Annotated in this window: 51 protein-coding genes and 1 pseudogene (1 of these 52 running past the window's edge); 30 read left to right on the top strand and 22 right to left on the bottom strand. The window is 72.1% G+C overall.

Annotated elements, in window-relative coordinates:
• Window positions 1-843: the final stretch of an adenylate/guanylate cyclase domain-containing protein gene (locus tag VGW35_02340; protein HEV8306481.1), read on the top strand. It extends 1614 nt beyond the left edge of the window; only the last 843 of its 2457 coding nucleotides appear in the window; its start codon lies beyond the left edge, outside the window; it ends in the stop codon at window positions 841-843.
• Window positions 844-940: 97 nt separating this feature from the next.
• Here VGW35_02340 and VGW35_02335 read toward each other — a convergent pair whose 3' ends face one another.
• A complete protein-coding gene (locus VGW35_02335; protein ID HEV8306480.1) occupies window positions 941-1501 on the bottom strand; it encodes a dTDP-4-dehydrorhamnose 3,5-epimerase family protein in 561 nt (186 codons plus the stop codon).
• Window positions 1502-1547: 46 nt separating this feature from the next.
• Between VGW35_02335 and VGW35_02330 the strand changes: the two genes are divergently transcribed.
• The 3 genes from VGW35_02330 to VGW35_02320 all read left to right on the top strand — a co-directional run bounded on the left by VGW35_02330 (window position 1548) and on the right by VGW35_02320 (window position 3640).
• Window positions 1548-2321 carry a TerC family protein gene (locus tag VGW35_02330; protein HEV8306479.1) on the top strand — a complete coding sequence of 258 codons (774 nt, stop codon included), beginning with the start codon at window positions 1548-1550 and terminating at the stop codon, window positions 2319-2321.
• Window positions 2299-3147, top strand: coding sequence for a fumarylacetoacetate hydrolase family protein (locus VGW35_02325; protein HEV8306478.1), 849 nt, complete (start codon window positions 2299-2301; stop codon window positions 3145-3147). The genes VGW35_02330 and VGW35_02325 overlap by 23 nt, the downstream gene beginning before the upstream one ends.
• Window positions 3148-3226: 79 nt before the next feature.
• Entirely contained in the window at window positions 3227-3640 is a 414-nt protein-coding gene (locus VGW35_02320; protein HEV8306477.1) for a hotdog fold thioesterase, read from the top strand.
• A gap of 100 nt (window positions 3641-3740) precedes the next feature.
• Here VGW35_02320 and VGW35_02315 read toward each other — a convergent pair whose 3' ends face one another.
• Both VGW35_02315 and VGW35_02310 read right to left on the bottom strand, forming a co-directional pair.
• A complete protein-coding gene (locus VGW35_02315) occupies window positions 3741-4628 on the bottom strand; it encodes a DMT family transporter (GenBank protein ID HEV8306476.1) in 888 nt (295 codons plus the stop codon).
• Window positions 4629-4783: 155 nt separating this feature from the next.
• On the bottom strand, window positions 4784-5320 hold the full coding sequence (locus VGW35_02310; GenBank protein ID HEV8306475.1) for a YciI family protein: 537 nt from the start codon (window positions 5318-5320) through the stop codon (window positions 4784-4786).
• Window positions 5321-5426: 106 nt separating this feature from the next.
• Between VGW35_02310 and VGW35_02305 the strand changes: the two genes are divergently transcribed.
• Together VGW35_02305 and VGW35_02300 are read left to right on the top strand one after the other, a co-directional pair.
• Complete coding sequence (locus VGW35_02305; GenBank protein HEV8306474.1) at window positions 5427-6233, top strand: VTT domain-containing protein; 807 nt, start codon at window positions 5427-5429, stop codon at window positions 6231-6233.
• 24 nt (window positions 6234-6257) lie between these two features.
• Window positions 6258-6389 carry a hypothetical protein gene (locus VGW35_02300; protein HEV8306473.1) on the top strand — a complete coding sequence of 44 codons (132 nt, stop codon included), beginning with the start codon at window positions 6258-6260 and terminating at the stop codon, window positions 6387-6389.
• 16 nt (window positions 6390-6405) lie between these two features.
• On the opposite strand, the gene VGW35_02295 is transcribed toward VGW35_02300, so the two are convergent.
• From VGW35_02295 to VGW35_02285, 3 genes are all read right to left on the bottom strand, one after another.
• Complete coding sequence (locus VGW35_02295; protein ID HEV8306472.1) at window positions 6406-6774, bottom strand: phage holin family protein; 369 nt, start codon at window positions 6772-6774, stop codon at window positions 6406-6408.
• Between the two features lie 76 nt (window positions 6775-6850).
• Window positions 6851-9370: an FtsX-like permease family protein gene (locus tag VGW35_02290; protein ID HEV8306471.1), complete on the bottom strand. Its 2520-nt coding sequence runs from the start codon at window positions 9368-9370 to the stop codon at window positions 6851-6853.
• A complete protein-coding gene (locus tag VGW35_02285) occupies window positions 9367-10044 on the bottom strand; it encodes an ABC transporter ATP-binding protein (GenBank protein HEV8306470.1) in 678 nt (225 codons plus the stop codon). The genes VGW35_02290 and VGW35_02285 overlap by 4 nt, the downstream gene beginning before the upstream one ends.
• A gap of 22 nt (window positions 10045-10066) precedes the next feature.
• Between VGW35_02285 and VGW35_02280 the strand changes: the two genes are divergently transcribed.
• Both VGW35_02280 and VGW35_02275 read left to right on the top strand, forming a co-directional pair.
• The gene (locus tag VGW35_02280; protein ID HEV8306469.1) at window positions 10067-10702 is read left to right on the top strand and encodes an arylesterase; all 636 of its coding nucleotides are present in this window, start codon (window positions 10067-10069) and stop codon (window positions 10700-10702) included.
• Window positions 10699-11316, top strand: a complete 618-nt coding sequence (locus VGW35_02275) for a methyltransferase domain-containing protein (protein HEV8306468.1) — start codon at window positions 10699-10701, stop codon at window positions 11314-11316. Before VGW35_02280 ends, VGW35_02275 begins: the two co-directional genes overlap by 4 nt.
• Here VGW35_02275 and VGW35_02270 read toward each other — a convergent pair.
• On the bottom strand, window positions 11309-12568 hold the full coding sequence (locus tag VGW35_02270) for an RNA polymerase sigma factor (protein HEV8306467.1): 1260 nt from the start codon (window positions 12566-12568) through the stop codon (window positions 11309-11311). The genes VGW35_02275 and VGW35_02270 overlap by 8 nt on opposite strands.
• 89 nt (window positions 12569-12657) lie before the next feature.
• Window positions 12658-13005 carry a YciI family protein gene (locus VGW35_02265; GenBank protein ID HEV8306466.1) on the bottom strand — a complete coding sequence of 116 codons (348 nt, stop codon included), beginning with the start codon at window positions 13003-13005 and terminating at the stop codon, window positions 12658-12660.
• A gap of 108 nt (window positions 13006-13113) precedes the next feature.
• Here VGW35_02265 and VGW35_02260 point away from each other — a divergent pair, with 108 nt between their 5' ends.
• The 15 genes and pseudogenes from VGW35_02260 (at window position 13114) to VGW35_02190 (ending at window position 36160) form a co-directional block, all read left to right on the top strand.
• Window positions 13114-18855 (top strand): MG2 domain-containing protein, encoded by a 5742-nt coding sequence (locus tag VGW35_02260; GenBank protein ID HEV8306465.1) that lies wholly within the window; start codon window positions 13114-13116, stop codon window positions 18853-18855.
• A complete protein-coding gene (gene pbpC, locus VGW35_02255) occupies window positions 18852-21050 on the top strand; it encodes a penicillin-binding protein 1C (GenBank protein ID HEV8306464.1) in 2199 nt (732 codons plus the stop codon). The genes VGW35_02260 and pbpC overlap by 4 nt, the downstream gene beginning before the upstream one ends.
• A 289-nt stretch (window positions 21051-21339) precedes the next feature.
• The gene (locus VGW35_02250; GenBank protein HEV8306463.1) at window positions 21340-22056 is read left to right on the top strand and encodes a hypothetical protein; all 717 of its coding nucleotides are present in this window, start codon (window positions 21340-21342) and stop codon (window positions 22054-22056) included.
• Between the two features lie 107 nt (window positions 22057-22163).
• Window positions 22164-24401, top strand: coding sequence for a CHASE3 domain-containing protein (locus tag VGW35_02245; GenBank protein HEV8306462.1), 2238 nt, complete (start codon window positions 22164-22166; stop codon window positions 24399-24401).
• A gap of 47 nt (window positions 24402-24448) precedes the next feature.
• Window positions 24449-25627: a Gfo/Idh/MocA family oxidoreductase gene (locus tag VGW35_02240; protein HEV8306461.1), complete on the top strand. Its 1179-nt coding sequence runs from the start codon at window positions 24449-24451 to the stop codon at window positions 25625-25627.
• Window positions 25620-27812, top strand: coding sequence for an Ig-like domain-containing protein (locus VGW35_02235; GenBank protein ID HEV8306460.1), 2193 nt, complete (start codon window positions 25620-25622; stop codon window positions 27810-27812). Before VGW35_02240 ends, VGW35_02235 begins: the two co-directional genes overlap by 8 nt.
• A gap of 161 nt (window positions 27813-27973) precedes the next feature.
• On the top strand, window positions 27974-28468 hold the full coding sequence (locus tag VGW35_02230) for a 4Fe-4S dicluster domain-containing protein (protein ID HEV8306459.1): 495 nt from the start codon (window positions 27974-27976) through the stop codon (window positions 28466-28468).
• Complete coding sequence (locus tag VGW35_02225) at window positions 28468-29805, top strand: FAD-dependent oxidoreductase (protein HEV8306458.1); 1338 nt, start codon at window positions 28468-28470, stop codon at window positions 29803-29805. Before VGW35_02230 ends, VGW35_02225 begins: the two co-directional genes overlap by 1 nt.
• Before the next feature lie 25 nt (window positions 29806-29830).
• Window positions 29831-31747, top strand: a complete 1917-nt coding sequence (locus VGW35_02220; protein ID HEV8306457.1) for an aldehyde ferredoxin oxidoreductase C-terminal domain-containing protein — start codon at window positions 29831-29833, stop codon at window positions 31745-31747.
• Complete coding sequence (locus tag VGW35_02215; GenBank protein HEV8306456.1) at window positions 31732-32109, top strand: MoaD/ThiS family protein; 378 nt, start codon at window positions 31732-31734, stop codon at window positions 32107-32109. The genes VGW35_02220 and VGW35_02215 overlap by 16 nt, the downstream gene beginning before the upstream one ends.
• Window positions 32100-33020: a dihydrodipicolinate synthase family protein gene (locus VGW35_02210; protein HEV8306455.1), complete on the top strand. Its 921-nt coding sequence runs from the start codon at window positions 32100-32102 to the stop codon at window positions 33018-33020. The genes VGW35_02215 and VGW35_02210 overlap by 10 nt, the downstream gene beginning before the upstream one ends.
• Window positions 33021-33050: 30 nt before the next feature.
• Entirely contained in the window at window positions 33051-33854 is an 804-nt protein-coding gene (locus tag VGW35_02205; protein HEV8306454.1) for an ABC transporter permease, read from the top strand.
• 20 nt (window positions 33855-33874) lie between these two features.
• Window positions 33875-34867 carry an ABC transporter substrate-binding protein gene (locus tag VGW35_02200; protein HEV8306453.1) on the top strand — a complete coding sequence of 331 codons (993 nt, stop codon included), beginning with the start codon at window positions 33875-33877 and terminating at the stop codon, window positions 34865-34867.
• A gap of 143 nt (window positions 34868-35010) precedes the next feature.
• Window positions 35011-35787, top strand: coding sequence for an ABC transporter ATP-binding protein (locus VGW35_02195; GenBank protein ID HEV8306452.1), 777 nt, complete (start codon window positions 35011-35013; stop codon window positions 35785-35787).
• 76 nt (window positions 35788-35863) lie between these two features.
• A pseudogene (locus VGW35_02190) lies at window positions 35864-36160 on the top strand (DCC1-like thiol-disulfide oxidoreductase family protein).
• Here VGW35_02190 and VGW35_02185 read toward each other — a convergent pair.
• Window positions 36157-36987, bottom strand: coding sequence for an anti-sigma factor (locus tag VGW35_02185; protein ID HEV8306451.1), 831 nt, complete (start codon window positions 36985-36987; stop codon window positions 36157-36159). The pseudogene VGW35_02190 and the gene VGW35_02185 sit on opposite strands and share 4 nt — an antisense overlap.
• On the bottom strand, window positions 36984-37532 hold the full coding sequence (locus tag VGW35_02180; GenBank protein HEV8306450.1) for a sigma-70 family RNA polymerase sigma factor: 549 nt from the start codon (window positions 37530-37532) through the stop codon (window positions 36984-36986). Before VGW35_02180 ends, VGW35_02185 begins: the two co-directional genes overlap by 4 nt.
• Before the next feature lie 301 nt (window positions 37533-37833).
• Here VGW35_02180 and VGW35_02175 point away from each other — a divergent pair, with 301 nt between their 5' ends.
• The 4 genes from VGW35_02175 (at window position 37834) to VGW35_02160 (ending at window position 43058) form a co-directional block, all read left to right on the top strand.
• The gene (locus tag VGW35_02175; protein HEV8306449.1) at window positions 37834-39405 is read left to right on the top strand and encodes a DUF4331 domain-containing protein; all 1572 of its coding nucleotides are present in this window, start codon (window positions 37834-37836) and stop codon (window positions 39403-39405) included.
• A 69-nt stretch (window positions 39406-39474) separates the two neighbouring features.
• The gene (locus tag VGW35_02170; GenBank protein HEV8306448.1) at window positions 39475-40752 is read left to right on the top strand and encodes a tetratricopeptide repeat protein; all 1278 of its coding nucleotides are present in this window, start codon (window positions 39475-39477) and stop codon (window positions 40750-40752) included.
• The gene (locus VGW35_02165) at window positions 40749-42329 is read left to right on the top strand and encodes a hypothetical protein (GenBank protein HEV8306447.1); all 1581 of its coding nucleotides are present in this window, start codon (window positions 40749-40751) and stop codon (window positions 42327-42329) included. The genes VGW35_02170 and VGW35_02165 overlap by 4 nt, the downstream gene beginning before the upstream one ends.
• A 24-nt stretch (window positions 42330-42353) precedes the next feature.
• Window positions 42354-43058, top strand: coding sequence for an urease accessory protein UreH (locus tag VGW35_02160; GenBank protein HEV8306446.1), 705 nt, complete (start codon window positions 42354-42356; stop codon window positions 43056-43058).
• Window positions 43059-43067: 9 nt separating this feature from the next.
• Here the strand turns inward: VGW35_02160 and VGW35_02155 are convergent, their stop codons facing one another.
• The 8 genes from VGW35_02155 to VGW35_02120 all read right to left on the bottom strand — a co-directional run bounded on the left by VGW35_02155 (window position 43068) and on the right by VGW35_02120 (window position 51622).
• Window positions 43068-44198: an ATP-binding protein gene (locus VGW35_02155; GenBank protein ID HEV8306445.1), complete on the bottom strand. Its 1131-nt coding sequence runs from the start codon at window positions 44196-44198 to the stop codon at window positions 43068-43070.
• Window positions 44199-44260: 62 nt separating this feature from the next.
• A complete protein-coding gene (locus VGW35_02150; GenBank protein ID HEV8306444.1) occupies window positions 44261-44671 on the bottom strand; it encodes a DMT family transporter in 411 nt (136 codons plus the stop codon).
• 72 nt (window positions 44672-44743) lie between these two features.
• Window positions 44744-45505: an HAD family hydrolase gene (locus VGW35_02145; protein ID HEV8306443.1), complete on the bottom strand. Its 762-nt coding sequence runs from the start codon at window positions 45503-45505 to the stop codon at window positions 44744-44746.
• Window positions 45506-45744: 239 nt separating this feature from the next.
• Window positions 45745-46917, bottom strand: a complete 1173-nt coding sequence (locus VGW35_02140; protein ID HEV8306442.1) for an iron-containing alcohol dehydrogenase — start codon at window positions 46915-46917, stop codon at window positions 45745-45747.
• 53 nt (window positions 46918-46970) lie between these two features.
• Window positions 46971-47963, bottom strand: coding sequence for a homocysteine S-methyltransferase family protein (locus VGW35_02135; GenBank protein HEV8306441.1), 993 nt, complete (start codon window positions 47961-47963; stop codon window positions 46971-46973).
• A 30-nt stretch (window positions 47964-47993) separates the two neighbouring features.
• The gene (locus tag VGW35_02130; protein HEV8306440.1) at window positions 47994-48905 is read right to left on the bottom strand and encodes a Kdo hydroxylase family protein; all 912 of its coding nucleotides are present in this window, start codon (window positions 48903-48905) and stop codon (window positions 47994-47996) included.
• A complete protein-coding gene (locus VGW35_02125; GenBank protein ID HEV8306439.1) occupies window positions 48902-49609 on the bottom strand; it encodes a hypothetical protein in 708 nt (235 codons plus the stop codon). The genes VGW35_02130 and VGW35_02125 overlap by 4 nt, the downstream gene beginning before the upstream one ends.
• Before the next feature lie 114 nt (window positions 49610-49723).
• On the bottom strand, window positions 49724-51622 hold the full coding sequence (locus tag VGW35_02120) for a response regulator (protein ID HEV8306438.1): 1899 nt from the start codon (window positions 51620-51622) through the stop codon (window positions 49724-49726).
• Between the two features lie 383 nt (window positions 51623-52005).
• Between VGW35_02120 and VGW35_02115 the strand changes: the two genes are divergently transcribed.
• Window positions 52006-52902: a 2-hydroxy-3-oxopropionate reductase gene (locus VGW35_02115; GenBank protein HEV8306437.1), complete on the top strand. Its 897-nt coding sequence runs from the start codon at window positions 52006-52008 to the stop codon at window positions 52900-52902.
• A gap of 49 nt (window positions 52903-52951) precedes the next feature.
• Complete coding sequence (locus VGW35_02110; protein ID HEV8306436.1) at window positions 52952-53932, top strand: GNAT family N-acetyltransferase; 981 nt, start codon at window positions 52952-52954, stop codon at window positions 53930-53932.
• 112 nt (window positions 53933-54044) lie between these two features.
• Here the strand turns inward: VGW35_02110 and tatA are convergent, their stop codons facing one another.
• From tatA to VGW35_02090, 4 genes are all read right to left on the bottom strand, one after another.
• Complete coding sequence (gene tatA, locus VGW35_02105) at window positions 54045-54224, bottom strand: twin-arginine translocase TatA/TatE family subunit (GenBank protein HEV8306435.1); 180 nt, start codon at window positions 54222-54224, stop codon at window positions 54045-54047.
• 53 nt (window positions 54225-54277) lie between these two features.
• The gene (locus tag VGW35_02100; protein HEV8306434.1) at window positions 54278-54706 is read right to left on the bottom strand and encodes a secondary thiamine-phosphate synthase enzyme YjbQ; all 429 of its coding nucleotides are present in this window, start codon (window positions 54704-54706) and stop codon (window positions 54278-54280) included.
• A gap of 176 nt (window positions 54707-54882) precedes the next feature.
• Window positions 54883-55161 (bottom strand): hypothetical protein, encoded by a 279-nt coding sequence (locus tag VGW35_02095; protein ID HEV8306433.1) that lies wholly within the window; start codon window positions 55159-55161, stop codon window positions 54883-54885.
• Between the two features lie 67 nt (window positions 55162-55228).
• The gene (locus VGW35_02090) at window positions 55229-55636 is read right to left on the bottom strand and encodes a hypothetical protein (GenBank protein HEV8306432.1); all 408 of its coding nucleotides are present in this window, start codon (window positions 55634-55636) and stop codon (window positions 55229-55231) included.
• 380 nt (window positions 55637-56016) lie between these two features.
• Between VGW35_02090 and VGW35_02085 the strand changes: the two genes are divergently transcribed.
• Window positions 56017-57671 (top strand): cache domain-containing protein (locus VGW35_02085; protein ID HEV8306431.1); only part of this gene is annotated, 1655 nt, incomplete at its 3' end.

Genomic DNA, 57671 nt, shown 5'->3' with positions numbered 1-57671 from the left:
CTGGGCCGGAAGCGGTCGGGGGCGGCCTACACGACCGAGGACCTCCGCCTGCTTCGTCTCCTGATGAACCAGAGCGCGGTGGCGCTCGAGCACGCCAAGGCGTACAGCGCGCTCGAGCAGGCGAACGTCGACCTCAAGGCGGCCCTCCGGCGGGTGGAGATCCTGGAAAGCATCCGGTCGAGCCTCTCGAAGTTCGTCCCCCGGACGGTCCAGAACCTCATCGAGCAGGCGCCCGAGGCCCCGGAGCTCGCCAAGCGCGAGGCCGACGTCTCCGTCCTCTTCGTCGACATCGTCGGGTATACCCGCCTCACCGAGCGCCTGGATCCCGAGCGGGTGAACGACCTCATCGAGCGCTACTTCGGGGCGTTCCTGGACGAGATCCTCAAGCGCGGAGGCGACGTCAACGAGACCGCCGGCGACGGGCTCATGGTGATCTTCCAGGACCCGGACCCCCGGCAGCACGCCCGGGCCGCGGTGAAGACGGCCCTCGGCATCCTCCGCCGCACGCGCGAGATCAATGCCAGGCTGGCCGACCTCGACGAGCCGATCGCGCTCCACGTCGGGGTGAACTCGGGGACCGCGACCGTGGGCGCCACCAAGATCGAGGGACGGGCCGGGACCCGCTGGACCTACACCGCCTCGGGTCAGGTCACCAACGTCGCGGCGCGGCTGGCCGCCCTCGGCGAAGGGGACACGATCATGGTGGGGCCGGTGACCCGGAGCCGGCTGGACGGCGAGTTTCCCTTCGAGGATCTCGGGGAGCGGCCCCTCCGGAACGTGGAGCACCCCGTCCGGGTGTTCCGTTTGCCGGCCACGATCGAGTCGGCCGCGGTCGGGGCGTGAGGCGGGCGACATCCGCTCCGAGCGGTGGCTTTGCCGCCGCCACGATCCTCGGGGGAGGCTTCGGAGGGGGTGTTCCGACACCCCCTCCGACCTGAACTCAGCCCTTGCTCATCGCCCAGAAGCTCTCGCCGAAGCGGTCCCAGGGGAGCCGCCACTCGTCCGTGCCGTCGGGGTCGGCCGTGAAGAACTGGTTGACCGCGTACAGCATGGTCTGCCGGCGCGGCCCCAGGTTGGCGACGCCGTGCGCGACTCCGCGCGGGATCAGCAGGCGATGGCAGCGCCCGCTGCCGAGGGTGAGGCGCTGGGTGTGGCCGGCGGTCGACGAGGCCCGCCGCAGATCGACCAGGCCGACGAGCAACGCGGCGTCGGGCGGGATGATCCAGAGATCTTCCTGGTTGAGATGGAGATGCCAGGCCTTGACCGCCCCGGGCTCGAGCAGGCTCCAGTTCCACTGGACCGGGCAGAAGCCGGGGAAGCCGTCGGCCTGGCGCGCCTCGTCGAGCCGGGCGATCTCGGCGAAGAGTCCGTCCGGGCTCCGGAAGACGGGCACCTCGCCGAGGGCGACACCGGCGATCGGCGGCCGCGGCGCGTAGGACTGGCGGGTCAGATCGCGCGCGGTGTCGATGAGATCGTCGGGGCGCAGTCGCGTCGGGTCCATCCGGGCTCCGTAGCCGCGGCATTGTACCATACGCTATGCTGCTGGCATGGGCGACCTGCTGACCTCCAGCAACCTCATCGCCTTCGCGACGCTCGCCATCATGGAGATCGTGCTCGGCATCGACAACATCGTCTTCATCGCCATCCTCACCGACAGGCTGCCGCGGGCGAAGCGGCCGCTGGCCCGGCGCGTCGGGCTCGTCCTGGCGCTGGGCACGCGGGTGCTCCTCCTCTTCGGGATCACGTGGGTCATGAGCCTGACGGCCCCGCTCTTCGCGGTGCTGGGGCATCGCGTGTCCGGGCGCGACCTCATCCTCCTGGGCGGCGGGCTCTTCCTGATCGCCAAGGCGACCTGGGAGATCTACGACAAGCTGGAGGTGGAGCACGAGGAGGCGTCCGCGGGCGGAGGGGGCGGCGTGCTCACGTTGGTGCTCGTCCAGATCATGGTGCTGGACATCGTGTTCTCGCTCGACTCCGTCGTCACCGCGGTCGGCCTGGCCGACGAGATCGCGATCATGATCGCCGCCATGGTGGTCGCCATGCTCGTGATGCTGGTGTCGGTCGGGGCCGTCAGCGGCTTCGTCGAGCGTCACCCGAGCGTCAAGATCCTGGCGCTCTCCTTCCTGCTCCTGATCGGGGTGATGCTGGTGGCCGAGGGGACGGGCGCCCACATGGAGAAGGGGTACATCTACTCGGCCATGGCCTTCGCGCTCTTCGTCGAGCTCCTGAACATGCGCTACCGCAAGCGGAGTCGGCCGCTTGCGCTCCATCGCCGCTTCGAGCGCCAGGAGGTTCACCATGAAGCTCGTCAGCTACCGTGACCGAAGAACGGACAGCTTCGGCGTCGTCGCCGGCGGCGGCGTCATCGACGCCGGCCGGCGGCTCGGGGAGCGCTTCGGCAGCCTGCGCGCCGTGCTGGCCGCGGGCGCGCTCGGCGAGATCGGGACGGCCACCGCCGGGCGGGCGCCCGACGTCGGCCTCGACGAGGTCGAGCTCGTCCCGCCGATTCCCGACCCCGGCAAGATCCTGTGCGTCGGCCTCAACTACAAGACCCACATCCAGGAGACGGGACGAAGCGATTCGGAGCACCCCTCGATCTTCGTCCGCTTCCCCGAGAGCCTGGTCGGCCATGACCGGTCCCTGGTCAAGCCCCGGGTCTCCGAGCAGTTCGATTACGAGGGGGAGCTGGCCGTCGTCATCGGCCGGCCCGGGTGGCACATCCCACCCACCGAGGCGCTCGGTCACGTCGCGGGCTACGCCTGCTTCAACGACGGGAGCATCCGCGACTGGCAGCGCCACACCTCCCAATGGACCCCCGGCAAGAACTTCCGCGCGTCCGGCGCCTGCGGCCCCTGGCTCACGACCGCCGACGAGGTGCCGGATCCCACCCGGCTCACCCTGGTCACCCGCCTCAACGGCCAGGAGATGCAGCGGGCCACCACCGACCTCCTGATCTTCACGATCCCGGTGATCCTCGCCTACGTCTCGAGCTTCACGCCGCTCGCGCCGGGCGACGTGATCGCCACCGGGACGCCGGGCGGCGTCGGATCCCGGCGCACCCCGCCGGTGTTCATGCACAAGGGCGACACGATCGAGGTCGACATCTCGGGGATCGGGGTCCTCCGGAATCCGATCGAGGAGGAGTGACGATGCCCAGGCCGCCGGCGCCGGCCTTCAGCCACGCCGGCCTCTTTGGTGGCGCCCTGAGCGCCGGCGGCCTGTCGGCATGACCGGTCCGGCGACCCCGGGATCCGAGTCGGTGCGGGAGCAGGTCGGTCGGGATCCCTTCGCCGGGCGGCTCGGGATCGAGCTCCTCGACCTCACCCCCGGCTACTGCCGGGCCGCCTTGCGCCTCGGCCCGGACATGGTCAACTTCCAGGGCGATCCGCACGGGGGCGCGATCTTCTCGCTCGCGGACTACGCCTTCAGCGGCGCCTGCAATTCCCACGGCGAGCCGGCCGTGGCCCTGAGCGTGACCATCCAGTACCTGGCGGCGGCCCGCCCCGGTGCCCGGCTGGTGGCCGAGGCCCGGGAGCAGCGCCAGGGCCGGCGAGCCGGTTTCTACGTGATGACGGTGACGGACGACGCCGGCACGGTCGTCGCCGCCTGCCAGGCCGTCGCCTTCCGCCGCGCCGGCTGAATTATCGCAAAGCCGCTGCTCGGAGCGGACCGCCATACGCGTAGCGATTTCACGCTGCGCGCGGTGAATCCGATAGGCTCCTACCCCACGGCGAGCCTGCTCAGAGGCTCAGGAGGGCGATCCCCAGCAGGCAAAGGCTGGCGCCGACGACGGCCTGCCACGTCACCCTCTCCCCGAAGGCGAGGAGGCCGATGGGCAGCGCGAAGAGGGGTGAGGTCGCCGACAGGACGGCCGTCAGCGTGACGCCGGCGTACTTCAGGGCCGCCACGAAGGTGACCGCGCTCAGGGCCGTGAGGAAACCGAGCGCCAGGAGCAGCGCTCCGGCGGCCCGCAGATGGAGGCGGATCCGCTGGCCGGTCCCGCGCGCCCACGGGGTCGCCCATAGCACGAGCGCGGCGAGCGGCAGCCGCACCGCCTGGATGCTGACGGGATCCACGTCGCGGAGCGCGGGTTTCATCAAGACGGGGCTGACGCCCCAGGCGGCCGCGGCCACCAGGGCGAGGCCGACGCCTTCGACCCGGCTCGCCGTCGCCTCGGGCAGAACCGGCGCGCGCTCGCTCACGATCAGCACGAGGCCTCCGAGCGTGACGACGGCGCCGGCCGCCACGGCCGCCGTGACCTGCTCGCCGAGGAGGGCGACGCCGAGGGTGCCGGCGATCAGCGGGTGGATCATCGAGACGGTCATGGCCCGCCCGAGGCCGATCGCCCTCGCGCTCGCGAAGAAGGCCGTGTCCCCCAGGGCGAAGGCGGTGACGACGGAGAGCGCCAGGTAGAGCCAGTCCTCGGCCGACACTCTGGACAGCGGTGCCCAGCCGCCCCGGGCGACGAGGACCGGAGCCAGCATGGCGGCGCCCAGCGTGGAGCGGATCAGGTTGATGGCGAGCGCGCTGAAGTAGGGCGCCAGCGCACGGCCGACGAGGCCGATCAAGGTCCAGGTCAGCGCGGACGCCAGCGCGCACGCCACCCCGAAGTTGGGCCCGGCCACCATCTCAGCGTCCGGGAAAGAATGCGCGGGGCATCGCTCTCGCGCTCATACGTGACCACGCGCCACCGGATGTGCCGCTCCGAGCGGCGGCTTTGCCGCCGCAACGATTCTTGGGGGAGGTCTCGGAGGGGGTGTTCCGACACCCCCTCCGATCTAACTCAGAGGACGTGGAGCCACGCGCGGGCCGCGAGCCGATCGGGCGTCCAGAAGCCCGTCTCGGCGAGCCACCGGGCGGCCTCCGCTCCGTCCGCCGAGCGCATGACCGCCAGCGTCGCGCGCTCATCGAACAACCCGCCAAGGACGAGTCGCGCGGCGCCCCGGAGCTCCACCAGCGCAATCTGCGCCATGCTGGAATCCTCGGCCGGCCCCTCGACGATCGTCGCCTTCCGGGACCCGTCCAGCACGATGGACGGCGCCTCCCACGGCTCGACGAACTGGGAGAAGCTCCGCGAGGCGTAGGCCGTCCACGCGCCGCCGGTATAGTAGGGATCCTCTTCGATCAGGGGCGCCAGCTCGGTGGGACGCCGGAGCCGGTAGAAAAGCTCGGCCGTGCGCCCGTCCGGCGTGGGTCCTCCGGCGATGAGCACGCCGCGTCCGCGCAGCTCGGCCAGCCGTTCGATGTGGGCATGGCGGTGCGGCTCCCGGCGGATCAGGTAGTCGGCGGCCGTGGTGATGGCGACGTGGGCGACGAGCATCGCGGCCATCATACCTCCCGGGGGTCGACGGCCGCGAGACTCGTCGGATGGCGAGCATGCACCCCCCGGCGCGCCCGGCGCATCTATATGGCGCGGGGAGGTTCGAGTGGCCGGGTTGCTCGAGTTCCTGGTCCGGCACGGCTATGCGGTGGTGTTCGGCTGGGTACTGGCGGAGCAGATCGGGCTCCCGATCCCGGCCGTTCCCATTCTGCTGGCCGCCGGAGCGCTGGCGGGAGCCGGGAAGCTCAGTCTCGGCGCGACGCTGGGAGTCGCCGTTCTGGGGTCGCTCGTGAGCGACGCGGCCTGGTACCTGATGGGACGCCTTCGCGGAGGCGCGGTCCTGACGTTGCTGTGCCGGATCTCGCTCGAGCCCGACTCGTGCGTCCGCCGCACCCAGGAGACCTTCGCCCAGTATGGCGCGCCCTCGCTGCTGGTCGCCAAGTTCGTGCCGGGCCTGAGCACGGCGGCGCCGCCCCTGGCCGGGATCGTCGGGATGGGCCTCGCGAGCTTCCTCGCGTTCACCGGTCTGGGCGGTCTCCTGTGGGCCGGGGTCTTCGTCGGGCTCGGCTACGTCTTCGCGGACCAGCTCGAGCGGGTAGCGGGCTACGCCGCGGGCATGGGCACGGGCGTGGTGGCGCTCGTCGTCGTCGCCCTGGGTGTCTACGTGAGCTGGAAGTACGTCGCGCGCCAGCGCTTCCTGCGACGGCTGCGGATCGCCCGGATCACCCCGGATGAGCTCCGGGCTCGGCTCGAGGCCGGGGAGGGACTCCTCGTCGTCGACCTGCGCCACTCGCTCGACGTCGAGGCCGAGCCGGTGCGGATTCCCGGCGCTCTCAACATGACGACCGAGGAGCTCTCGGTGCGCCATCACGAGATCCCGCGCGATCGAGAGATCGTGCTCTACTGCACCTGACCCAACGAAGCCTCCAGCGCCAGGATGGCGCTGATTCTCCGGCGGCGCGGGATCGACCGGGTCCGGCCGCTGCTGGGAGGCTTCCACGCCTGGCGCGAGCGCGGCTACCCCCTCGAGCCGATTCCGGTGTCACCGGCCGCGGCCCGGGTCCCGTGACGGAGCCGGCGCCGGATCAGCTGCGCCGGATGACGACGATCTGGCCGCGGTCGCTCACGAAGGTGGTCAGGAGCCAGCTCACCACGCTCACCAGCAGGGCGCCGAAGAGCGCGGCCCAGAAGCCATGCACCTCGAAGCCTTTGACCAGCACCGAGGTGAGCCAAAGGCAGAAGGCATTCAGGACGAACAGGAAGAGGCCCAGCGTCACCAGCATGAACGGGAGGGTCAGGATCAGCAGGATGGGACGGATGACCGCGTTGACGAGGCCGAGCACGAGGCCCGCTCCGAGGGCGACCAGGGGGCTGCGGATCTCGATCCCGGGCACCACGGCGGCCGCGAGGTAGATGGCGAGCGCGTTGACGAGGACCCGCACCAGGAAGCCCATGCGGCCAGTGTATACCCGCCGGCCGCTCCAGGCCGCGGGCGAATCCCGGGGGGCCCGACGTCCCCGGCGGGCGGCGCTATTCCTGGCGGAGGACGGGGAGCGGCTTCTGGCCCAGGAGCCGGAACGTCCCCAGGAAGCCGACCGCCAGCGCGAGGGCGATCGGCAGCGTGAGGCCGAGGGCGAGGGCTCCGGGCTCGAACGTCCACGGCACGTCCAGGAGAAACCGGAGGACGATCCAGGCCAGCAGCGCCCCCAGCAGCGTGCCGCCGACGCCGGCGGCGGCGCCCAGACAGGCGTACTCCACGGCGAAGGCGCGCGCGACGACGGTCCGGGTGGCGCCCAGCGTACGGAGCAGGACGGACTCGCGCAGGCGCTGGTACCGACTGGCGGTCAGCGCGCTGGCCATGACGGTGAGCCCCGCCCCGATGACGAAGAGCGCGATGACGCGGATCGCCACCCCGATCTCGGCCATCACCCCGCCGACCCGCTCGAGGATGTCCCGGACCGGGACGGCCGTCACGTTGGGGAACGCGCGGACGACCGCGTCCTGCGTGGGCATCTCGGCCGCCGGGGGCACCCGGGCGGTGGCGATGTAGCTGAGCGGCGCCCCCTCCAGCGCGCCCGGCGAGAAGATCACGAAGAAGTTGGCCGACAGGCTCTGCCAGTCGACCTTCCGCAGGCTCATCACCTGAGCCTCGATCGGCACGCCCTGGATGTCGAAGGTCAGCGTCCCACCGACGTCCACACCGAAGGTCCCGGCCGCTTCCTCCTCGAGGGAGATGCGCGGCCGCTCGGCGGCTTCCGCCGCGGTCCACCAGCGCCCCCGGGTCAGGACGTTGGCCGGGGGCGGGGTGGCCGCGAACGTGAGCACGTACTCCCGGGTGAAGTACCAGGCGCGGTCACGTCCCTCGACCTGCTCGCGCACGATCGGCCGCCCGTCGATGGCGATCAGCCGCCCGCGGACCACCGGGGTCAGGGCCGGCCGCACGGCTCCCCCGCTGGCCGCCTGGACCGTCCGCACGAAGGCATTCGCCTGGTCCGGCTGGATGTCGACGAAGAAGAAGGACGGCGTCTCGCGGCGGCGCTCGTGGTCGATGTGGCGGCTCATGCTCCGCTCCAGGAGCGCAACCGTCGTGATGAGCATGACGCCGACGCCGAGGGAGACGATCACGCCGGCCGTCTGTCCTCCGGGCCGATGGAGGCTCGCCAGCCCGTGGCGCCAGGCGAGGTCCGGAAGCCGTGGCAGGCGCCGCGCCAGGGCTGTCAGCCCGCGGGCCGTTCCGGCCAGAGCCACCAGCGCGGCGGCGGTCGCGCCGACGAAGATGGCGCCGACCTTCGGCGACCCGGCCTGCCAGAGGGCGAGGGCGCCGAGGCCGCCGAGGACGACCAGCGCGGCCCCCCAGGGGCGCCTCCCCCGCGGTCCGCTCGGGTCGACCGGATAGCGGAGGATGAGCGCCGGGGGGATCGCGCGGATCTCGCCGAGCGGCCACAGCGCGGAAAGGAGCGTCACCGAGAGGCCCATCGCCAGCCCGCGGACGATCGCCCAGGGCTCGAGGCGCGCCTGGATCTCGAAGGGGACGAAGCCGGCCAGGAGCGGGACGAGGAGCGCCTGCACGCCGACCCCGAGCGCGGCGCCGGCCAGGCTCCCCAGGAGGCCCAGCGCCAGCGCCTGGCCGAGATACGCCGTGAGGAGCGTGCGCGAGCTGGCGCCCAGGCACTTGAGGACGGCGAGCGTGAAGCGCTTCTGCGCGATGAACGTCCGCACGCTGGCGGCGACGCCGATGCCGCCGACGAGGAGGCTCACGAGCCCGACCAGGCCCAGGTAGGTGGTGAGCTGGGAGAAGAATCGCCGGAGGCCGGGCTGGGCCTCGTCGAAGGTCGCGATGCGGACGGCGGGGTCGGGCACCTCGCGGGTGAGGGCCGCGCGGATCGCGGCCGGCTCGAGTCGGTCGGGCAACCGCAGGAGAGCCCGGTAGCGGATGCGGCTCCCGAACTGGACGAGGCCGGTTCGCGGGAGCGCGCGGGCGGCGATGAGGACTCGCGGGCCGAGGGTGAACAGGCCGGCCGCGCGGTCCGGCTCCTTCCGGAGAATGCCCGTGATCCGGAAGCGCCCCATGCCGATGACCATGGTGTCGCCGACGGCGCGACCGAGCCGCGTGAGCAGGGCTTCCTGGACGAGCGCGCCGTCGTCGCCGAGAAGCTCCGCCAGGGGCCGGGCGGGAACCGTCTCGAGCCGGCCGTAGAGGGGGTAGGCATCCTCCACCGACTTGAGCTCGACGAGCACGGTGCCGCCCCCGGCGGGATCGCGCGCCATCCCGACCAGCTCCCGGACGTGCGTCAGGGTGGCCCCCTGCGCGGCCAGCCGACCCAGGAGGGCTTCGGTGGGCGGATCGAGCGGCCGCGCTCCGCGCAGCTCGAGGTCGCCGCCCAGGAGCGCCTTGGCCTCGTGGGCGAGCGTCCGGTCGAGGCTCGCCGCGAAGCTCGCCACACCGACCAGCGCGCCGACGCCGAACGCGATGCAGGCGAAGAAGATCAGGACGTGGCGCGAGGCCGCCCGGGTCTCGCGCCAGGCCATGCGGAAGGCAAACGCCCTCACGGCGCCAGCGCGGTCTCGCCGACCACCCGCCCGTCGCGCAGCTCGATCACGCGGTCGGCGTTCCGGCTGAGGGCCGGGTCGTGGGTGACGAGCACGAGCGTGCTGCCGCGCTCCCGGTTCCAGGCCAGGAGGAGCTCGATGACCTGCGACCCGGTGGCCGAGTCGAGGTTGCCGGTCGGCTCGTCGGCCAGGAGGAGCGCGGGGCGATTGGCGAAGGCACGCGCGAGGGCCACCCGCTGTTGCTCGCCCCCCGAGAGCTGGGCGGGGTAGTGCGCCACGCGGTCGGCCAGGCCGACGTCGGCGAGCAGGGCGCGGGCCTGGCCGAGGGGATCCGGTGCCCCCGCGAGCTCGAGGGGCACGGCCACGTTCTCGAGCGCCGTCAGCGTCGGGATCAGGTGGAAGGCCTGGAAGAGATACCCGATCTTGTCCCGGCGCAGCCGGGCCAGCGCGTCCTCGTCGAGGCGTGCCAGCTCGAGCCCGTCCACGCGGATCGAGCCGGCGGTGGGCCGATCGAGCCCGGCGATGAGGCCGAGCAGCGTCGACTTCCCGCTGCCCGACGGCCCCGTCACCGCCAGGAACTCGCGCGACGCGACGTCGAGCGTGACGCCGTCGAGGATCGTCACGAGGCCGGCGCCGCTCGGCAGCCGCATCACCAGGTCGCGAATCGCGATCACGGCCTCATATTACACTTGACGCGTGCCACGGTTTCGCCGCGCCCTCCTCGTCCTCGCCGCGGCCGCCCTCGTGGCGGGGGGCTGGCCGGTGTCGCCGGCCGGAGCCGAGCCCCGCGTCATCGTCGTCCTGGGAGACAGCCTCACGGCGGGACTGGGCGTGGCGCAGGGGGAGGCCTGGCCGGCGCGCCTCCAGGCGCGCCTCGACCGGGACGGCTACCCCTACCGCGTGGTGAACGCGGGCGTGAGCGGCGATACGACGGCCGGGGGGCGGCGGCGGGTCGACTGGGTGTTGCGGAGCCGGCCGGAGATCGCGATCGTGGCGCTGGGCGCCAACGACGGCCTCCGGGGCCAGGACGTCGCGGCCATGCGTCAGAACCTCGCCGACATCGTCGCGCGGCTCGCGGCCGGCGGGGCGCGGGTCCTCCTCTGCGGGATGCGGCTCCCGCCGAACTATGGCGCCGACTATACCCAGGCCTTCACCCGGGCCTTCGGCGACGTGGCCCGGCAGGCCCAGGTGGCCTTCATGCCGTTCCTGCTGGACGGCGTCGCCGTCGACCCGCAGCTCAATCAGCCCGACGGCATCCACCCGAACGCCGCCGGGCATCGGGTCATCGCCGAGCGCGTGTGGCCGTTCCTGCTGCCTCTGCTCCGGAGATGAGCGAGGGGCCGAGCGTCAGCGAGCCCGCCTTCTGGAGGGGACTCTACGAGCGGGGCGGGGACCGGTGGGACCTCGGCCGGCCGACGCCGCCGCTGGTCGAGTATCTCGCCCGCCACCGGCTTCCCGGTGAGCGCGTCGCGGTTCCCGGCTGCGGGCGCGGCCACGACGCCCGGGCCTTCGCCCGGATCGGTTTTCACGTCTGGGGCTTCGACTTCGCGCCGCAGGCGATCGGGGAGGCGCGGACCCTCGCCGCGGCCGAGGGCCTGCCGATCGTCTTCGAGGAGCGCGACGTGTTCGGGCTGGCGGCGGACTACGCGGGGTTCTTCGACGGCGTGTGGGAGTACACGTCGTACTGCGCCATCGACCCGGCCCGCCGGCCGGAATACGTGCGGCTCGTCCGGACACTGCTCAAGCCGGACGGCTGGCTCCTCGCCTGCTTCTTCCCGGTCCGAGAGGGCGCCGGCGGCCCGCCGTTCCCGACGACCGAGGCCGAGGTGCGGCGCCTCTTCACCCCGGCCTTCACGCTCGAGGAGAGCCATGTGCCCCGGAGCTCGGCCGCCGGGCGTCAGGGGATCGAGTGGTTCGTCGTGGCGCGGGCCCGGCCGCTCACGTGACCGGCGCCGGGCCGCCGCGGGCCTTCGCCTCGACCTCGCCGAGCCGCCGCGCCAGGAAGCGGCGCTCCGGCGCGTTTCCGCCGAGGGCCAGGGCGCGGCGGTAGGCCAGGGCGGCCTCCGCGAAGCGCCCGAGGCGGCGGAGCAGATCGGCCCGGGCGGCCGGCAGGAGGTGGTACTCGCGGAGACTCCCCTCGGCCTCGAGCGCGTCGAGGAGACGCAGCCCTTCGGCGGGGCCGTCGGCCATGGCGATCGCCACGGCGCGGTTGAGCTCCACGACGGCCGAGGGGTGGATGCGCGAGAGCAACCCGTAGAGCTGGGCGATCTGGCGCCAGTCGGTCGCCTCGGCGCGCTCGGCCTGGGCGTGAAGGGCGACGATGGCGGCCTGGAGCGTGTAGAACCCCGGGGTGCCACGCCGGAGCGCTCCCTCGACGAGGGCCACCCCCTCCTCGATCTGGCCCCGATCCCAGAGGCGGCGGTCCTGCTCGTCCAGCAGGACGAGCTCGCCCTCCGGATCGGTCCGCGCGTCACGCCGGGAGTCGTGGAGCAGCATCAGGGCCAGTAGCCCGCACGCCTCGGCGCGGTCCGGCATCAGCGCGCAGAGGAGCCGGCCCAGCCGGATCGCCTCGCCGCAGAGCTCGCGGCGGATGAGGGCATCGCCCGAGGTCGCGGCGTAGCCCTCGTTGAAGATGAGGTAGACGGCGAGCATCACCGCGTCGAGGCGTTCCGGAAGCTCCTCGTCGGGCGGCACCCGATAGGGGATGCCGGCGTCGCGGATCTTCTGCTTGGCCCGGACCAGGCGCTGCGCCATCGTCGGCACCGGCACCAGAAAGGCGCGGGCGATCTCCTCGGTGCCGAGTCCGCCGAGGGTTCGGAGCGTGAGCGCGACCTGCGCCTCGCGGGCCAGCGCGGGATGGCAGCAGGTGAAGATCAGGCGGAGCCGGTCGTCGGCGACCATGCCGTCGGGCAGCTCGGGCGTCACCGATTCGGCCTCCAGGGTAGCGAGGCGCCGGAGCTCGTCCCGCTTCGCCGCGAAGCGGGTGCGCCGGCGGAGGAGGTCCACGGCCCGGTGCCGCGCGGTGGCGATGAGCCAGGCCCGCGGGTTAGCCGGCGCCCCTTCGGCCGGCCACTGGGCGAGCGCCGCGGCGAAGGCTTCCTGCATCGCCTCCTCGGCGAGGTCGAAGTCGCCGAGGAGGCGGATCAGCGTGGCCAGGATCCGCCCCGACTCCTCCCGGTAGAGCCGCTCGATGCTCATCAAGCCGCCCGGTGGAAGTGTATCCCACCGGGCGGCCTGATGGCGCGGCGCCCTCTTCGGAGGGGGCCGTCGAGGCCCCCTCCGACGCTCTACTCTTCCATGAGCGGCCTGACCTCGACCGAGCCCAGCTTGGCCGACGGGACGCGAGCCGCGATGGCCATCGCCTCGTCGAGGTCCTTGGCCTCGATCAGGTAGTAGCCGGCGAGCTGCTCCTTGGACTCCGCGAACGGTCCGTCGGTGACCAGCCGCTTGCCGTTCCGCACCCGGACCGTCGTCGCGGTCTGGGTGGGCTGGAGCCCGGCGCCCGCTCGGAAGTGCCCGCTCTTGTTGATGCTCTCGGTGAACGGGCTGTATTCCTGGTAGAGCGTCCCCTTCTCGGCGTCGCTGAGCTTCCCGAACTCCACCTCGTTCTGGTAGATCAGCAGCATGTACTGCATGGCGCCTCCTCTTGTGTGGGATTCACTCATTAGTCGAACGGGAGGGCGCCAGATCGACAGCGACCGGCCTCCTGAATTCCCCTCAGGGTATTCCGTCGAAGGCTGCTGATGCGACCGATGCGCGCCCTGATCACCGCCCTCCTCCTGCTCCCCCTCTCGGCGCCGGTCGGCGCGGTGGCCGCCGAGGTCACCGGCTTCACCCCCCAGGGCACCGTCAAGCGCGTCCGGCAGGTGACCGCCCGGTTCTCCGAGCCCATGGTGCCCCTCGGGGATCCGCGGGGGTCCGCGCCGCCGTTCGACGTCGCCTGTGCCGAGGCGGGCACGGGGCGCTGGGTCGACAGCCGGAGCTGGGTCTACGACTTCGGGCGCGACCTGCCGGCCGGCGTGCGCTGCGCCTTCCGCGTCCGGCCGGGCCTCCTGAGCCTGGCCGGCCACGCCGTCTCCGGCCGGCCGGACTTCGCCTTCTCGACGGGCGGGCCGGCCATCCTCGCCTCCACCCCTCCCGAGGGCAGCCTTCACATCGACGAGGAGCAAGCCTTCGTCCTCCTGCTGGACGCCGAGCCGACCGAGGCGTCCCTGCTGGCGCACGTGGCCTTCACGGTGGAGGGACTCCCGGAGCGCGTCGGCGTGCGCTTCCTCGGCGGGCCGGTCAAGGAAGGGCTCCTCCGGACGCGCTACCGGGGCGCCCCGCCGGGTCCCGTCGTCGTCCTGCAGGCCCGCCAGCGCTTCCCGAACGGCGCCAAGGTGAGCCTCGTCTGGGGCGCCGGCGTGGCGACCTCCAGCGGCGTCGCGTCCGAGCAGGACCAGGTGCTCCCCTTCGAGGTCCGCCTCCCGTTCACCGCGACCTTCCACTGCGAGCGCGAGAACCCGAAGGCCGGCTGCCTCCCGGTGACGCCGATGACCGTCCGGTTCTCGGCTCCGGTGGCGCGCGAGGCCGCCCGGCGGGTCACCCTCGTCGATCCGGCCGGCCGGACGTCGACTCCCGAGGCGGGCGACGAGACGGCGGGATTCGTACGGCGCGTCGTCTTCCCGGGGCCCTTCGCCGAGACGACCGCATTCCGGATCGAGGTCCCCCCGGGGCTTCGGGACGATGCCGGACGGCTCCTCGCGAACGCCGCCGCGTTCCCGCTCACCGTGCGGACCGAGCCGTTCCCGCCGCTCGCCAAGTTCGCGGCCCGCTTCGGGATCGTCGAGTCGAAGGGGGACCCGGCGGTGCCGGTCACGCTCCGCAACCTGGAGCCGGAGCTCCGGACGCGGCTCCTCCGCGTGGATCAGGCGCCGCGCGGGGGCGGCACCGGACTCTTCGACTGGGTGCGCGGCAAGATCTGGCGGATTCCGCCGGAGCTGAGCGACGAGATCCTGCCGTGGCTGCGGAAGGTGCGGCTGGCCGATCGAGAGGCCTCCGTCTTCGAAGGCGGCGAGCCCAGCCGGGCCGTCCAGCCCTTCGAGGTTCCCAAGCCCCAGGGGGCTCGCCCGTTCGAGGTGATCGGCATCCCGCTCGGCGCCCCGGGACTCTACATCGTGGAGCTCGAGAGCGCCCGGCTGGGCGCCTCACTCCTGGGGCGGCCGCGCCCCATGTACGTCCCGACGGCCGCCCTGGTCACGAACCTCTCGGTTCACCTGAAGTGGGGGCGCGAGAGCTCGCTCGTGTGGGTGACGACGCTGGATGCCGCCCGCCCCGTGACCGGAGCGCGGGTCACCGTCCAGGACTGCCGCGGCTGGACCCTCTGGCGAGGGACGACGGACGGGCAGGGCATCGCCCGGCCCGCGGGCCTCCCGGCGCGCCGTGACCTCCCGCGCTGTCCCTGGCCGCGCGCCCGGCGCCCCTTCTTCGACTGGTCACAGACGACGGCTCTCCTCGGCCTCGACGAGGGGCTGTTCGTCATCGCCCAGACCCACGAGGACCTGAGCTTCGCCCACTCGAGCTGGGAGCAGGGGATCGAGGCCTGGCGCTTCCAGCTTCCGGGCGAGCCCTACCAGGGGCCGGTCGCCGCCCACACGATCTTCGACCGCTCGCTCTTCCGCGCCGGTGACACGGTCCACATGAAGCATCTCATTCGGACCCAGACCCTCGGCGGGTTCGGCTCGGTGGCCGATGGGGATCGGCCGACCCGCGTCTCGATCCGTCATCTGGGGAGCGAGGAGCGCTACGATCTTCCCGTCGAGTGGGACCCGGCCGGCACCGCCCTCAGCACCTGGCCGATCCCGAAGGAGGCGAAGCTCGGCGTCTACCAGGTCGTGCTGGCGCCGCCGACGAAGAAGCGACCCGCCCGCTCGGTTCAGCCCGGCGTCGAGGAGGAGGCCGAGCCCGAGTTCGCACCCGAGTGGCACGCCGGTCAGTTCCGGGTCGAGGAGTTCCGGGTCCCGCTGATGCGCGGGACGATCCGGGCGCCATCGACGCCACTGGTCGCCGTCGCCGAGCTCCCGCTGGACGTCGGCGTCCAGTACCTGGCCGGCGGTCCGGCATCCGATCAGCCGGTGACGCTCCGCGCGCAGGTCCGGCCGCGCTGGGTCCCCGCCGGCGAAGACTTCGAGGGGTTCGCCTTCGCCAACGGCCCCGTCAAGGAAGGCATGGTGCGGCGCGGCGGCGACCCCGAGGAGGAGGAACCGGAGTCCGCCGACGCGCCGGCGGCCGGGCGTCCCGCGATCCACCAGCGCGAGGAGCTTCGGCTCGATCGAGGCGGCACCGCGCGGACCACCATCACGCGGCTCCCTCGCGCGACGACGCCGCTTGAAGTGCTGGCCGAGCTCGAGTTCCGCGACCCGAACGGCGAGATCCAGACGGTCGCCACCACGGTCCCGCTGTGGCCGGCGACCTGGCTGGTCGGGATCAAGCCGGACGGCTGGGTGTCCTCCCGCGATCGCCTCAAGGCGACCGTGGCGGTCACGGACGTGGCCGGCCGGCCGGTCGCGGGAGCGCCCGTCCGGGTGGACCTGATCGAGCAGAAGGCGTACTCGCATCGGAAGCGCCTCGTCGGCGGCTTCTACGCCTTCGAGCACGTCGAGGAGACCCGCCGGGTCGGGGAGCTGTGCCGGGGCGTGACGGACGCGAAGGGCCGGCTCGTGTGCGAGGGGAAGCCGCCGGTGAGCGGGAACCTCGTCCTCCAGGCGAGTGTCGCGGACGAGGCCGGCCGGCCGACCGCCGCCCATCAGTCGGTCTGGGTCGCCGGCTCCGAGGAGTGGTGGTTCCAGGTTCGGGATCACGACCGCATGGATCTCCTCCCGGAGCGCCGGCGGTACGAGCCGGGGGAGGTTGCCCGGTTCCAGGTTCGGATGCCGTTCCGCGAGGCGACGGCGCTGGTCGCCGTGGAGCGGGAAGGCATCCAGGAGGCGTGGGTCGTCCGCCTCTCGGGCAAGGAGCCGGTCGTCGAGGTGCCGGTGCGCCCGAGCTACGCGCCGAACATGTTCGTCTCGGTGCTGGCGGTGCGCGGCCGGGCCGGCGACGTCCAGCCCACGGCCCTCGTCGACCTCGGGCGGCCCGCGTTCAAGCTCGGCATCGCGGAGATCCGGGTGGGCTGGCGCGCGCACGAGCTTCGGGTCGGCGTCACGGCCGAGCGCCCGGCCTATCGCGTCCGCGAGACGGCCGTCGTGCGGATCGCCGTGAGGACGCCCGACGGCGCGGCGCCTCCGCCCGGCAGCGAGGTCGCGGTCGCCGTCGTGGACGAGGGGCTCCTCGAGCTCGCGCCGAATTCGAGCTGGCATCTCCTCGAGGCGATGCTGGGGCGGCGGGGGTATGCCGTGCGGACGGCCACGGCCCAGATGCAGGTGGTGGGCAAGCGGCACTTCGGGCTCAAGGCCGTGGCGCTCGGTGGTGGCGGCGGGCGGCAGACGACCCGGGAGCTGTTCGACACGCTGCTCTTGTGGAAGGCGCGGGTGCCCCTCGACGCTCGAGGCGAGGCCCGGCTCGAGGTCCCGATCAACGACTCGCTCACGAGCTTCCGGATCGTGGCCGTGGCCACCAGCGGGCTCGGCCGCTTCGGGACCGGGACCACCACCATCCGCTCGACCCAGGACCTCATGATCCTCCCGGGCATCGCGCCCCTCGTCCGGGAGGGAGACCGGTTCCGGTCGGAGGTGACGCTCCGGAACGCGACCGAGCGGGCGATGGCCGTGACGGTCCGCGGCTGGATCGAGGGAGCCGGTGACCCCCTCGGCGAGCAGGCCCTCGACCTGGCCCCGGGTGAGGCGCGGACGGTCGGCTGGGAGGTCACCGCGCCGGTCGGCGTCGAGCGGCTCACGTACGACATCGAGGCCGGTGAGCGCGGCGGCCCGGCGGATCGGGTCCGCGTGAGCCAGCGGGTCGTGCCGGCGGTCTTCGTCCGGACCTTCCAGGCGACGCTGAGCCAGTGGGTGGGCCCGCTCCGGCAGCCGGTCGAGCGGCCGTCCGACGCGGTGCCGGGACGCGGCGGCGTCGAGGTCGCGCTCCGCCGGACCCTCGTCGACGGCCTCGCCGGCGTGCGGGAGTGGATGAGCCGCTACCCCTACACGTGCCTCGAGCAGAAGGTCTCCCGCGCGGTGGCGCTCCGCAACGAGCGCCTCTGGCAGGAGATCGTGGCGAGCCTGCCCTTCTCGCTCGATGCCGACGGCCTCCTCAAGTACTTCCCCACCATGCTCTGGGGGAGCGAGGTCCTGACGTCCTACGTCCTGGCCATCAGCCACGAGGCGGGCTGGCCGATTCCGGACGACGTCCGGGGCCGGATGCAGGACGCGCTCCGGCGGTTCGTCGAGGGGAGCCTGCCCGGTCGGGCCGAGCTGCCGACGGCCGACCTGTCGATCCGCAAGCTCGCGGCCCTCGAGGCGCTCGCCCGGTACGGGAAAGCCGAGCCGCGGCTCCTGGGCAGCGTCACCATCGAGCCCAACCTCTGGCCGACCTCCGCGGTCCTCGACTGGTGGAGCCTCCTCCACCGCCTTCCCGGCATCGGGAACCGCGAGCGCCGTCTCGCCGAGGCCGAGCAGATCATCCGGGCGCGGCTCACCTTCTCGGGGACGACGATGGGATTCTCCACCGAGCGCGGCGACGCGCTCTGGTGGCTCATGCTCTCCGCGGACACGAACGCCGTCCGGCTGCTCCTCCACCTCCTCGAGACGGACCAGTGGCGGGATGACGTCCCCCGCATCCTTCGCGGGGCCCTGGCCCGCCAGCGACACGGGGCGTGGGACCTGACCGTCGCGAATGCGTGGGGCGTGCTGGCGGTCGAGCGCTTCTCGCGCGCCTTCGAGCGGACCCCGGTCAGCGGGACGACCACCGCCGCGCTCGCCGGCGGGACCCGGCGGCTTTCGTGGGCGGACGCGGCGAGCGGCGCGTCGCTCACGTTCCCGTGGCCCGCGACGGGGGCGGAGGTGACCGTGGACCACGCGGGGACGGGGCAGCCCTGGGTGACCATCCTGGCCCGGGCCGCCATCCCGCTCACGACGCCGCTCACCGCCGGCTATCGCATCATCAAGACCGTAACGCCGCTCGAGCCGCGGGAGGCGGGGCGGTGGAGCCGCGGCGACCTCGTCCGGGTGAGACTCGAGATCGAGGCCCAGACCGACATGACCTGGGTCGTCGTGAGCGATCCCATCCCCGCGGGGGCTTCGCACCTGGGGACCGGGCTGGGCCGCGACTCCCGGCTCGCGACGCAGGGCGAGGCGTGGCGGGGGCAGGCGTGGCCGGCCTTCGAGGAGCGCGGCTTCGAGGCCTTCCGGGCGTACTATGCGTGGGTCCCGAAGGGGAGCCTGGTCGTCGAGTACACGATCCGGCTGAACCAGAGCGGGCGCTTCGTGCTCCCCACGACGCGCGTCGAAGCCCTGTATGCGCCGGAGCTGTTCGGGGAGCTGCCGAATGCCGCCGTGGACGTCTCGCCGTGACACGCCCCACCGTGCTCCTCCTCGGCGGCGCCGGGATCGGCGCCGCCATCGCCGCCGCCGGCTGGGGACTCTTCGGCGGGCCGGCCCCCGGGATCCCGGCCTTCGCGGCCGTCCGCGCGGCCTATCGTCCCTCGGACCTCGCCCTGCTCGATCGTCACGGTGAGCTCCTGCACGAGCTGCGACTCGACTCGACGCGCCGGCGGCTCCAGTGGACGCCGCTCGCGGCCATCTCGCCGGCCCTGCCGGCCGCCGTCGTCGCGTCCGAGGACCGCCGCTTCTACCGCCACCGGGGGGTCGATGGCCGGGCGCTCCTGGCGGCGGCCGCCGGGAGGCTCCGAGGCGGCCCGCGCCGCGGAGGCAGCACGATCTCGATGCAGCTGGCCGCCGCGCTCGACCGCGATCTTCGGCGCCGCGACGGCCCGCGCACGCTCGCCCAGAAGTGGCGCCAGGTCCGGGTCGCCCGGGCCCTCGAGGCGCGCTGGTCGAAGGCCGAGATCCTCGAGGCCTACGCCAACCTGGTGACTTTTCGCGGCGAGCTCCAGGGCGTGGCGGCCGCGGCGTCCGTCCTTTTCGGCAAGGCGCCCCACGGCCTCACCGAGGCCGAGGCGGCCGTCCTGGCGGTCCTCCTGCGCGCCCCGAACGCCGAGCCCGACGCCGTGGCCCGGCGGGCGTGGGCGCTGCGCGAGGTCCAGGGAAGCGCCGCCACGCCTGATGCCATCCGCGCCGCGGTCACCCGGGCCCTGGCGGCACCCCGCGGGACGGGCCCGCGCGTGGCCCTCGCCCCGCATGCGGCGGCCCGACTCCTCCGCCGTCCCGGGCCGCCCGCTCCCGTCGCGCCGGTCCGCTCCACCCTGGATGCGCGGGTTCAGCGCGTGGCCATCGACACCCTCCGCCGCCACCTCCTCGGGGTCCGGGGCCAGAACGTCCAGGACGGGGCGGTCCTGGTGGTCGAGAACGCGACCGGCGCGGTCGTGGCCTACGTGGGGAGCAGCGGGGATCTGTCGAGCGCCCGCCATGTGGACGGCATCCGCGCGCGCCGGCAGGCCGGCTCCGCCCTCAAGCCGTTCCTCTATGCCCAGGCGCTCGACGCCGGGCTCCTGACGCCGGCGTCGCTCCTGGAGGACACGCCCCTCGAGGTGCCGGTCACGGGCGGTCTCTACCGCCCGCGCAACTACGACGAGCAGTTCCGGGGTCTCGTCACCGCCCGCGCCGCGCTCGCGTCGTCGCTCAACGTGCCCGCGGTGCGGACGCTCGGCCTGGTGGGGGCCGACGTCTTCGTCCACCAGCTCCGACGCCTCGGGTTCGCCGGGCTCACCGAAGCGGGTGACTATTACGGCCCGGCGCTGGCGCTCGGGTCCGCGGACGTGAGCCTGTGGGAGCTCGTGAACGCCTACCGCACCCTCGCCAACGGCGGCCTCCCGGGCTCCCTGGCCATGAGGGACGCTGACGTGACCCATCCCGCGAGCCGCGTGTACTCCGAGGCGGTGGCCTTCCTGGTATCGGACATCCTCGCCCAGCGCGAGAGCCGGGTCGCGACCTTCGGGCTCGAGAACCCGCTCGCCACCCGCTTCTGGACCGCCGTCAAGACCGGCACCAGCAAGGAGATGCGCGACAACTGGTGCGTCGGGTACTCGGAGCGCTACACGGTCGGGGTCTGGGTCGGGAATGCGTCCGGCGCGCCGATGCGAGACGTGAGCGGCGTGACCGGAGCCGCGCCCGTCTGGCGCGACGTCATGACCTGGCTCCACGAGGCCACGCCGAGCCGACCGCCCCGCCCGCCCTCCGGGATCGTGCGGCGTCGGGACGAGTGGTTCCTCGCCGGAACGGAGCCGGCCGGGGCGCCGGCGCTCACCGGCGGCCAGCCACGGATCCTCGCCCCCGTCAGCGGGACCATCGTGGCGCTCGACCCGGACATCCCACCGGCGCGGCAACGCATGGTCTTCGAGGCCCAGGCGCGCGCTGTGCCGCTTCGGTGGGTCCTCGACACCCGCGACATGGGGCCGGCCGCCGGCCCCGTCGCCTGGGAGCCCACTCCCGGCCGGCACACCCTCTCGCTCGTCGACGCGGCCGCGCGCCTCGTCGACGCGGTGGGCTTCGAGGTCCGCGGTCCGCGCAGCCTCGCCGCCTCACCTCAGATCATGGGTGCCTCGACGTCCGAGATTGGACAGGCTGTCCTCGGCTCGTTCGCCCCCTAGAGACGACCCCTTACAGATGACCCGCCGTTTTGGCGGAATTCCTTCCTCCCCGCTTCCGGTATGACCATTGCTATCCCAACGACGGCGCCTCGCCCCGAGACCCGGAAGGGATAGCGATCGCGTGAGATTCAGCCACCTCGTCAGGAGCTCGGCGCTCCCGGTCCCGCCCCCCTCGCGGGGACCCCTGGCCCCGGAGGCGGCGCCCGCGGCTCCGCGCCGCCCGGTCAGGCTGCTTCGGAGCGAATCCGCGGGTCCCGCTCGGGCGTGGGAGGCCGGCAGGGCGGACGTCATGTATCACGACGCCGTGGGCCGCGTCGGCGACATTCACCAGGCGGTTCGGGCCGGGGCGCCCATCTCCATGGCCGAGGCGGAGGGCACGGTGGACCTGCTCCTCCAGGCTCTCGCGACCGACGACGCGCCGGTGGAACTGCTCTTTCGCTCCAGAGGCCGCCCCTCCACGCCGGCCCGCACGGCGGTGAACCTCTGCATCCTGGCGGCGAAGATGGGCGAGGAGCTCGGGTACGGCCGTGCCCAGCTTCGGGAGCTCGGCCTGGCCGCCCTGCTCTGGAACATCGGGGTCGTCCGCGCGCCGGACGACATCGCCGGGCCGGCCGTCGTCGAGCGGTACCGGCGCGAGGGCGAGTACGCGGACGTCATCCGGCTGGCCGAGAGCTACGAGGAGCGCGTCAACGGCGCTCCGGGCGAGCGCCAGGCGCCCGCCGAGGCGCTCAAGGGCATCCTCCAGCGGGAGCGCTCGCGCTACCCGGACCGGATCCTGAAGGCCCTCGTCCGGGGGATCTCGATGTTCCCCGTCGGCGGCCTCGTGCGCCTGACCACCGGGGACATCGGACGCGTCGTCGCGCGTAACCGGGACTTCCCGCTGCGTCCTGTGGTGGAGGTGCTCGTCCGTCGCGGGAGTCCGCCCCCCACCCCCGTGGTGATCGACCTGATCCAGAATCCCCTGGTCCACGTCCGGGAGTCGCTGGTCGAAGAGGCACTGCCCTAGGACGGCTCACGTCCGCGCTCCTCGCCTGGAAATCGACCTTTCCAGTGCTCCGAGCCCGAGCTATGCTGTCGCTGTGACCGTCGCTCTGGGCCTCGACGTCCTCTGACATGCGCATCTTGACCGCGTCGCGACTGGCCGTCGGCGGATTCGCGCTCGCCGCGGCCGTGCTCACCCTGCTCGGGTGGCTGTCGTATCGCCAGATGGTCGACCTCCGCGAGGCCACCGAGCGCGTGAGCCACAGCCTGATCGTGCGGGAGACGACCGAGATCGTCCTGTCCCTCGTCAAGGACGCCGAGACCGGCCAGCGGGGGTTCGTCATCACCGGCGATCCGCAGTACCTCGAGCCGTACGAGCTGGCCCGCGGCGCGCTGCCGGATCGGCTCGGGCAGCTGCGTCGACTCACCGCCGACAACATCCGACATCAAGAGCTCCTCGAGCGGCTCGAAGGGCTGGTCCGGCAGAAGCTCGAAGAGGTGAACGCCAGCGTCGAGGCCCGCCGGCGCGGCGGCTTCGAGGGCGCCGCCCCCATGGTGCGCAGCGGAGAAGGCAAGCGCGTCATGGACGAGATCCGGAGCGTCGTCGGGGCGATGCGGGCCGAAGAGGCCCGCCTGTACCGGGAAGAAGCCCGCGTCGAGGCCGTGAAGGCTCGCCGCGCCACCTACACCGACATCGTCGGCCTCACGGTCGCGCTCGGGCTCGTCGCAGTCGCCATGCTGTCCCTGAGCCGGGCGGTGGCCGAACGCGAGCAGGCGCGGGCGGCCCGCGCCAGCGCGGATGCCCTGGCCGCGGCGACGGCCCGGTCGGAGGCGCGGCTTCGAGTCACGCTGGCGAGCATCGGGGACGCCGTGATCGCGACCGATCCGAGCGGCCTGGTGACGCTCATGAACCCGGTCGCGGAGACCCTGACCGGCTGGTCGCTCGCGGAGGCCCGCGGTCGCCCGTACGAGGAGGTTTTCCGGATCGTCAACGCGCGTACCCGGGCCGTCGTGGAAAGCCCGGTCGCCCGAGTGCTGCGCGAGGGGCGCGTGGTGGATCTCGCCAACCGTACCGTTCTGCTCGCGAAGGACGGGACGGAGATCCCGATCGACGACAGCGGCGCGCCGATCCGCGATGCGGGGGGGATCGTGCTGGGCGTCGTGCTGGTCTTCCGGGACGTCACCGCGCGTCAGCGGGCCGAGCAGGAGCGCGCGGACTTGCTCGCCCGGGAGCGCGCGGCGCGAGCGGAAGCCGAGGGAGGGAATCGCGCCCGCGATGAGTTCCTCGCCATGCTGAGCCACGAGCTGCGCAATCCGCTTGGCGCGATCACGAACGCGGTCACGAGCCTCGAACGGACGGGGCAGGGAGACGACCTCGCGGTCCGGCTGCATGAGATCATCGCCCGCCAGGCCGCCCACCTCGGCCGCCTCCTCGACGACCTGCTCGACATCGGGCGGGTCACCGCCGGGAAACTCGTCCTTCAGCGGCAGCCGGTCGATCTGCATCACGTCGTGGAGCGCGCCCTCACGCCCTTCCTCGAGGGCGGGCGCGCATCCGACCGCCGGATCCTGCTGTCGGCGAAGCCGGCGTGGGTCGACGGGGATCCGAGCCGGCTGGAGCAGATCGTGACGAACCTGGTCGACAACGCGGTGAAGTACACGCCGGCTGGCGGCACGATCACCGTCGCGGTGGAGTGCGTGGAGGATCTGGCGATGGTGCGAGTGGCCGACACGGGCTTCGGGATCGCCCCCGACATGCTCCCCCGGGTGTTCGATCTGTTCGCCCAGGAAGACCGCCCGCTCCAGCGCCCTCGAGACGGGCTCGGGATCGGCCTGACCATCGTTCGCCGGCTGGCGGAGCTGCACGGCGGGGCGGTGGAGGCGCGCAGCGCCGGCTCGGGGCGGGGCAGCGAGTTCGTCGTGCGCCTGCCTCTCCTGTCCCCGGCGGCCGTGCCCGGCCGGGGCGCGTCGGAGCGCGCCGGCGTGATCCCACGGCGCGTGCTCATCGTCGAGGACAGCGAGGACGTGCGGGAGAGCCTCCGGATTCTCCTCGAGCTGGATGGGCACGAGGTCGCGGTGGCCCCCGATGGATCGGCCGGTCTCGAGCGTCTGCAGGCACTACGGCCCGACGTCGCCCTGATCGACTTCGGATTGCCCAGGCTCGACGGCCTGACTCTGGCCGCGCGCATCCGGGCCACGCCGGGCGGGGAGCGCTTCTGCCTGATCGCGCTGACCGGATACGGGCGGCCGGAGGATCGGGAGCGGGCGGTCGCGGCCGGCTTCGACGCCTTCCTCGTCAAACCGGTGGACTACGGCGAGCTGACCGGGGTGCTGGCCCGCCTCCCGACCGGTCGGTCTCTCGAACGGTAACCGCGCGCGGTCCGCTGGGCCCGCTGACAGCGACCGGCGGAGTGCAGGTGGAGACGCTCGGCATCGGTTTCATCGGAGCCGGGTTCGCGGCCGACCTCCACGCCCACGCGCTCGGCGCATCGCGCGGGGTCAAGTGCGAGCTCCGGGCCGTCTACTCGCGGTCGCGGGAGCGCGCGGAGGCGTTCGCCCGGAAGTTCGGCATCCCGCACGCGTACACGGATCATCGCGCCCTCCTCGACCGGCCGGACATCGACGTCGTCACCTTGCCGGTGGTCACCAGTCACCACCACCTCTTCGCCATCGACGCCGCCCGGGCCGGCAAGCACGTCATCGTCGAGAAGCCGCTGACCGGCTGCTTCGTGGAGGCCGAGGCCCTGTCCCGGCAGGCCATGCTCGACGCGGCCCGGCAGAACGCCGACGCCATCCTCGACGCCTGCCGGGAGAACGGCGTCACCCTCTGCTACGCGGAGAACTTCGTCTACGCGCCGGCCATGGCCAAGCTCCGGCGTCTCATGGACCGGGCCGGCGGGACGCTGCTCGATCTGCGCGCCGAGGAGAGCCACTCCGGTTCCCACGCCGACTACTCCCGCCGCTGGGCGACGGCCGGGGGCGGCTCGCTCCTCCGGATGGGCTCCCACCCGATCGGGGCGGTGATCCACTTGAAGCACTACGAGGGGCGGCAGAGGCGTGGAGCGCCGATCCGGGTGGCGTCGGTCATCGGGGAGGTCGGCCGGCTCACGGAGGTCCCGGCCGTCCGGGCGACGTCCCCGCAGTGGCTGGTGACGAGCTGGGAGGACGTCGAGGACTGGTCGGCGGCCATCCTCACGTTCGAGGACGGGACCAAGGCGACGGTCATGGCGACCGACGTGAGCCTCGGCGGCGTGAAGAACCTGGTCACCGCCTACTTCACCAACGGGGTCGTCCAGGTGAACATCAATCCGAACACGACGCTCCAGATCTACGCGCCCGAGGGCGCGGTCTGGGGGGACGAGTACCTCACCGAGAAGGTGGAGACCAAAGCCGGCTGGCAGTTTCCGAGCCCCGACGAGGACTGGACACGCGGCTACCCGCAGGAGATGGCGGACTTCGTCGACGCCCTCCGTGAGGGCCGGGAGCCGCTCTCGGGCGCGCTCCTGGCACGGGAGACCGTGGAGGTCATCTATGCCGCCTACGTGTCCGCCCAGGAGGGCCGGCGGGTCGACCTCGCTCGAGACCGCCGTGGGTGACCGCGTGCGCGCGCGCGGGCGGCGGACCGGCGTCCTCCTGGCGATCGTCCTGCTCGCGACCGCGGGGAGTGCCGGCGCCCATCCGCTGGCCTTGGTCGGGCGCGCCGCGGCAGCCGTCGAGCCCCGCTTCGATCCCGCGCGGCCGGAGCGCGGCCCTCTTCCCTCCGATCGCCTGACCCTCGCCGACGCCGCTCAGCGGACGGGCCTCCGGGTGGCGCTGCCCTTGCCCGACTGCGCTCTCCAGCCCTCGACCTGCGACGACGTCCACCTGCTCAACGAGCTGGACGGGTTCGACTTGAGCCCGCGCCTGGCCGTGGCCTTCTCGGGGCCCATCGACCCGGCGAGCGTGACCGTGCGGAGCCTCTTCCTCGTGCGTCTCGCGCCGGGGCCGCCGGAGGCGATGGCGGTCGACCGCCTGGTCTACGATCCCGGGTCCCAGACACTCTACGCCCGGCCGGAGACGCTGCTGGAGCCGGAGACGCGCTACGGACTGGTCGTCACGCGGGAGCTCCGCGATGTCCAGGGGCGGCCGCTCCGCCCCTCGGCGGCATTCCGCGGCTTCCTGCGTCGGCGCGCTGGGCCGCCGGCCGTGCAGGACTACCGCCGGCGGCTCAATGCGCTCATGGCCGCGCTGGACCGCCGGGGCGTGCGCGAGGAGACGGTGACGGTGGCGGCGGTCTTCACCACCGCGAGCGTGACGACCTTCCTCGAGCACGCCCGCGACGCCCTCGAGCGGCGTCCGCCGCCCCCGGCCGTCATGACCGCTCCCGAGGGTGGGGGACGCGCCTACTTCCCCCGGGCGACGCTGAAAGGCCTCGTCCTGCGCCGGCAGGTGCGGGTGGCGCTCGAGGCGCCGGATGCCTTCCAGGACGGACCCCTTTCACTGGCCGCGCTGCCCCCGGATGCGGTCGCCGGGGTCGGGGTCGGATGGTACTGGTCGCCCGCGTACCTGACCCGCGATCGACGCATCGTCGAGGCCGCGACCGCGCGGCCCCAGCCGGCGGCGCCGGGGGACGTGCCGCTCCCGTTCGTGATCGTGCTGCCGGCGGGAAGCCGGCCGCCCGAAGGCTGGCCGGTCGCGATCATGGGACACGGCTACGGCGGGGAGATGTTCTCGAGCGCGCTCCGGATCGCCGGCGTGCTCGCGCGCCACGGGATCGCGACGGCCGCGGTGACGGTGGTGGGGCACGGCGGGGGGCCCGAAGGTCGCCTGATCGTGGAGCGGACGGATGGGGCACCGCTCGAGGTGCGGGTCCCGGGCCGCGGGATCGATCTGAACGGGGACGGCAAGATCGACGCGACCGAGGGGCTGAGCCCCCCGACGCCCGGGCCGCTCGCCCTGGTCGGGCTGCGCGACGGGCTGCGCCAGCAGGTGGTCGACCTGATGGCGTTCGCGCGCGCGCTCAAAGCCGGGCTCGACGTGGACGGCGACGGCATGCCCGATACGCGCGGCGACGCGATCTCGTACGTGGGACAGTCCCTCGGCGGGATCTACGGGACGCTCTTCCTTGCCGTCGATCCGCGCCTCCGCGTCGGCGTCCTCAACGTGCCGGGCGGGCCGATCGCCGAGGTCGCCCGCCTCTCGCCGGTCTTCCGGCCGGCGCTGCGCCGGGTCCTCGAGGGTCGCACGCCCTCGCTCCTCAACGCCGAGGACGGCTTCCGGGAGGACTTGCCGCTCCGGGGCGACCCGCCGGTCGTCTCACCCGCGCCGGGCGCGCTGGCCGTCCAGGAGTACCTCGCGCGCGCCGAGTGGCTGGCCCGGCGCGGCGATCCCGTCGCCTACGCGCGGTACCTGCGGGCGAGCCCGCTGCTCGGCCAGGAGCCCAAGCGGGTCCTGATCCAGTTCGCCTGGGGGGACGCCGTCGTCCCGAACCCGACGACGAGCGCGCTCGTCCGCGCCGGCCAGCTCTCGGACGCCACCGCGCTGCTGCGCTACGATCGCGTGGCGGGGAGCGTGCCCAAGGAGCTCGCCGAGCCGCACGGGTTCCTCCTCCGGATCGGGGCCCCCGGGGCAGCCGGGACGCTGGCCCGGGCGGCCCAGGAGCAGGTGGCCCGCTTCTTCCTGTCCGAGGGGGTGGAAGTCTGGAACCCCGACACCGGCGCGTCCCCGCCGGCGCGCGAACCGGTCTTCGAGATCCCCGCGGCCGGCCTGCCGGACCGCCCGGGCTTCGCGCCCACGCAGTGATCGGGGTGCCGGCATCCCTCGGCCGGGGCCGCGCGGTGTCCGCGGGTTGAACGGGGCGGACGAGTATGTTACATAAAGGCTTGTCTTCACCCGGCTGAGCCCATTGACGCGCCGGGTCCGCCCGGCGCCCCGCGACGGCCTCCGAATCCACGAGGACACGCATGGCGCACATGAAGGTCCTGAAGATCGTGCCGGAACGCTGCACCGGCTGTCTCCGCTGCGAGTACGCCTGCTCGTACATGCAGACGGGCGCGTTCCAGCCGTCCAAGTCGGTCATCCGGGTCTCACCCTATGAAGGGCACACGAGCTACGCCCCCTACACGTGCGTCCAGTGCGCCGAGGGATGGTGCATGACGGCCTGCCCGGTCGGGGCGATCGTGATCTCGCCGGCCGGCGCCAAGATCGTCCAGGACGACCAGTGTGTCGGCTGCAAGCTCTGCACGATCGCCTGCCCCTACGGGACGATCTTCTACAACCCGGAGACCCACAAGGCGTTCAAGTGCAACCTCTGCGACGGCGATCCGGCGTGCGCCAGCGCCTGCCCGACCCAGGCGATCCTCTACGAGGAGGTCGAGACCGCCGACTGGCTGGCCGACTTCGCCGCCGAGCGCGGGCAGCGCGTGCTGGCCGCGGTGGCCGGGAACGGAGGCCGGTGATGGCGAAGCGCCACGTGATCGTCGGCGGGGGCACGGCCGGGCACAACGCCATCATCACGATCCGCCAGGAGGAGCGGGGGCGCGACGGCTCCGAGATCGTGCTCGTCTCCGCCGAGCGGCCCTACTCGCGCATGGTCCTCCCGTACTACCTGGGCCGCACCATCGCCGAGTCCCACGTGTTCACCGCCACGCCGGCCCGGCTCGCCCAGCTGAAGGTGACCACCCACCTGGGACGCCGCGCGGCGAGCCTCGATCCGAAGGCGGCCAAGCTCACGCTGGACGACGGGGCGACCCTCGAGTACGACGACCTTCTCATCGCGACCGGCTCCTCGGCCGTCCGGCCGCCGGTCTCCGGGGTGGACGGCCCGGGCGTCCACAGCTTCTGGACGCTCGACCAGGCCCGGCGGGTGGTGGCCGAGATCAAGCCGGGCAGCCACGTGGTGATGGTGGGGGCGGGCTTCATCGCCTTCACGATCCTGAACGCGATCCTGGGACTGGGCGCCCGGCTCACCATCGTCGAGATCGCCCCCCAGATCCTCCCGCGCATGATCGACCGCGAGGGCGCCCAGCTGGTCGACGCGTGGTTGCGAAAGCACGGGGTCGAGATCCGCACGAGCGCGACCCTCACCGCGGTCGAGCAGGCGGGAGGCCAGCAACGCCTCCGCTTCAGAGACGGCGGCGACCTCGACGCCGACGTCGTCATCATGGCGACCGGCATCCGGACCAACCTGGAGTGGCTGGAGGGCTCGGGAATCCGCGTGAACCGGGGCGTGGTGGTGGACGATCATCTCCGCTCGAGCGTGCCCCAGGTCTACGCGGCGGGCGATATCGCCGAAGGCCGTGACCTGGTGACCGGCGAGCCGGACGTCCACGCCATCGAGCCGACGGCGATGGAGCACGGCCGGGTGGTCGGGGCGAACATGGCCGGCCGCGACCTGGCCTACCGGGGCAGCCTCCTCATGAACATCGTGGACGTCTGCCAGCTCGACGTGGCGAGCTTCGGCCGCTGGGACGACCCGGGGGCCGAGGTGTTCGCGGCGGTGCGCCGGGAGCGCCCGGCCTACCGGAAGCTCCTGTGGCGCGGCGACCGGCTGACCGGGGCGATGATCCTGGGCCGGGCCGACGACATCTGGACGACCAACGACGTGGGGATGCTCAAGGGACTGGTCCAGACAGGAGTCGGGCTCGGCCCGTGGAAGGAGCATCTCCGGCGGAACCCGTTCGACATCAAACCCGCGTTCATCGCGTCCCGCACGACGGCGCGGCTCCTTCCGGAGACCGTGCTCGGCCGGCCCTCGGCGGCGCCGGCCGTCTTCGCCACCGCCACGCGGGCCTGAGCGCGCGAGAGAGCGAGGAGCGACGATGGCGCAGGCAGCGACCGGCTCGAAGGAAACGACCGCGGCGAAAGCCGGGCTCCCCGGGGGCTATGCGGGCCGGCTCCTCCGGGTCGACCTCGGCGCGGGACGGGCGTGGAGCCAGCCCTGGACGCCTCAGGAGATGCACGACTATCTCGGCGGCGCCGGCCTCGGCGCCAAGATCCTCTGGGAGGAAGTGCCGCCCGAGGTCGGATGGGACCACCCGGAGAACCGCCTCGTCCTCGCGACCGGCCCCTTCGCGGGCCTCCCGGTCTGGGGCACCGGCGGTCTGACGGTCATCACCCGGGGCGCCATGACGAACGGCGCGACGTCCACCCAGGCCAACGGCTTCTTCGGGGCGAACCTGAAGTTCTCGGGGTACGACGCGATCGTCCTGCAGGGGCAGGCCCCGCGGTGGGTCTACCTCCTGATCCACGACGACCAGGTCGAGGTGCGGGACGCCGCGCATCTCCTCGGCAAGGACACCTGGGAGACCCAGGACGCCCTGAGCGCGGAGATCGGGCTCGCCGGGCACATGCTGAGTGTCTACTCGATCGGCCCGGCGGGGGAGAATCTCGTCCGCTTCGCGGCGATCCAGGGCGACTACGGCCACGTCGCCTCCAAGAACGGCTGCGGCGCGGTGATGGGACAGAAGCGCCTCAAGGCCGTGGCCATCGTCCGCGGCACCCACGCCCTCCGGGCCGCCGATCCGCGCGGGGTCATCGCGGCCGCCGACGAGATCGCCCACGACCTCAAGACGAATCCGGCGGCCCGGACGCTCTACGAGTACGGAACGCTGCCGGGGGTGGTGAACCTCCATGGCATCGGGGCGCTGCCGATCAAGAACTACACGACCAGCGTGGCCCCGTCGGATGTCGACATGAAGACGTGGGAGGCGCCGGCCCTCCGCCAGGGCTTCGATCACCGCGGACACCAGTGCAGCGCCTGCGGCATGCACCACTGCCACATGCAGGTGCTGCCGAGGGGGAAGTACGCCGGGCAGATCGTGGACGAGCCGGAGTACGAGGGCTGGTCGGGCGCAGGGTGGACGATCGGCCTCACCGACCCCGTCGCCGTCTCCTGGCTCAACACCCGGATCGACCGCGCCTGCGTCGACGTCAACGAGTTCGGGTGGCTCTGCGGCTGGGTGATGGAGTGCATGGAAAAGGGCTACATCACCGAGGCGCAGCTCGGCTTCCCCCTCACCTGGGGGGATGCCGAGGGAGCCAATCGCCTTCTCGACCTCCTGAGCCGCCGCCAGGGGCTCGGCGATCTCCTGGCCGAGGGAACGAAGATCGCCGCCGAGCGCCTGGGCGGCCCGGCCGCCGAGTGCGCGATCTATACCGGGAAGAACGCCTCGCCGCGCGGCCACGACCACCGGGCGCGCTGGGACGAGCTGCTCGACACCTGCACCGGGTCGACCGGCACGCTGGAGACGGGGCCGCCGGTCTTCCCCACCGAGCTGGGCCTGCCGGCGCGGATCAATCCCTTCGACCCCGAGCAGGTCGCCCGGCAGACCGCCGGACTCAACGGGCGGCGGCACTTCGAGGACTCGCTGGGGGCGTGCATCTTCACGACGCGGACCACCTTCGAGAACCTCTGCCGGGCGCTGTCGGCGGCCACCGGGTGGGAGGTCACCCGGGACGACGCCGTCCGATTCGGCCGCCGGATCGGCGCCATGTTCCGCGCCTTCAACCTGCGCTGCGGGATCGGCCCCGACAAGGAGTTCCCCTCCAAGCGCTACGGGTCGGTGCCGGTCGACGGCCCGGCCAAAGGGCAGACGGTCGAGAAGCACTGGGAGCACATGCTGGACGTCTGGTACGAGGGGATGGGGTACGACCGGCCGACGGGGCGCCCCAAGCCGGAGACGCTGCGGGCCCTCGGCCTGGAGTGGATGATCCCCGCCGTGTGGGGAACCAAGTGAGCTGGAAGCCCGGCGAGCCCATCCGGGTTCGCGTCGAGGTGCTCTCCTGGGTGAACCGCTTCGTCGGCGGCCCGGGGACGGGCGAGGTGACCCTGACCGAGGAAGTCAAACCTGGCACCACCGTGCGCGGCGTGCTGCGCCAGGTCACCGACCGGCATCCCGATCTCGGCGGCGCGCTGTGGGATCCCGGCAGCCGCCGCGAGATCGGCGACAACATCGAGGTCATGGTCAACAACGCGGTCCTCGGCGTGTCCCACGACCTCGACTCGGAGCTCCTCGACGGGGACCGGATCACGCTCCTCGGCCAGTACATGGGCGGCGGGTCTTGGCCCGGCGCCTCCCGGGAGGGCCCATGGAGCTGATCCGGGGCATCGTGCCGGCGCCGGTGCTGCCCCTGACCGACGACTTCGAGGTCGACTGGGCGGGGCTTCGCGACTACCTCCGCTGGCTCCTCCCCCAACGCCCGACCGCCCTCGCCCTGAACATGGACGCCGGCGAAGGCCCCGCGCTCACCGTCGAGGAGCGCCTCCGGGTCGTCGAGGTCGCCCGGGAGGCGGTCGGCGGGGCGTGTCCCCTGTGGAGCGGCCTCATTGCCGGCTCGACGCGGGAGGCGGTGGCGCAGGGCCAGGCGCTGGGCAAGGCCGGCGCCGACGGGCTGGTGGTCTTTCCCCCGGTGCCGGCCTTCATGGGCGAGCCCCTCCCGTGGCAGATGCCCTACGAGTACCATCGCGCGATCGGCGAGGCGACCGGGCTCCCCCTCGTGCTCTTCCAGTTCGCGCGCGGGATCGGTCCCTCCTACTCGAACGAGACGCTCCGCCGCCTGGCCGAGATCCCGCAGGTGGCGGCCATGAAGGAGTCCACCTTCGACGCGCCCCGACTGGTGGACACGCTGAGCGCGCTCCGCGGCGCGCCGAAGCCGCTGGCCGTCCTCACCGGGAGCGATACGTTCCTCTGCGAGGCGTACGTCCTCGGGGCGCACGGCGCGCTCATCGGATTCGGCGGTATCGCGCTCGACCTGCAGGTGAAGATGTTCGAGGCCGTCCAGCAGCACGACTACGCCACCGCCTTCGGGATCTGGGACCGGCTGGGGCCGCTGGCCCGGATGATGTGGGGGCCGCCGCTTCGCGACTACCGGCCCCGGATGAAAGAGGCTCTCGTGATGCTGGGAGTCCTCCGCTCGGCCGCGGTCCGGCCGCCCATGCTCCCGCTGGCGGACGCCGAGCGCCGCACCATCCGGGAATTGCTGGTCCTGGCCGGCTTACTCCCCGCGTAGGCTCCGCATGCGGCGCCCGAGGGTGGGGCGATGACCGAGAGCGCCCCGCGCCGCGCGGCCGCGCGCTTCAAGGCTCACCTCCAGACCGCGCTGGCCTTCGCGGCCATCCTGGTGGCCTGGCAGCTCCTCGGCCTCGAGGTGCCGCGCTACCTCTTGCCCACCCCCCTCGACACCGCCCGCGAGCTGATCGCGCGCGCCCCCCTCCTCGGCCGGCACGCCCTCGTCACACTGCAGGAGATCATCCTGGGCTTCCTGCTGGGCGTGGCCGTGAGCGTCCCCTGCGGGCTGGCCGTCGCCTTCTCCCGGGCCGTCGAGCGGAGCGTGATGCCGGTCCTGGTCTTCACCCAGCTCATCCCCAAGATCGCCCTGGCCCCGCTCTTCATCATCTGGTTCGGCTTCGGCCTCTTTCCCAAGGTCTTCATGACGTTCCTGCTCTCGTTCTTCCCCATCGTGATCGACGCCGTGGTGGGCTTCCGCTCCCTGGACCAGGAGATCGTCTACCTCACGCGCTCGATGGGCCTGTCGCCCTGGCGGGCGTTCGTGAAGGTCCGCCTGCCGCACGCTCTGCCCAACATCTTCGCCGGCCTCAAGGTCGCCATCACGCTGGCCACCGTGGGCGCCATCATCGGCGAGTTCGTGGGGTCGGACCGCGGGCTCGGCTACCTCTTGCTGGTGGCGGGGGGCGACCTCCGGACGGACCTCCTCTTCGCCACGCTCGTCGTGCTGACAGGCATCGGCCTGGTCCTGTACTATCTGATGGCGCTCCTCGAGCGGATCGCCATTCCCTGGCACATCTCGCGCCGCGGGCCCCTCGGCGCCGAAGGCGGCCTGTGACACGCATCAAGGAGGAAGCCATGACGAGACGCAGTCTCTGGACCGCGCTGGGCCTCCTGGCGATCGCCATCGTCGGGGCGGCCGTGCTGCAGGCCGGCCGCGCCACCGCCCAGGACAAGGTGACGTTCCGGATGAACTGGTACTGGGGCGGGATTCACGCGCCGTTCGCCCTGGCCAAGGAGCGCGGCTACTTCGAGAAGGCCGGGGTGAACGTGGAGATCGGCGAGGGCCGTGGCTCGGCGACGACGGTCCAGCTCATCGGGAACAAGTCGGATACCTTCGGGTGGGCGGACGGCGTGACCCTCACGCTGAACGCGGCCAAGGGCGTGCCGGTCAAGGCGGTGGCCACCGTCCTGAACGTCCTGCCCTATGCGGTGGTCTCGCTGGACGAGAGGAACATCCGCAGCGCCAAGGACCTGGAAGGCAAGACGCTCGCCATCACGCCGGGCGACGGCCTCACCCAGACGTGGCCGGCGGTGGTCGCCGCCAACAAGCTCAACGCCGACTCGATCAAGCTGATCCACATGGACCCCAAGGCGAAGATCCCGTCGGTGACCGAGAAGCGCGCCGATGCCCTGCTAGGCGGCGCCGATGACCAGGCGATCGCCATGGAGGTGAAGGGCTTCAAGACGCGCGTCCTCAAGTTCAGCGACCTGGGCGTGCCCTCGGTCGGCTTCGTGATCCTGGCCCACCAGGACACGATCAAGGAACGTCCCGACCTGGTCCGCAAGGTGGTGGCAGCCAGCATCAAGGGGTTCGAGGACGCGATGCGGGAGCCGGAGGCGGCGGTGGCGGCGCTCATGAAGCTGGCGCCGCTGGCCGACGCCGAGATCGTGCGCCGCCAGCTCGCCGTCGACCTCTCCCTCCTCTTCAGCAAGGCGAACCCCCAGAAGCGGCTCGGCTACGGGCCGCCCGAGGACTGGCAGGCGACGCTCGACATCCTCAAGCAGTACCGCGGGCTCGAGACGACCCTGCCGCCCACGGCCTTCTACACGAACGAGTTCCTGCCGTGATCCGGTCGGAGTAACCGCACGCAGCGCGAAGCCCAACCGCAAGGAACTGGTGGTCCGCTCCGAGCGGCGGCTCCGCCGCCGCCACCCCTCCTGGGGGTGGGCCTGGGAGGGGGCCGTGGAGGCCCCCTCCCATGAGCGAGGAGATGGCCGAGCCGCTGATCCAGCTCGCCGGCGTCACCAAGACATACGCCGCGCTGGACGGCCTCGTGGCGGCGCTGGAAGCCGTGACGCTCGACGTCGCGGCGGGCGAGTTCGTCTCGATCCTGGGGCCGAGCGGCTGCGGTAAGAGCACGCTGCTGCTCATCATCGCCGGGCTCCTCCCGGCGTCGACCGGCGAGGTCCGGCTCGCCGGCCGGCCGGTGACGCGGCCGCAGACCGACATCGGCATCGTGTTCCAGAACCCGGTGCTCCTCGACTGGCGGACCGTGATCCGCAACGTGCTCCTGCAGGTCGAGAGCCGCAGCCTCGACGTGGCGACCTATCGGCCGAAGGCCCGGGCCCTCCTCCACTCCGTCGGACTCGCCGGGTTCGAGGACAAGTATCCCTTCGAGCTCTCCGGCGGGATGCGCCAGCGCACGGCGATCTGCCGGGCGCTGATCCACGACCCACCGCTCCTCCTGATGGACGAGCCGTTCGGCGCCCTCGACGCCCTCACGCGGGAGCAGATGCGTCTGGACATCGAGCGGCTGTGGCTCGAGACGCGGAAGACGGTGCTTTTCATCACCCACTCGATCGTGGAGGCCGTGCTGCTGTCGGATCGGGTGGTGGTGATGTCCCCCCGTCCCGGCCGCGTCGACGGGGTCTTCCGCATCGAGCTGCCCCGGCCGCGCCACCTGGCCGTCCAGGAATCGGCGGAGTTCGGCCGGTACCTCAAGGCGATCACCGATCTGTTCCTGGCCCGCGGGGTCCTCCGCTACTGAAGAGGCCCGCGTGGAGCGGCCGCGAGTCTGGCTCTTCTGGGACGGCGCCTGAGGGCTCTGACGCCGCGCGGTCGCTTGGGTCAAGCGACGGGACCGGGATCATGTCTTCGAGGCGGTACCCTACCAGGAGGCCCCCCGGCCCCCGATGAGTGACGCGCTGGCCGCGCGCTGCGCTCGCGCCGTCCACGTCCTGACCCCCGATGGGACCCTGCTCGCCGCGGGCCGCGCCTCGCTCTTCGTGCTGGGGCGGATCGGCTGGCCCCGACTCGCCCGCCTCCTCGCCCGGCGGCCGCTCGTGTGGCTGGTGGAAGCCGGTTACCGGGTGGTGGCCCGGAACCGCGGGTTCTTCAGCCGCTTCTTCTTCCGACGTTAGGTCGTTTTCCCGGAGAGGTACATCTGGCCCGACGGGGCGGGCAGGCCGCCGGCCGGCTCGAGAGTCACGGCGAAGACGTCGGGCTGCGTCGCTTCGGGAATCGGGCCGACCGTCAGCGTGCTCGTTCCGGCCTGGTCCACCGTGAACGTCCCCGCGCTGATCGGCTTGCCGCCGCTGATGACCCAGAGCTGATACGTCTTTCCGGAGGGCACGGCGGGGAGCCCGCTGGTCACGAAGAATCCCTGTCGCGAATCGCCGTCCCACCACATCCGGCCGTGGGCCTTCGGGCTGGGCTCTTGCCCGGCCAGGGCCACGACCCGCGTGTCCGGCGCGCTCAGCAGGGCGAGCACGGTGCGCTGCCGGGCGACCTCAGCCCGCAGGCCGGCTGCCTCGTCGCGGAGCCGGCCGACCTCCTGGCGGAGGCGGACCGCCTCGGCCTGGAGGCTGGCCGCCTCGTGGCTGCGGACCGCCAGCTCCCGCTGGACGTCGGTGAGCGTGAGGGCCAGGTAGGCCAGGACGCCGGCGGCCGCCGCCAGCGTGGCGGTCCACAGGAGCGGCCAGCCCCAGCGGCGGCGCGACGGCGCCTGTCGGACGGGTTCCGGCCGGGCCGCGATCCGCTCGAGGACGCGCGCCTTCAGGGCCGGGGGCGGCGAGACCTGCGGGAGCTCGGCGGCAACCGTGGCCAGGCCCTCCGCGTACTCGACGAGGGCCGCCTCGCACTCCGGGCAGCGGCTCCGAAGGTGGGCCTCGAACTGTGAGCGCTCGTCGGGGTCGAGGGCCCCGAGGGCGTAGCCGGCAGCCAGCTCGGCGTAGGGCTCGTGGCTCATGACGGCTTGCGCTCGGTCGCGCGGAAGTGCTCCCGCAGCCGCTCCATGCCGGCCCGGGTCCGGGTCTTGATCGTCCCGAGGGGCTCGCCCAGCCGGAGGGCGATCTCCGCCTGCGTCAGCCCTTCGTAGAAGGCCAGCTCGATCACCTGGCGCTGCGGGGCGCTCAGGCGCGTCAGGGCTGTCTCCACCAGCCGCCGGTCCTCGGCCAGCCGGTCAGGGTTCGCGCTCGAGCCCGCCGGATCCCGGGCGATCGCCTCCGGCACGGGCGCGACGAAGGTCTCACCCCGGCGACGGAGGGCGCGCAGGCGATCGATGGCGCGGCTGCGGGCCCGGTTGAGCAGCCAGGCCTCCGGGCTGCCTCGGGCGACGTCGTAGGTGCCGGCTTCCGTCCACGCCTGCCAGAAGAGCTCCTGCAGCACCTCCTCGGCCTCGGCCGCCGAGGTCAGGATCCGCCGGATCAGGGCAAAGGCCAGCGGCGCGTACCGATCGTAGAAGTCACTGAACGCATCGCGATCGCCGCCCGCCATCCGGCGGATCAGGGCCACGCCTTCCGGAGATACTGGCGCGCTGGGTGTCACGATCTCGCCCGCGAACCCGAGGCGCCCTATGTGTACCAGGCCTCCCCAGGGCTGACAACCGGAATCTCCCGCGCGTCGCGCGAGCGCGCTCATCGCCACTCCTACGCGCGGCACGGCCCGCGGGGACGGCGGGTCGCCGGAGCCAATCCGCCCGGCCGGCGGCCGGCGTAATGGGGATCAGAGGACCGGTCGGATGCAGGACGACCACGGCCGTCTCCCGGGGACGGCATTGACACCGCCGCGAGGCATTCGCAGGGAGGATCAGAGGATGAGAACGCGACAGGTCTGTCCACTGTTCCGCGTCGTGGGCGCCATCCTGGCGGCGCTCATGATCGCCAGCAGCGCGCCCGTCGCCTGGGCGGCCAGCCACCGTGAGGCCCCGTTGATCGCGCTGGACCCGACGGCGGACATCACCGACGTGTACTTCTTCCGGAGCTGGGAGAATCCGGACCGGGTCGTCCTGATCATGAACGTGATCCCGGCCCAGGAGCCCAGCGCGGGCCCGAACTATTTCAACTTTTCCGACGACGTCACCTATCGGCTCCACCTCGATACCAACCGCGACGGGCTGGCCCAGGACATCGTCTACCAGATCAGCTTCCGGACGGAGATCCGCCCGCCGTTCAGGGATCTGCCCGTCTCGTACGCTGGCGTGGACCCGGTGGCCGGCCTGCCGCCGGCCATCACGGCTCTCGACGGGCCGGGGTCCGAGGGTCTGGGTCTCCGCCAGCGGTACACGGTGACCGAGCTCCGGCCCGGGCGACCCCCGCGGAACCTCGGGGGCGGAACCATGTTCGCGGTGCCCTCGAACATCGGCCCGCGCACGATGCCGAACTACGAGGCTCTGGCGGCCAAGGGCGTCTACCCCCTGGCCAACGGCGGCCGCGTCTTCGCCGGCCAGCGGGACGAGACCTTCTACATCGACCTCGGCGCCACGTTCGACACGCTGAACTTCCGGCGCAACCCGCCGGTCCTCTCGAACGCCGAGGACGCCAACGACCGGATCAGTCCCTTCGGCCGGGACCACTTCTCGGGGTTCAACGTCAACACCATCGCCCTGGAGATCCCGATCTCGGCGATCACGTCCAACCCGAACGCCGTGATCGGGATGTACGCCTCGACCAGCCGTCTCGTGCCGGTGCCGTCCAGCGCCGACGCCGAGGACTCCGAAGCCGCCGGCCAGCCGGTCACGCAGGCCGCGCGGCTGACCCAGGTCGCGCGGATGGCCAACCCGCTGGTGAACGAGCTGATCATCGGCACCGGCGACAAGGACCGCTGGAACGCGACCGCTCCCTCCGCCGAGGCGGCCTTCCTCGGCTACTACCAGTTCCCGCGGCTGGCCGCCCTCATGAACCTCGCCTTCGGCATCCCGGTACCGGGGACGCCACGGAGCGATCTGGTGGGAGCCTTGCTCAAGTATCCGGGTCAGAACCCGTCGAGCTGCTCGGCGAGCAACCGCTGCTCGGAGCTCTTGCGGCTCCGCCTCGGCGTGCGACCCACGCCGCCGGCCGCCCAGAAGCGGCTCGGCCCGCTCGCCCACAACCCGAGCGGGGCTCCGACACCCGACCCGGCGGGCTGGCCGAACGGCCGCCGGCCCAACGACGACGTCGTCGACCTCGCCCTGCGGGTGGTGGCCGGGGTGCTGAGCGGCGACGGCTGCTGTGACGGCTTTCCCCACAACCGGCTGAGCGACGGCGTGAACTTCAACATCGGCGCCGTCGGCTCTCACGTGACGGCCAACGGCATCGCCACCAGGTTCCCGTTCCTCCCGACACCCCACAACGGACGGAACATCCGGCATCTGAACGCGTGCGACGAGGCGGATCCGGACACCTGTTAAAACCCGGGTGGGCGGCGGAGGGGGCGATTCCCCCTCCGCCGCCGCTCCGGCACGCGGGAGGCGACGGTGATGTGGGCGCTTCGATCCCTCGGCATGCTGATCGCGTCGGCCTTGATCGGCGGTGGACTCGCCCCCGGCTCATCCGGCGCCCAGGCGAGCTCCGCGGACCAGGCCGCCCTGCATTACCAGCGGTTGCTCGAGCGACGGCCGGGCGACCCGCGGCTCTGGGCCCGGCTGGCGGACGCGTGCATCCAGAAGGCCCGGGCGACCGGAGATGTCGGTTACTTCGGTCGGGCGGAGGCGGCGCTCCGGAAGGCTCTCGAGCTCGACCCGCGGCACGGCGAAGCCGTCCGGCAGCTGGCCTTCGTCCTCTACTCGCGCCACGACTTCGAGGGCGCGGCCCGGGAAGCGCGGCGGGCTCTCGCCCTGGACCCCGGCGACCGCCACGCCTACGGCGTCCTCGGCGACGCCCTCCTGGAGGTCGGGCGGTATGCCGAAGCCCGCGAGACCTACGCGACGATGATGCGCCTCGGCCGAGACCTCTACACCCTGAGCCGACGCGCCGGGCTCCGGAGCCTGACCGGCGACCCCGAGGGCGCCATCGACGACCTCGGGCGTGCGATCGAAGCGGGCCGGGCCAGCGCGGAGCCGCCGGAGAGCCTCGCCTGGGCCGAGTGGCAGCTCGGCAACGAGCACTTCGCCCTCGGCCGGCTCGGGGCCGCGGAGGCGCGGTACCGGGCGGCCCTCGCGACGTACCCGGGCTACCATCGCGGGGCGGCCGGGCTCGCCCACGTGCGCGCGGCCCAGGGGCGCCATGCCGACGCCATCGAGCTCTACCGGAAGGCGCTCGACGTGGTCCCGCTGCCCGAGTACGCGGCCGCCCTGGGGGATCTCTACGCCCGGATCGGCCGCCGCCAGGAGGCGGAGAAGCAGTACGCGCTGGTGGAGTACATCGGCCGGCTCAGCACGCTGAACCAGGTGCTCTACAACCGGGAGCTGGCCTATTTCTACGCCGATCACGAGCTGAACCTCGCCGAGGCGCTCCGGCTGGCCAGGCGTGAGCTGGATGTCCGTCAGGACGTCTACGCCTCCGATCTCCTGGCCTGGGCCCTCCTGAAGAACGGGCGGGCGGCGGACGCCGTGGACCCGATCACGACCGCGCTCCGGCTCGACACACAGGACGCCAAGCTCCACTTCCACGCGGGTCTCATCTACCGGGCCCTCGGGCAGACCGAGCTCGCCCGGGCGCACCTCGGCCGGGCCCTCGCGCTGAATCCCCACTTCCACCTCCTGCACGCGGACACCGCCGCGCGGGCGCTGCAAGCCCTCGGGGAAGGCCGGCCTTGAGGCGGGCCCGTCTCCTCGCGGTTCTCTCATGGAGCCTCGCCGTCATTGCCCCGATCGAGGCCGCCGCGCATCCGCTCGGAAACTTCTCGATCAGCCACTACACGCGGATCCGCCTCGAGCCGTCGGCGATCGAGGTGCGCTACGTCATCGACATGGCGGAGATCCCGACCTTCCAGGAGGTCCAGGAGACGGGTATCGTGCCGGAGGTCGATCACCCGAGCCTCGGGAGCTACCTCCCGCGACGGGCCGACGCCTTGAGAGACGGGCTCGTCCTCGAGATCGACGGCCGGCCCGTGTCCCTCGCGCGCCAGGGGGTCGAGGTCCTCTTCCCGCCCGGCGCCGGGGGACTGCCCACGCTCAAGCTCGGGGTTCTCTACCGGGCCACGCTCGATGATCTCGCCCCCGGGGGCCGGCACGAGCTCCGCTATCGCGATGGAAACTTCCCGGACCGCGCGGGGTGGAAGGAGATCGTCCTCGTGACTGGACCGGGAGTCGCGATCGAGCAGAGCTCGGTGCCGGCCACCGACCGAAGCCGCGCGCTGACCGATTACCCCACCGATCTCCTGGCCAGCCCGCCCCAGGTTCTGGAGGCGCGCCTCACGTTCTCGGCGGCCGGGCCGGTCCCGCTCACCGCAATACCGCTCGACGGCCTCGCGTTGGCCGACGCGGCAGACGCCGGGCGTCCCGTCGCGGCGCCGCCGATCGCGGCGCGCCCTCCGCGCGAGCCGGAGCCCGTCTCCCGGCCGAGCGCGCCGCCGATTCGGCTCGAGGGGAACCGCCGGGCCACACCGCGGAGCGCGTTTACCGAGCTCCTGACGGACACGCGGCTCGGATTCGGGATCGTCGCCCTGGCCCTGATGGTCGCCGCCGGGCTGGGCGCGGTCCACGCCCTGGAGCCGGGGCACGGCAAGACGGTCGTGGCCGCGTACCTCGTGGGCTCGCGGGGCACCGGGCGGCACGCCCTCATCCTCGGGCTCGTCGTGACCGCCGCGCACACCGCGGGCGTCTACCTCCTGGGCGCCGTGACCCTGTACGCGTCCCGGTACGTCGTGCCGGAGCGGCTCTACCCCTGGCTCGGCGTCCTCTCCGGCCTCACGATCGCCGGGCTGGGACTCGCCCTTTTCTGCCGGCGGTATGCGGGCGGGGACGATGCCCATACCCATATCCACCCGCACGACCACGGCCATGCGCACGCGCATCCCCACGGCGGGGCGCGCCACCCGCACGACCCGGCCGAGGCGGTCTCCCTTCGCGAGCTGGTGGCGCTCGGGATCACCGGGGGGCTCGTGCCGTGCCCCGGGGCCCTCGTCGTCCTGCTGAGCGCGGTGGCGCTTCGCCGGGTCGGCTTCGGGCTCCTGCTCATCGTCGCCTTCAGCGTGGGACTGGCCGCGGTCCTCATCGCCATCGGTCTCTGCATGGTGTACGCGCGGCGGCTGATGGCGCGCCTCCCGGGCGAGGGGCGGCTCGTCACCCGGTGGCTCCCGCTGACCTCCTCGGCGATCGTGACGGTCCTCGGCGTGGCGATCGCGGCGCAGGCGCTGGTGGCCGCCGGAATCCTCCAGATCCGGCTCGGGTGATCACGGACAGAACGGGGGACGCACATGGACACGTCGCTGCCGGCCGCTCTCGGCGTGGGGTTCCTCCTCGGGATCCGCCACGCGCTGGACGCGGATCACGTGGCCGCGGTGTCGACGCTGGTCGGCCGGCATCGGAGCGTGGCACGCTCGTGTCTCCTGGGCGCCTTCTGGGGCGCGGGCCACACGGCGGCGCTGCTGGCGGCGGGGATCGCGGTCCTCGCCTTCAAGCTGACGATGTCACCCGAGCTCGAGCGAGGCCTCGAGACGGCGGTGGGATGGGTCCTGATCCTGCTCGGCGGACACGTCCTGCTCAGGTCCCTGAGCGCCACCGTGCTCCACCGGCACGCTCACCGCCACGACGGGGCTGCCCACAGCCACCTGCACGTCCACCTCGGGCACTCCGGGCAGGCCACGGCGCCGGACCACGTCCACCTGCTCGAGCTCGGGGGACGGCCGTTCCTCGTCGGGCTGCTCCACGGGATGGCGGGGAGCGCGGCCCTCATGCTCCTCGCCCTCACCGCCATTCCCTCGGCGGTGGGTGGGCTCTGCTACATCCTCGTCTTCGGGATCGGCTCGACCGCGGGAATGCTCCTGCTCTCCGGGATGATCGGCCTCCCCTTCGCGATGACCGCGGACCGCGCTCCCCGGCTCAACACGGCCATCCAGGCGCTGGCCGGCGCCGTGAGCCTGGTGCTCGGCCTCGTGCTGGCGGCGAGCGGCGGCGCCTGAAGCGCCGCCTCAGGCGGGGGTGTCCGACGGAGCCGCCGTCCGGGCGGGCAGGAAGACGACGAAGGTCGTGCCTTCGCCGGCCTCCGTCTGGTACCGGATGTGGCCTCCGTGTGCCTCGACGATGCGCTGGCAGATCGAGAGGCCGAGACCCGTGCCGTCGGGTTTGGTCGTGACGAACGGGTTGAAGAGCCGCGCCTCGACCTCCGGCGGGATGCCCGTCCCGTGATCCTCGACCTCGATCTCGCCCCCGCTCGCGACGGGGCGGATGGTCACCCGGACGGTTCCCCCCGAGGGCATGGCCTCGGCGGCATTGTTGAGGAGGTTGAGGACCACCTGCTGGATCTGGCCGGCGTCCAGGCGCACGGCGGGGACCGACTGGAGGTCGGCGCGGACGTCGACGCGGCCGCGGCGGGTGGCCCGGAAGAGGTTGACGGCGACGGCGACCACGTCCCGGAGGTCGGCCAGGGTCGGTTCGCCCCCTTCACGCCTGGCCAGCCGCCGGAGGTCGTCGACCAGCCGATCGATGCGGGTCACCCCTTCCTGGGCGGCCGCCGCGTAGGCGAGGGCGTCCTGGAGGACGGTCTGGAGCGCCGGCGCGGCCGGGGCCGTGCGCTCCAGGACCTGGCGGATGAGGTAGAGGTTGTTGCTGATGTAGGTGAGGGGCGTCCTCACCTCGTGGGCGACGCCCGACACGAGCGTGCCGAGGGTCGAGAGCTTCTCGCTCATGGCGACCTGCTGGCGGGACGCTTCGAGCGCTTGATCCGCCTTCCGGTGCTTCAGGGCGTTGGCCACCACGGTGAGGATCTTCGCGGGCGTCATGTCCCCCGGCTTCTCGAGGAACGCGTAGGCGCCGGCGTCGCGAGCGGCGAACCCTTTCGTGCCCGACCCGTGTCCCGTGATCACGACGCCGATGAGGTCGGGACGGCGCGTCTTGAGCTCGCGCAGGAGCTCGAGACCATCCATGTCCGGCAGGACGAGGTCGACGAAGGCGAGGTCCCAATCCACCTGATCGAGCGCGGTCAGGGCCTCCTTGGCCGAGGCCGCCGCGCCGACGGTGTATCCCTCCACCTGCAAGGCCATCCGGAAGGAATCGGAGATCAGCGCATCGTCGTCGATGACGAGGATCCGTCCGTCCTGCATGGCTCCCGCCCCCGCGGTGTCGAGCTGCCGGGCCTCGCGGTCGGGGCGTCCCCGGGCGATGCTCACGGCCGTGAGAGGAGAAGGCCCGCGGCGATGGCGACACCGACCCCCGTCCACTGGAGGGCCGAGGGATGTTCACGGAGGAACACGACCGCCAGGATCGCCGTCACCGCGGGATAGAGGGACGAAAGCGGCGTGACCGTGGCGAGGGGGCCCGACCGGATCGCGAGGTAGAACGCGATCACGGCGATGAGGCTGGTCGCCGCGGCGGCGAGCGCCAGGACTCCGTCTCGCGAGGCGAGCGGGCGCGGGTCGATGCGGATCGCCAGCAGGACGAGCACCAGGATCGTGGAGACCATCCAGGACGCCACGATCAGGTGTGGCCACTGGAGCGTCCGGAGCGCGAGCTTGTTCAGCACCGCCCACGCACCCCAGCCGAGCAGGGCCACCAGGCTCCAGCCCACCCAGCCCACGGTCTCAGTCGTTCGGTCTCATCAGGCTTCGCGCACCGACCAGGCCGGCGAAGGCGGTTGGTCCACGATCGCTCAGTCTCGAGCCAGCGCGGGGACGAGGTCGGCCAGCGAGCTCACGACGACGTCTGCGTGAGCGCCCAGCTCCGCTTCGGTCGTCACGCCCGTCAGGACGCCGACCGTCAGCGCGGCGCCCGCCTCCCGGCCCATCAGGATGTCCGCCACCGCATCGCCGACCACGACGGTCTCGCCGGGAGCTACACCGGTGCCCTCGCAGAGCCGGAGGACCATCTCGGGGTGCGGCTTGGTCAGGCTCACACCGTCGGCGCCGAGGATCGCGTCGAAGAGCTCGGTGACGCCGAGCGCCTCGAGACCCCGTCGTGCCTGGGCGGTGGTGTCCGTCGTCGCCACCGCCAGCCGGGCTCCCGCGGCCCGGAGGCGCTGAAGGGCCCGGGCCACCCCGGGGATCGCCCGCGCGGTGCGCGTCGGATCGACGGCGTCGTCGGCGCGTCGGTAGGCTCGCCGCACGGCGGCCATCGCGTCTTCCCACGGCACGTGGGCGCCATAGAGCAGCGTGGCCCCGATGACGGTGCTCTCGGCCCTCGGCGCGATGGCGAGGGGGCCACGCGGATCGATGCGCTCGAGATCCGGATCGTAGCCGAAGGCGCGCAGCAGCGCGGGCTCGAGCGATGGATTCACGCCGGCCTCTTCGACGATGAAGCGGGCTCGCGCCCGGACGATCGGCACCCAGAGCGACGGGAAGTCGATGACGGTGCCGTCCTTGTCGACGATCACGAGGCGGCAGTCCGCCTCGCGTCCCCCACACCGCAGCTTCACGCGGCTTCCCCCTCCCTCACCGACGAGTGGCCGACGGCGCGCCCAGTATACCCCGCCGGTCGGGAGGCGGCGCCATCAGGGGAACCACTGGACGGTCCGACCGCAATACCCCGGAGCCGGCCCGCGCCCGGTGAGCCCCGGTCGCTCGGGCTGGTAGACCGCTCCGAGCGCCGGCTTTGCCGGCGCGACCGATCCTGGGGGAGGTCTCGGAGGGGGCCGCATAGGCCCCCTCCGAAACGTTAGGCCATGAGCCGAGCGTAGATCTTCGCGTATCCTCGCGCGTCGATGATCCGGGGATTGCCGATCGTCTGCGGATCGGCCTCGGCCATCTTGCTGAGACGCGGGATGTCGCTCGGCCGCGCCCCGGTGAACTCGCAGAACGGCGGGAACTCGAGATCGCGGGCCAGCGCCGCGATGGCCGCGACGCCGCGCCGCGCGGCCTCCAGCGTCGACAGCCCTCGGACGTCCTCGCCGAGGGCCTGGGCGATCCGCGCGTACTTTTCGGGGTTGCCCAGCAGGTTGTACTCGGAGCAGGGAGCCAGCATGATCCCGGTCAGGTAGCCGTGGTGAACATCGAACACGCCGCCGAACGTCTGGGCCATGGCGTGGACGGCCCCGGCGGACTCCGACCCGTAGGCCAGCCCCGCTAGCATGGCCGCCATGGCCATCCGGTACCGCGCCTCGACGTCCTGGCCGTTGGCGTACGCGATCCGGAGGTACTGGCCGATGTATTCCATGGCCAGCAGCGCGACCGCGTCGGTGAGCGGCTGGGCGTAGGCGCACGTGTAGCACTCCACCGCGTGGGAGAGCGCGTCCATCCCGGTGAAGGCGGTGAGGTGGGGCGGGAGGCCGACCACGAGGAGCGGGTCGATGAGCGCGAGGTGAGGACCGATGAGGGGCCCGCCGACGTTGAACTTGATCTGGCGTGCGGGGTCGGTGATGACCGACCACAGCGTGACTTCACTCCCGGTGCCGGAGGTGGTCGGGACGCAGACGAGAGGCGGGATGCGCTGGCCGAGCGGCGTATGCCCGTACTCGTAGTCGAGGATCTTGCCGTGGTGGGCAACCTCGACGCCGATGGCTTTCCCCACGTCCATCGACGACCCGCCGCCCAGCGCCACCACCCCGTCGGCGCGGTGATCGCGATAGGCTTCGGTGCCAGCCGCCACGTGGTGGATCGACGGATTGCCGGCCACCCCGTCGAAGACGGCCGGCTCGAGCCCCCGGGCCTCGAGGAAGCCTGCCGCCCGATCCACGTGGCCGGTGGCTCGCATGCCCTTGTCGGTCACGACCAGCGGGCGGCGCAGACCGAGGCGCTCGGCTTCCTCGCCGAGCGTGGCCAGGGCGCCCACCCCGTGCTTGATCACCGTGGGCAGCTCGTAGCTCTGCATCTTGATCGGTGCGAGTTCCATGGGTCTCGTCTCGTGGCCGGCCACAGGGCCGCGCGGCAGCCTGGTCGCGCGGGTCAGTCCCGGGACTTGGCGCGGCGGTCGCGGTAGAACTCGGTCGCCGACATCGGCTTTCCGGGGTCCGGCTTCCAGCGGGACGGCTCCCGCGTCGGCTTTCCGAGCGCGCGGGCCATCTCGCGGATGTGGGTGGCCACCGCACCGCAGCAGGCGCCGATGAAGTTCGCTCCGAGCGCCTTGGCTTGCCGCGCGTACTCCGCCATCTCCCACCGCGTGAGCTGGTAGGGCTCCATGGCGTCGGGGAACCCCTTGAGGCCGGTGAAGAAGGGCGTGGCGTCCGTCGTGCGGTAGGCCGGGGCCTGGACGGCGATGTGGGCGCTGGTGGCCTTCCGCATCTCCTCGACGATCGGCAGGATGTGCTGGGGCCCGCGCCAGCAGTTGGTGCCGACGATGTCCGCCCCCGCGTCGGCCAGCGCCTTGGCGCACTCGGCGGGTGACTTCCCGTCGCGGGTGACCGGCTTTTCCTCGAAGGACATCGTCACCATCACCGGCAGCCCGCTCCGCTTGGCTCGGGCGGCGGCCAGCACGGCCTCGCCGAGGTAGAGGTACGTCTCGGCGATCACGAAGTCGATCCCCACCTCCAGCTGGTGGCCGAGCTGCTCGTCCAGGAGCGCGTGGACCCGATCCCTGGCCTTCGGGCTTTCGGGCTCGTACTGCCACGTCATGCTCAGGTTGCCGGCCACCAGGGCGCGGTCGCCGGCGGCCTGGCGGGCCAGCCGGACGGCGGCCCGGTTGATGTCGCCCACCCGCTCGCCGAAGCCGACGGTGGCGAGCTTCTCCCGATCGCCGTAGAACGCCAGCGCCTGGATGACCTCGGCGCCGGCGTCGGCGAACTCTCGACTCAGCTCGAGAACTGCCTCGGGATTCGTGACCGTGCACTCCGGCGTGAACGGGCCGGCCAGGACGTAGCCGCGCTTCTCGAGCTCCAGCACATAGCCTCCGTCGCCCAGGACCACGCCCTCTCGCAACCGTTCCAGGAGCCCCTTGGCCATCGTGCCTCCTTTTCGGTTCCGGCGTCTCCGTCAGCTCAACCTGGCGCCCGCGAGCCGCTCGAGGATCGCGATCGGCGCCTTCTCGGGCAGGGCCAGCGACTCCCGCGCCACGATGACCGTCTGCTCCAGCGCGAACTGGCCGCTCAGCACCGCGTGGCTCACCATGTCGGTGAACACGATCCAGGTCGAGCCGGGGGGGAAGACGAGCCGCGTCTTCGCGTCCTCTTGCTGATAGGCGGCGTTCTCCTTCAAGAAGTTGTGGAAGCTCAGCATGAAGTCGTCGTAGGGTGAGCGGATCGTCACCGGCAGCCTCACGGCGCGGGCGAGCCCACGCAGGCGCCGTCCGAGCCCGCCCCGCCGGGCGCGCTCCAGCAGACCCGACGACGTGGCAAAGCGCGCCGCCAGCTCCTCGAGCGTGCCACCGGTGAGCCAGACGCGGGGAGCGGCGGGATTGATGTTCGTGAACACGCGGAGGAGCCGGTCCCCCATGCTCGGGCGGGTCGGGAAGGAGTCCACGTGCACCAGGTCGTTGCGGGCGCGCTGGGAGAGGCGGCGCCCGGCCTCCTCCTGCGGGCGGAAGCTCGCGAAATCGATCCGCCAGCGGCGCGCATAGGTCGGGAACAGCTCGCCGGCGAAGGCGACCACGCGGCGGGAGTAGTCGCGGAAGATGCGCCGGAGCGTCTCCACGTCCTCGACGCGGCGGCTCGCCACCCCGGTGACCCGGTCTCGATGCGGCCGGTAGGCGATGTTCTTGTGGTAGCGGGCGTCGGTCTGCCGCTGGCTCAAGAGGAACGCCCGGTCCGCCTCGGGTAGCTCGAAGGGCGTCCGGGGAAACAGCAGGATGTGGCCTTCTTCCAGCACGCGGCAGTACTCGAGCTCGCGGGCACGGTCCGGGGCACCGCCCAGATGGATCTCGTCGATGGTGACGACGCTCGTGCTCATGATGCGGCGGCTCGGGCCGGGGCGAGCCCGAAGAGCCCGCTGATCGACTTGAACGGGATGAGGACGCCGTGCTCGGAGAGCTGCACCGAGCCGGCGGCGTCGCCGACCAGGCCGAGCAAGGCCCGCTGCTCGTCGAGCGGCCAGTCGAGATACCCGGGGGCGAGTCGATGCGTGAGGCGCCAGCCCCGGGAGCGGGCCCGCGCCGCCAGGCCGAGGCGCAGGTCCCGGGCGGCGGTTTCGATGGCCGCCCACCCGGCGGTGTCGAGCAAGAAGGCCTCGAGCAGCTCGCGGCGCTCGCCGAGCGACGCCGTCTCGGCCTCCAGCCGGGGGCCGAGCGTCAGGACAAAGGCGACCGCGCTCGGGCAGCCGGCCAGCAGGGTGGCCACGGCGCGCCCGGAGAACGCGAAGCCGTCCACCCGCCGAGCCGCGTCCGACCCGGTGGCGGCCACGCGGCTCACGCGGACCACCGCGCGCGGCTCCACGAGCTGCGCGGCCCGCTCGGCCATGCGCCGCGCCGCCTCCCAGATCGGCGGCGGTACCGTGTCGCGCCGTCGATGACCCGACAGCCGGAGAACGAGCCACGGGTCGATCGCCAGTGGCGCGGGCTCCCAGCGCTCCACCGTTCCCGGTGTGAGCGGCCACGGCACGCGCGCGGAATCCGGATCGATGGCGGATGCCGGATTGGGCTCGATCATGTGAAGCATACGGGTGCCTCCGCGGGCGCCCCGAACAATAACACAGGCCGACCGGACTGTCGCGGAGTCTCTCGGTACCGGGCCGCTCGGCGTCGACCGGCGGGCCTCAGGGAGTGATCCCGGCTAGCCTCCCGACGGGGACGGACCGAGAATCTGGTGAAGGATGCGCTGGAGCTCCTCGCCGGCGAAGGGCTTGGTCACGAAGGCGACCTTGGTCCGCTGCAGGAAGCCTTGAGTCACCGGGCTGAACACGTCGCCGGTGAGGAAAACCATCCGGCGCTCGAGGCCAGGATGGCGGCGGGCGATCTCCCGGTAGAGTCCCGGCCCATCGAGCTCCGGCATCTTGATGTCGCTGAGGATCAGGTCATAGCGGCGGCGACTCAGCTTGTCGAGCGCGATGGCGCCATTGGGGGCCGTCTCGACGTGGTGGCCGTCCCGTGACAGCATGTCGGCCAGCGTGTCGGTGATCTCCGGCTCGTCGTCCACGACGAGGATCGCCCACCGGTGCGCCGGGCGCGGCACCGGCTCGACGCCGTCGGCGGAGAGCGCGGCGGGCGGCGCGACCACCGGGAGGTCCACCCGGAAGACGGCGCCGTGCCCCGGCTGGCTCTGAAGGAGCAGGCTGCCGTCGTGCGCCTGGACGATGGCCCGACAGATCGCGAGTCCCAGGCCCGTGCCCTGCCCCGGAGGCCGGGTGGTGAAGAAGGGGTCGAAGATCCGGGCCTGGACGGCCGGCGGGATGCCCGGGCCGGTGTCCGCGACCGCGACCGAGACCCGCCCCGCCTCGGGATCGAAGGAGGTCGTGAGGCGGAGCTGCCGGGGCAGCGGCGCGTCCCGCATCGCCTGGTGGGCGTTGGCGATGAGGTTCACCAGCACCTGATGGAGCTGGTGCGGATCGGCCCAGAGCACCGGGAGCTGGTGACCGAGGTCGAGGGTGACCACGACGTCATCGACGCGCAGGGCGTAGTTCAGGAGCTCCAGCGCTTCGCGCACGACGTGGTTGAGGCGGACGGCCTGGCGCTCCGGCGGACGCTGTCGGGCCAGCGCGAGGAATCCCTTGACGGTGCGGGCGCACCGCTCGGCAGCCGTCGCCACCCGGTCGAGCCGACGGGCCAGCGCCTTGTCTTCGGTTTCGAATTGCATCAGCTCCGTCTCGGCCATGATGACCGCCAGGGGGTTGTTGATCTCGTGCGCCACCCCGGCCAGCAGGGCGCCCATGGCCGCGACTTTTTCGGCTTGCATCAGCGCGTCGCGCTGCCGCTCGAGCTCCGCTTCGCCGCGCTTCTGCGCGGTGATGTCGCGGGCGACGGCGAGGTGCCCGACGACCCGGCCGTCTTTCACCACGCGGCTGAAGGTCGCCTCGACCCAGACCACCGGGCCCCCCGTCGAGAGCAGGGGGGTTTCGAAGGCCCCGGCCACCTCCAGCCCGGTGGTGTCGCCCGGCTCCGGGCCCGGGGGACTGAGGATCGACCAGATGGCCCGGCCGCGCAGCTCCTCCCGGCGGCGGCCGGTGAGCTCCTCGGCTCGCCGGTTGGAGAAGAGGACGTGGCCGTCGAGATCGAACAGAAACATGGCGTCCGTCGTGTTTTCGGTGATGAGCCGGTAGCGCTCTTCGGACTCGCGGAGCGCCCGGCCGAGCCGTCGCCGCTCCAGGGCCTTGTCGACCGTGGCCAGGAAATGCTCCAGCTCGAACGGCTTCACGAGGTACGCGAAGGCGGAGCCGTTGATGGCCTGAAGGGCGCTGGCGAGCGAGGCGTGCCCGGTGATGAAGATCACCTCGGTGTCGGGCGAGGCCGTCTTGATGGCATCCAGCAGCGCGAGTCCGGAAATATCCGGAAGCCGGATGTCGACGATCGCGGCATCCACGGGATTCGTCTGCAGCCGCTCGAGTCCCGCCTTTCCGCGCCGGACGGCCTGGACCGCGTGCCCCCGGAGACGCAGCACGTCCTCCAGCGCCTGACACATTCCGGCATCGTCATCGATGATGAGAATCCGGGCCGATGGGGTGACCGCGGACGCCACTGTGATCAGCTCCGGAGAACGGAGCGGAAGGACTGCGCGGTCACGAGCCGGACGCGGCAGGCGGGGAGGCCCCGAGCTGCCGCGGGCCTCGGCGGCCCAGCTGACAGGCGGCCGGAAACGGGTACGTTCGCCACGTCAATCCTGCCGGCGGCGCCCCGTCCCGGCCAGCCGCGAGCGCCGAAGCCTTCGAGGGAAGTTAATTCATTGTAAGCCCTTCGGCCATGGCGGCCAACCCCTTTGTTGGGGAGACGCCTCCCCTGGGGGAACCCCGGAAATGCCACCTTGACGCTCTCTTGAGGCCTGGGGATAATCGGGCGTCGACCCGCGCCGCGCTATCCCCGCGCGTGGCCTGCCTCGGAACTTCCCAGCCAGGAGGCGAGAAGATGCAGGGACCCATCGGTTTCATCGGTCTCGGGATCATGGGCCGCCCCATGGCCAAGAACCTCCTGAAAGCCGGGCATCCCCTAATCGTGCACAACCGGAGCCAGGGGGCCGTCCAGGAGCTGGTCGGCCTCGGCGCCAAGGCGGCCGGCGCGCCGGAGGCCGTGGCCCGCGAGGCCCCGATCGTCATCCTGATGCTTCCGAACTCCCCCGACGTCGAGCTCGTCGCGCTCGGGCCCCAGGGGCTCATCGAAGGTGCCCGCTCGGGGCAGATCGTGGTGGACATGTCCACGATTTCGCCGATCGTTTCGCAGAAGGTGGGAGCGGCCCTGTCCCGAAAGGGGGTGCGCATGCTCGACGCCCCCGTGTCGGGAGGTGAGAAGGGGGCGATCGACGGAACGCTGTCGATCATGGTGGGCGGGGAGGCGACGCTGTTCCAGGAGGTCCTGCCGATCTTTCAGGCCATGGGCAAGACGATCACGCACCTGGGCCCGCTCGGCTCCGGCGGCTTCACGAAGCTCGCCAACCAGATCATCGTCGCCGTGAACCTGACGGCGCTCGCCGAGGCCCTCACCCTCGCCGCCAAGGCCGGGCTGGACATCGAGCTCACCCTGAAGGCCCTGGGGGGCGGGCTGGCGAACTCCCGCTGCCTCGAGCAGAAGACGCCGAACTACCTCGCCCATGAGTTCAAGCCGGGCTTCAAGATCGACCTCCACTACAAGGACCTGGGACTGATCATGGAGTCGGCCCGCGCCCTCGGAGTGCCGATTCCGACGACGGCCGTCGTGCAGGAGCTGTTCAACGCCCTCCGGGTTCGCGGCGGCGGCGGGCTGGACCATTCGGGGATCATCACCTTGCTCGAGAGCCTGGCGGGCGTCGAAGTGCGCAAGCGCGCGTGAGCGCCGGTCGGGGGCCGAAGGGCACGGCGAGCTCGGGAGGGGCGACGACGTGATCAAGGTGCGACGCGTTCGCAAGGGCGACCTGTCCAGGATCCGGGAGGTCGTCGAGTCGGCCTTTGCCGACTTCTACGAGCGCCAGCTCGGCTCGCGGCCGCGACAGGTCTTCGGAGGCGCCCAGTACGTCCACCATCGATGGCTCATGGAGCCGTGGGGCTGCTACGTCGCCGAGGAGAACGAGACCAAGATCGTCGGCGCCTCGATCGCCGTCTGCTGGGGGAGCGTGGGGTTGTTCGGCCCGGTGGCCGTGCTGACCCCGTATCAGAACCAGAAGATCGCCCAGAGCCTGATCAAGGCGGCCCAGGTCTTCTTCGACGAGAACCATGTGACCTTGCAGGGGGTCGTGTCCTACCCCTACAGCCCCAAGCACCTCGTCCTCTACCAGAAGTTCGGGTTCCGGCCGAAGGCGCTGGTGGCCATCACCGGAAGGTCCCTCGAACGCCGCGAATCCCAGCCGGCGGCCCCCAAGCCCCTGCGGGGAGCGCTCCAGGTGCATCGGTTTTCCGCCTACGAGGAGAGCAAGAAGAAGGGTCTACTGGGGCGGCTCCGCGCCCTCACCGGCAAGTTCTACCGGGGGCTCGACCTGACGAAGGAGATCGAGATCGTCAGTGGGCTGGCCCTCGGAGACACTCTCGTGCTGGAGAAGGACCGGGCCATCGTCGGCTTCGCGATCTGCCACACGCCAGGTGACTCCGAGGCGCCGCACGGCGCCCTCTACATCAAGTACGCGGCGATCGATCCCGCTCGCCGTCGCCCGGAGCACTTCGCCCAGCTCCTGACCGCTTGCGAGGAGTTCGGCGTCGCCGCCGGCTGCCAGCGTGTCATCGCGCCGGTGTACACGACATACTGGCGCGCCTACCAGACGCTCCTGGCCTCGGGCTACCAGATGGACATGCTGATGATCCGGATGAAGCGGGGCCGGCACGACGAATACGAGCGGGAGGACGACTTCATCCTCGACGACTGGCGATGAGTCTCGGCGAGTCGAGGTCGCCCCACTCCGCCATGACCAGCGCCAGGCGCCGGGGCGGCCCCGACTCGAAGACCCGAGCCCGATAGTTCCGCGCGTCGCCGCCGTCCCCCGATCACGCGCCCTTCTCGTCCTCGGGCGGCTTCTTCTCAGGGTCGGGCTCGAGCGTGCCCTTCTTGAACTCGGACACGCTCCGGCCGAGCCCGCGCGCGAGCTCCGGGAGCTTTTGCGCTCCGAACAGCAGTAGACAGATGACCAGGATTACCAACAGCTCCTGCGAGCCCAGACCGAACATGGCGGCCTCCTTTACTCCCGCCGGGTGGGAGCACGATGCCGGGGTGCCCTGCGTCATTCGCCGATGATCTGCACCGCGATGCGTCGGGTCCGCGGGCCATCGAGCTCGGCGACGATGAGGCTCTCGAACTGCCCGAGCGCCAGTTCGCCGCCGTCGATCGCCAGGGCGACGCTGCGGCCGAGCAGCATGGACCGGAGGTGAGCGTGCGCGTTGCCACGGTCGCAGTCGGAGTAGCGGGGATCGTCATGACGGTAACCGGCCCGGCGCGGAACGAGCGTCTGGAGGAGAATCCCGAGATCATGAATGAGTGCGGACTGAAACTCGTTCACGAAGAGCGCCAGGGTCGTGTGGACCGAGCTCAGGATCAGGACGCCACTCTGGATGGCCGACCGGCCGACGGCGTCGCGCACGCGCTTGGTGATGTCGATGAACTCCTGGTTCTGTTCGGTGTGAATCGTGAGCATGTCACGCGCTACCTTCATCGAACCTCCTCCCGTTCAGGGGATCGAGGGTGACCGGTGGGCGACCTGACGAAGCGGGCCGCGCCCGCGGACCGGCGTCTCCCCCATCGACAGGGAGACCCCGGATAAGGACGAATCGCCGGTTACGTCAGGGATGCCCGCCGGAGACATGCGCCCCGGGGGCGGCGCGGCGAACCTCAGAGGGCCGGGGGACTTCGGGTCTGCAGGGCGGGGACCGGGCGCGACGGCGCATCCCGTTGCCTCGACAGCGCAAAGACCGCCAGGACGATCAGAAGGGGTAAGGGCGCCGGCGCGGCCAGGGCGAGCGCGGCATCGGTGGAGATGATGGCCGCCACGATGTCGTCGTGATCCCCTTCGTCGTAGAGGCCCGCAAGCCAGACCGGATCGGGCGGGCTCAGGTGGGCGAGCGAGGGCAGTGTCGCCAGGCTCCCCAGCAGGAGCAGCGCCAGAAGCACGGGGACTCGCCCGAGGCGTCTGCCCATTCCAGCGACCAGTCTACCACCACCGGGGAACCGAAAGAGGTCACGCGAAGGTCACGGCCCGGGTCGGGTTCTCGGCGATCAGCATCCACACATCCTTGTCGCCGAGTCCCTTTCTCTTGAGGCGCGGTACGACGTGGCGCAGGATGTGGCGGTAGCCGTGCCCGCCATCGCGCACCAGCCGCACCTTGAAGCAGATGTCGTGGGCCATGAGGACCTGCTGGCCGTGTCCCTGCTGCATGAGCCACAGGATTTGCCGCATGCGCTCGGCGTCCGAGGGGATCTCGAAGTCGCTCATGGGGTAGTGGGAGGTCTCCAGGCCGAAGAGGTCGTACTCCAGGTAGCAGCCGGTGACGGCGATCGCCTTGAGCCGGGCGGGATCGGACACGGTGTCGGCCGGCACCGGGCCGAGCACCGTTTGCGCCTTTCCAGCCATGGGCGAACTGGCCATCGACACCTCCCCTCTTGGTCGCCGGCCCCGGTGGGCTGAGTCTACGGCCGACCAACGCCCGGTTTCAAGGCGTTCGTCCCCTTGACGGCCCCCGGGCCGGGCGCGTAGAGTCCCGCCAGCGTCATGCCCGACCGACTCGGAGGCAGCGATGCCAGGCTTCCACGCGCGGCGGCTCCACGAGGCCAGGACGATCAAGGCAAGCCCGCAGAAGATCATCGCCCAGGAAACTCGCTGGCGCTTATGAGCAAAGGAGACGGAGCTCGAGGTCGTGTGTAGGCGCTCGGACTGACGATCCCCGATCGGTCCTGCTGCGGGCGGACGAGGTGATCCAGTGACCGTTTGCGTTACAATGGGCCGACCGCTGTGCCGCTGGAGGTGCGATGGCGTCACCGGGTGAGCCCCGGGGCCGGCTCTTCCGCAAGTACGTGGTGCTCTTCGCGAGCCTGGTCAGCGGAGCTCTGCTCGCCAGCGGGCTCACCGAGATCTACTTCTCGTACCAGGAGAACAAGGCCGCCCTGGTCGCCCTCCAGCGTGAGAAGGCCCTGGCCGCCGCCGCCAAGATCGAGCAGTTCATCAAGGAGATCGAGCGTCAGGTGGGCTGGGCCAGCCAGCCGCAGATCGGGGTGCGGGCCACGCTCGAGCAGCGGCGGTTCGACTTCCTCCGCCTCCTCCGCCAGGTCCCGCCCGTCACCGAGATCAGCCTCCTGGACGGCGCCGGCCGGGAGCAGCTCAAGGTGTCCCGGCTCGCCATGGACGTGGTAGGGAGCCAGGCCGATTTCGCTCGCGAGCCCAAGTTCCTCGAGGCCAAGCCCGGCCGGACCTACTTCGGCCCCGTCTACTTCCGCAAGGAGTCCGAGCCCTACATCACCATCTCCATCGCCGGGCGGGGGGACGATGCCGGCGTGACCGTGGCCGAGGTCAACCTCAAGTTCATCTGGGACGTGGTCTCCCAGATCAAGGTCGGCCAGGCGGGGCACGCGTTCGTCGTGGACGTCCGCGGCCACCTCATCGCCCACCCGGACATCAGCCTGGTCCTCCAGAAGACGGACCTCTCTTCGCTGGCCCAGGTGCAGGCGGCGCGGTCCAGGGCCGGGAGGTCTACCGGAGACGACGAGGAGGCGACGATCGTCCGCGACGTCTCCGGCCGTCAGGTCCTGACGGCCTCGGCGACGATCGCGCCGCTCGGGTGGCTCGTGTTCGTCGATCTGCCGCGCGGGGAAGCCTTCGCGCCGCTCTATACCTCCATCTACCGGACCATCGTGCTCGTGCTGCTCGGCGTCGCGCTGTCGGTCCTGGCGAGCCTCTTCCTCGCCCGGCGCATGGTGACGCCCATCCGGGCCCTGCAGGCGGGGGCGGCCCGGATCGGCGCCGGCGCGCTGGACCAGCAGATCGAGGTCCGGACCGGCGACGAGCTGGAGGCGCTGGCCCAGCAGTTCAACAGCATGGCGGCCGAGCTCCAGGGGTCTTACGCCAACCTGGAGCAGAAGGTCGAGACGCGGACGCGGGAGCTGACCGAGGCCCTGGAGCAGCAGACGGCGACCGCCGAGATCCTGCGCGTCATCTCGAGCTCGCCGACCGACATCCAGCCGGTGCTGGCCGCGGTCGTGGAGAGCGCCGCGAAGCTCTGCGACGCGAGTTTCGCCGACATCTTTCGCGTCGAGGCTGACCGGATGCGGCTGGTTGCCCGTCACGGCTCGCTCGTGACGAGCCTGGACGTCGGCAAGAGCCGGGCCATCACGCGGGGGTCGGTCTCGGGTCGGGCGATGCTCGACCGACAGCTCGTCCACGTGCCGGATGCCCTCGCCGAACCCGAGACCGAGTACCCGGAGATCCGCGCGACCCTCGAGCGCCACGGCATCCGGACGATGCTCGGCATCCCGCTGCTTCGCGAGGGCGTCCCGATTGGCGCCATCACGATCCTGCGTCTCGAGGTGCGGCCCTTCTCGGAGAAGCAGATCCAGCTGGTGAAGACCTTCGCCGCCCAGGCCGTCATCGCCATCGAGAACGTGCGGCTGTTCCAGGAGTTGCAGGCGCG

The organism is Candidatus Methylomirabilota bacterium (assembly GCA_036005065.1).
GTDB lineage: Bacteria > Methylomirabilota > Methylomirabilia > Rokubacteriales > DASRDR01 > DASYQW01.
This window is presented reverse-complemented; position numbering and strand designations above follow the sequence as displayed.

Bases quoted from the DNA above. Each gene is read 5' to 3' on its own strand.
- VGW35_02335 (HEV8306480.1), bottom strand. From the start codon at position 1,501: ATGGACCCGACGCGACTGCGCCCCGACGATCTCATCGACACCGCGCGC.
- VGW35_02330 (HEV8306479.1), top strand. From the start codon at position 1,548: ATGGGCGACCTGCTGACCTCCAGCAACCTCATCGCCTTCGCGACGCTC.
- VGW35_02325 (HEV8306478.1), top strand. From the start codon at position 2,299: ATGAAGCTCGTCAGCTACCGTGACCGAAGAACGGACAGCTTCGGCGTC.
- VGW35_02320 (HEV8306477.1), top strand. From the start codon at position 3,227: ATGACCGGTCCGGCGACCCCGGGATCCGAGTCGGTGCGGGAGCAGGTC.
- VGW35_02315 (HEV8306476.1), bottom strand. From the start codon at position 4,628: ATGGTGGCCGGGCCCAACTTCGGGGTGGCGTGCGCGCTGGCGTCCGCG.
- VGW35_02310 (HEV8306475.1), bottom strand. From the start codon at position 5,320: ATGCTCGTCGCCCACGTCGCCATCACCACGGCCGCCGACTACCTGATC.
- VGW35_02300 (HEV8306473.1), top strand. From the start codon at position 6,258: ATGGCGCTGATTCTCCGGCGGCGCGGGATCGACCGGGTCCGGCCGCTG.
- VGW35_02295 (HEV8306472.1), bottom strand. From the start codon at position 6,774: ATGGGCTTCCTGGTGCGGGTCCTCGTCAACGCGCTCGCCATCTACCTC.
- VGW35_02275 (HEV8306468.1), top strand. From the start codon at position 10,699: ATGAGCGAGGGGCCGAGCGTCAGCGAGCCCGCCTTCTGGAGGGGACTC.
- VGW35_02270 (HEV8306467.1), bottom strand. From the start codon at position 12,568: ATGAGCATCGAGCGGCTCTACCGGGAGGAGTCGGGGCGGATCCTGGCC.
- VGW35_02265 (HEV8306466.1), bottom strand. From the start codon at position 13,005: ATGCAGTACATGCTGCTGATCTACCAGAACGAGGTGGAGTTCGGGAAG.
- VGW35_02260 (HEV8306465.1), top strand. From the start codon at position 13,114: ATGCGACCGATGCGCGCCCTGATCACCGCCCTCCTCCTGCTCCCCCTC.
- VGW35_02250 (HEV8306463.1), top strand. From the start codon at position 21,340: ATGTATCACGACGCCGTGGGCCGCGTCGGCGACATTCACCAGGCGGTT.
- VGW35_02245 (HEV8306462.1), top strand. From the start codon at position 22,164: ATGCGCATCTTGACCGCGTCGCGACTGGCCGTCGGCGGATTCGCGCTC.
- VGW35_02230 (HEV8306459.1), top strand. From the start codon at position 27,974: ATGGCGCACATGAAGGTCCTGAAGATCGTGCCGGAACGCTGCACCGGC.
- VGW35_02225 (HEV8306458.1), top strand. From the start codon at position 28,468: ATGGCGAAGCGCCACGTGATCGTCGGCGGGGGCACGGCCGGGCACAAC.
- VGW35_02220 (HEV8306457.1), top strand. From the start codon at position 29,831: ATGGCGCAGGCAGCGACCGGCTCGAAGGAAACGACCGCGGCGAAAGCC.
- VGW35_02210 (HEV8306455.1), top strand. From the start codon at position 32,100: ATGGAGCTGATCCGGGGCATCGTGCCGGCGCCGGTGCTGCCCCTGACC.
- VGW35_02205 (HEV8306454.1), top strand. From the start codon at position 33,051: ATGACCGAGAGCGCCCCGCGCCGCGCGGCCGCGCGCTTCAAGGCTCAC.
- VGW35_02200 (HEV8306453.1), top strand. From the start codon at position 33,875: ATGACGAGACGCAGTCTCTGGACCGCGCTGGGCCTCCTGGCGATCGCC.
- VGW35_02195 (HEV8306452.1), top strand. From the start codon at position 35,011: ATGGCCGAGCCGCTGATCCAGCTCGCCGGCGTCACCAAGACATACGCC.
- VGW35_02185 (HEV8306451.1), bottom strand. From the start codon at position 36,987: ATGAGCCACGAGCCCTACGCCGAGCTGGCTGCCGGCTACGCCCTCGGG.
- VGW35_02175 (HEV8306449.1), top strand. From the start codon at position 37,834: ATGAGAACGCGACAGGTCTGTCCACTGTTCCGCGTCGTGGGCGCCATC.
- VGW35_02170 (HEV8306448.1), top strand. From the start codon at position 39,475: ATGTGGGCGCTTCGATCCCTCGGCATGCTGATCGCGTCGGCCTTGATC.
- VGW35_02160 (HEV8306446.1), top strand. From the start codon at position 42,354: ATGGACACGTCGCTGCCGGCCGCTCTCGGCGTGGGGTTCCTCCTCGGG.
- VGW35_02155 (HEV8306445.1), bottom strand. From the start codon at position 44,198: ATGCAGGACGGACGGATCCTCGTCATCGACGACGATGCGCTGATCTCC.
- VGW35_02140 (HEV8306442.1), bottom strand. From the start codon at position 46,917: ATGGAACTCGCACCGATCAAGATGCAGAGCTACGAGCTGCCCACGGTG.
- VGW35_02135 (HEV8306441.1), bottom strand. From the start codon at position 47,963: ATGGCCAAGGGGCTCCTGGAACGGTTGCGAGAGGGCGTGGTCCTGGGC.
- VGW35_02130 (HEV8306440.1), bottom strand. From the start codon at position 48,905: ATGAGCACGAGCGTCGTCACCATCGACGAGATCCATCTGGGCGGTGCC.
- VGW35_02125 (HEV8306439.1), bottom strand. From the start codon at position 49,609: ATGCTTCACATGATCGAGCCCAATCCGGCATCCGCCATCGATCCGGAT.
- VGW35_02115 (HEV8306437.1), top strand. From the start codon at position 52,006: ATGCAGGGACCCATCGGTTTCATCGGTCTCGGGATCATGGGCCGCCCC.
- tatA (HEV8306435.1), bottom strand. From the start codon at position 54,224: ATGTTCGGTCTGGGCTCGCAGGAGCTGTTGGTAATCCTGGTCATCTGT.
- VGW35_02100 (HEV8306434.1), bottom strand. From the start codon at position 54,706: ATGAAGGTAGCGCGTGACATGCTCACGATTCACACCGAACAGAACCAG.
- VGW35_02090 (HEV8306432.1), bottom strand. From the start codon at position 55,636: ATGGCCAGTTCGCCCATGGCTGGAAAGGCGCAAACGGTGCTCGGCCCG.